The sequence below is a fragment of the Sulfitobacter sediminilitoris genome (assembly GCF_010667575.1).
Taxonomy (GTDB): domain Bacteria; phylum Pseudomonadota; class Alphaproteobacteria; order Rhodobacterales; family Rhodobacteraceae; genus Sulfitobacter; species Sulfitobacter sediminilitoris.
This window is the reverse complement of record NZ_JAABNT010000013.1, coordinates 57672-115342: the sequence shown is the minus strand read 5'-3', so window position 1 is coordinate 115342 and position 57671 is coordinate 57672. Positions and strand designations below refer to the sequence as shown.

Sequence of the window (57671 nt, the reverse complement as noted above, 5' to 3'; positions counted from 1 at the left end):
AGATCACCAAGATGATCTTGGAACAGCTGCAGGTGCGGCTTCTCGAAACCGAGACCACGAATGCCGCGCCCACCGAAAACGCAGACGCGTATAATCTCTACCTGAAAGGCCGCCAATACTATCACATGCGGGCAGAGAACTATCTTGAAGAAGCGCGCCTTAATTTCCTGTCCGCGCTGCAACTTGACCCAGACTATGCGCGCGCCTATGTGGGCCTTGCAGAGTGCGAAGCGCGGATGATCGATTGGCACGGCGCCAAATACGTGACGGAAGACGTCATTAGTATGGCCCAGCGTGCTGTCGAGCTCGATCAAAGCCTCGCTGAAGCCCACGCTGCCCTAGGGCTTGCTCTCCATATCGCTGGCAAGAACGATGCCGCCGTTGGGGCTTTCAAAGAGGCGCTTTCGCTCGATCCACTTTGCTATGAAGCACATCACAATTTCGCCCGCTACTACCGCGGGGAATTGGATCACGCCCGCAGCGCCTATCACTTCATCCGCGCGCTTGAGATTCGACCCGACGACTACCGCTCACCGCTCATAGTGCTTACGGACCTTGATGTGCTCGGTCGTCTCGACGAGCGAGACCGCTATCTAGATATGGGATTGAAGCGCGCGGAAGAGGCGGTACTGCGCCACCCAGACAACCCCGATCCGCTTGAGCTTTCAGCATCCGTTTTGGCTAGCCTTGGGAGATTTGGAGAAGCCCGTGCGTGGCTTGCCCGCGCTAATGCTGCGGACCCTGATGGTCGCTCCACCAACGGCTACAATGTCGCGTGTGTTCATGCTCTCCTTGGAGAAACCGAACGCGCATTAGACTGGCTTGAGAAAATCTACCCGGGTCTCGGTCACGTTCAACGAAACTGGATGCACAACGATCCCGATTTCGACACGATCCGTGACCATCCGAGGTTTAAAAGAATGCTTGGTGAAACGTCAGAGTAGGCTTTTTTAGAAAGATAAGATCAACGGCCGCAAAGTCCCGCGCAGCGGACATTCGCTGGGCTCGGTAAGGCGATCAGAACATAGTCGAGGAATCGGATCTCGCGAGCACTGCGGACGCGTGTGTTTGTATGATGGCTCCGGCGTCATGAAGCTGGCGCTTGCGCTGAACGGCACCGCCAAGACGAATGGCGCGGGTCCAGCCGAGGTTGCAGGTGACACCAGCAGCAATCGGCACCAGAGGAACGCCAACGGCCTTGTTGGTCTAAAGCTCCGACAGGATCAAAGCCAGGGCATACACAAAACGAGCGCGACCAAAATTCAGCATCAGCACCCCGGACTCCTCCAGCGCGGGGCCCAAAGTCAGAACCACAATAATGACTGCAATCCCAATCCGAGTCCGGGTGACAGGCCAATGCCCGATCGCTTCTTTGCTACTGGTCTGTCGCAGTCAACCGACGTTCAATCCATTACTTTCGAAATAAGCGCACGCGCTAGGAATGTGGCGGCTGCGAGGTCTACGGCAAGAATACTCCAAAGAATCCAGTCCGGTACGCTCGACACCCTGACCAGTTCCAGAACGGTACCGGCCATTCCGCCCAGCATGCAGATAAGCGCAATCCACGCGACCCAAATCAGACCCCGACGCAGACCGAAATAAAACGCCGTGTAAAGCGCCGCGGGGAAAAGGAGAAACACTCCAACAGTGCTGAAACCTGAGAGAATGCTGCCGAATACATGCAGAACAGCGCTAGCAAGCAGAAAATTACCTGCGGTCTTCATCGTGAATGTCCGGTACGGAATTTGCATGGTCTGGCCAAAGTAGGCTCAACCTCTGGTCTGTTTCGCGCCAAAGAGACACCTCCTTGATACGTTTGGGCGGTTCAATATCTGTGATATCAAACGCATTTTTCCACAATAACACCGGTCCGATGCGCCATACCGCCTTGTAGGATTGAACTAGCATTCTCAATTCGGAAAAAAAGAGGTCGTCTCGGCTCGGTTTTGGTTCATTTTGATTGGTATGTCAGCCATTCGCGTTTCCTATCTGATCACAACGATTGCCCTCGCGATCGCCGTTTGGTCGGTCTACCAGCTTGAGCGCGCACAGAGCTTGGTGGAGATCGAACAGGTCCTGCTGGGCGAAACGCCCGCTACTTTCTATGAAGTTGACCGAACCAAAGACAGTCTCGTCGTCGTGTCCCATGGTTTCGGGGGATCGTGGCAAATGATGCAAGCGATCTCGCTGACACTGGCGCGCGCTGGCCATACCGTCGTCGCATTCGACTATATCGGTCACGGCCGTCATACCAAACCGCTTTCACCGGCAGTCGAGACGCTGACGGGCACGATGGAAGACCTTGTTCTGCAAACTCTGGATGTGGTGGAGAAAACGCGTGCGCGCACAGGGTTGACCCGCGTTTCGTTCGTTGGTCATTCCATGGCGACGGACGTCATCGTGCGTACTGCGCAGCGGGTACGGTCATCTGGCGCCGTCGTTGCGATCTCAATGTATTCGGACGCGGTGACGCCGACACATCCAAAGCGACTGCTTGTCGTCTCTGGCGCCTTCGAAAGCAGACTTCGAGATGTTGCGCTGGAGGCGGTGGCACAGATTGGTCGCGCGCAGGAAGGTGAAACCGTCGTGTCCGGGGATATGGCACGCCGCGCCGTCAGCGCCCCCTGGGTCGGGCACGTGGGTGTTCTGTGGTCTTCACTCACATTGACAGAGATTGCGGTCTGGTTGGGCGGGCGGCCAGCGCCGGTGGCGACTGGGACTTGGATTGCGGCGCTCTTGTTTGCAATCCTGATCCTCTTTAGGCCCCTCGCCAGTCTATTGCCCATCGCCGATGCGCGATACCGACCCGGCACAGGCCGCGCCGCACTGGCCGCATCTATCGCGGCTATCGCGGCGGGAGCCGCTGCATCGACGGGCTGGCCGCTGGTCGGACTGGCAGGATTTGGAGCCCTCGGACTGGCGTTCAGCCTGTGGGGCGTCTTGGTTCTCCTGATCCTGCGCTTTACTCCGAGACTTGCCGGTTCAGATCTGGTTGCGGGCCTGCTTCTTGTTGTCTGGGGGCTTGGTGTCTTCGCCCTTGCACTCGACCGTTATGGAGCAGCATTTTTGCCAACAGGGCCAAGGGCGTCCCTAGCGCTCCTCTTGATCCCGCCGACAGTCATTTTCGCGCTTGCCGACCGGGTCCTCGTGGATGGTCGTGGCATGTTTGCCCGGATCGGCCTGCGCTTACCCTTTCTTGCGGCGTTGTTTCTCGCGATGATCGTCTCTCCGACAGAAGTTGGCCTCGTATTTACCGTGCTCCCGGTCATGGTGTTGTACTGGCTGGTATACGGTACGATGGCGACATGGGCGGCCCGAAGAAGCGGCCCTGTGGGCGCGGGCATCGGGGCGGGGATCATACTTGCATGGGCAATAGCCGCGTCTACGCCGCTGTTTCAGGGATGACGACAGGCGATTTGCATCACAGGCCGCTTGCGATCTTCTCTGCGATCGCCTGTCCACTGGTCCAGGCGTGTTCGGCTTTTGCGCCAAGGCACCAGTCGCCACCGGCAAAAAGTGTTTCTGCCTTGTCCGCAAGAAAGGGTTGTCCAAGCGGTTGGGACACGAACGCATAGCGCCAGCGGTGGCCCGATAGATATGCCGGATCAGCCATCAGGTCGGCACCGACGGCTGCGGCCACCAGCGGAAGCATCAATTGAGCAAACGCGTCCCTGTCGCGCTCAAGATGCCGCAAACTCCAGTCGCTGCTGGCCTGCGCCACGATACATGTCGTCGCATCCGGCCGCCCCGGCTTCGCGCTGTCGCACACGATCCAGGAGATGTCCTCATCCGGCGTGCGGTGGCAAATGGCAGGCCTTTCGGCACCCGAACGCAGACCGACCATGAGCGTCAGACACGGGGTCATCCTGACCGTACGCTGTGGGTCGTTAAAGGGATGCGCGTCGGGCAGGGGCGCACCGATCTGAGGTGCAGGCGCGGTGACGACCACAAGATCGAACGTGTCATTGCCGCCCTCCCACGCCAGTTTCCAGCAACCATGCGCCTTCACGATACTCTCTATGCCAACCTGTTTTCGGGTATTCAGGCCAAGGCTGAGATGCTTCGCCAAACCTGTCATGCCGGGGACACCGACATAGGCAGGTTCTTTTCGATCTCGCGGCCAGCGTGCCACGGCACCAGCGGCCTCGGCGCCGTCCAGCATCGATGCGAACCCCTCGCTCCGTGCCGTGACGTATTGAGCGCCGTGGTCGAATTGAAATCCACCGTCCGCGCGGCGCGTTGCCATCCTGCCGCCCAGGCCCCTGCCCTTGTCAAAGATGACAACGTCGAGGCCACGCCGCGTCAATTCCCGCGCGCAGGTCAGGCCAGCCATCCCGGCACCGATGACTGCGGTTTTCGGTCTTGCCTTTACCACTGTTCTGTTCCCGGCGCGCCTTTGATGCGGCCTTGCAAGTTCGCCGTGACCCAGCCGCCATAGAAGTTACCCGGCTGAGGCAAAACGCGCTCTTCACCAACAAAGCACGCGTCCATCGCGCTGGCATAAAAGGACACATGCGACGCCAAAGCATGAAACCGCGCGTCCGGAGATGAATAGCTCCATGCCGAGCGGCGCGCAGTTTTGCTGCCTGCCTGCACGTCGAAATATGCCGCGCGTCCCTTCCACTCACAAAGTGTCGTGCCCTGCACGGGGATCAACACTGCCCTCACGTCTTCGGGCGGGAAGTAGTACGTTGGCGCGTGGTGTGTCTCCAAGATCCGCAATGCACGCGTTGTTTCAGCGACGATTTCCCCATTGAGCATGACGCGAAGCTGGTGCGGCACCGGCTCCAACGCGGGCGGGCGCGGATAGTCCTGAACATTTTCCGTGGCAAGTGGCGGCATCGTTTCAGACATGTCCATCAAGTGAAATGATTAAAGCGCAATACCGCCCGACAGCGGCGAAAATCATTGCCGGTCGTCAACGGCTGATGACAACATCCGCCCGGATGTCGAGGCCATCCTCCACAGCGTCGAGAAGGTAGCCTGCGACATCGCGCCGGGAGACCAATCCGTTCCGCCAGGTAGATGGATCTCGCAATATCTTGGGACCGGACGACTTCGGCCCATTCGTAAGGATGACCGGCCGCACGATTGTCCAGTCAAGGTCACTTTCCACAATCATCGCCTCCTGCCTGTCCTTATCCGCATAAGGCCTGCCAAGGATCGCTCTGTGACCAAGGCATTCAATCGAACTCATGGCACTTCGTGAGCGTCCTGCGCCAAAACCGGTGACTGCGACAAGACGCTTGGTGTCACTTGCCTTCATCGCGTCGATCAGCACGCGTGTACTCTCAGAAAACAGCGTCTCTTCTTCCCAAAGCATCGCTAGCCGTTCCTTGATACCCAAAGCGTAAATCACTGCGCGGGTATCGGCGAGTGCGGCCGCGATATCCTCAGCCGATCGCGCGTCCCCGGCGAATGGCTCGATCAGGTCTGTTTTTTCAAGGTTGCCAGCACTTCGTGCGAACGCCCGAACCGAAAGTCCGCGACCAATGGCTTCATCAACGGCGAGCGCACCAATGCCAGACGTCGCGCCCAGGATGAGTATCGGCGCGCTCAATTCAGCATGTCTTCATAAAGACTGTGGTACGCGCGATGGGTTGCCCTATCCCCTTGCCTCACACATGCGCGACGAAAGACCTCTTTGAAAGAGTCCCAAGGGCGGTCCACGCTTGGCAACGCAGGGCTTCGTCGATCCAGTTTTTTCGCATTCGTTGCGTTCTCAGGCTGGTCCATTTTGGTCATTCTCGTGATCCTTTAGGATTGGTTTCGGACTTTGATCAACGGTCTATGCAACCGGTGCAGTCGTTTAGCTGCTTTTCAATCTAGCCCGCGGCGACAGAAAGGCATCCGTGATCTTCAGCCTTTGGCCATATCCCAGCAACAGCAGGGCTATGCCGATGATCGGCATATGTCCGATGAATTCGACCAGCGCGGCCTCGTTGTTGCACTGAAGGATGAAAACCACGTTCGATATCGCCATCATCACGGACAGAGCCAGCACCGCGAGGCGTACCGTTGTGCCAAGGATCAAAACGATACCGATCACGGCTTCGACCATGCCCGCGGACAAGACAAACAAACGATCGTCGAAGAAGGTAAAGCCAAGCGCCTGCAAGAAGTTCCATTGATACTGGGCGACGAATACCTGGCCCAATGACGAGGGTGCCAGCTTTTCACCGAAAGCCAGCGCAACGAGCGAGATCCCGGTCCAGATGCGAAGCACATCCACTGAGTAGGGCTTGAACAGCTCACGGCGTTTCTCATCCTCGATCGAGTTGAGCAGCAGAAAACATGCAATCCCTATGATAATCGCGTATTCAAGCGCTGCAAGAATTCCGAATTTCACGGCGACGCCCGCGTGGAGGGCCAGCATCGATATTGCCGCAACCTTGATCCACCGATTGGCGATCAGCATAATACCGATCACGGCCTGCGTGATGACAAGAAGAAAACCGAATGTTCCATCGGCCACCTTGTGCGGGGCGACCAGAGACCCCTCGTAGGCGGTCAACAGAAAGCTCATCCCCGTGAACACTCTGAGAATTTCCATGAAATCGTGGCGAAGTTTTGTGTCTGCAATGCGCAGTGTCGGCAATTTCCCATCAAGCCAGACGGAAAAGAGGACCATCATGAACGCCAGACAAAGCCAGATCATAAAGATCGGGTCGGACACGTTGAAACTGGCGAGCGGTTCTGCGTCGCGCTCGACGAACCAATTGACATGGGCAGCAGCGCCCGTTCCGATCATGCACATCGTCAGGGTTGACCCGACCAAAATCAGCTTTCCCATACCTCTTGTTGGCTATCCTCACCGTGTTCCGACGACATTCAATGCAGTAGATAGGCGTGATCTTAGGTTTTGACACAGACAGTGGCCTTACGTCGCAGAAGCCGCGTGAAATCCGCTGTCAGAGTGTGGGCACAATATCTTTTGCGCTTTATCCGAGACCGGACGAAATGCCTGAGAAATGAAATAGCGCCAGCAAAGCGCCACACTGATCGTCCAAGCCAATCCATCGATTACGCAGCAAGGATAAGGAGATGCTCCTATCCCTGTTTGCTCAAGATGATAGTTCTGAACGCAACGCCAGAACATGTAATCGGACAGTTGAGCCGGAGGAATACCGGTTCTGGTTCGAAAGGCCACGCATTCAGCCAATCTATGATGCAAATGGTGGCCTGATGCTTCATGCGGGCGCGCAGAATCCCGTCTGCCCGTCCTGCGGTCTAATATCCAGCCAGCCTGACGAGTACGACAGCCGCCGCGCCTATGTGCGCAAGAGTAATCAAAACCGACAGGCTGTGCAGGACCTTGAACCGCTTTTTTGCGCCTTGATCGGTGGCGTTGTTGATCGCAGGCATCAAGACCTGTCGTGCAAGAATTGTCGTGACGGCGATGGCCGTAAGGATAGCGCTTGATACCGGATCGAACGCAAGCGCCACAGCTGCCGCGACTGCGGAACTTGCCAGCACGAAAAGATAAAACCGCGGAAACGCGCGCCGGATCAGCGGGCCTGCGACGTCAGCCGGGAGCGCTGTAAAGACAAAGGCTGCGAAACCAAAGGAATAAAGGACCGTGCCGCCGAACAGGAGAGCCGTGACAAGAAGGGAGATTTCAAACATCAGTGTTGCCTCGCTTTGCGTGCTACACCCATGTAGATCACGCTTTTGATCGGCAGGGGGCCAAAGATAAAGTCCCCGCGGCGGTTCACACCGCGCGGTCCAAGCCCGGTCATGGGACCGCAAACCAGCCCCGCTTTCTCAATTGCGGATGACAATTCCGCGGGTCGGATGAAAAGCGCTGGGTCATGTGTGCCTTTCGGCAGCAGGCGCAGAATATCCTCTGCAACTGTAATCGTCACAAAGCGCGACAGAGGGTTGCGGTTGATTGTGTCGAAAAGAAAGATGCCCCCGGGTTTAAGAACACGCGCCACTTCGGCCAGGACTTGACTAAGGTCGTCTACGTGTTCGAGGACATCGACGCAGACAACACTATCAAAGGCTGCGTCGTCATAGGGAAGGTCCTCCCCCACTCCGACGTCGTATCGGATTTCAACGCCGGTCTGATCAGCATGTGCGCGCGCGGCGTCGATCGCCTGAGCAGCCGGATCAATCCCGGTAACAGTGGCGCCTCTTCTTGCAAGTGCTTCGGCCATAAAGCCGCCAGCGCACCCAAGATCAAGAACATCCATACCGTCCCAATCAACCTGACGGTCAAACCAAGAAAGCCGACCGGGCACGAGATTCTTGAGGGTGCGGACCCAGCGAATGTCGTCCGACCACCAATTGGCCGCGACCTCGTCATAGATGGTCAGATCATTGCGCGATTTTTCAGTCATCTTTGTCATTTCTTCCAATTGTGGGAAATGCGTAAGGCACTTGCCGTTTGTAGCTTCGGAACCGATCGCCATAGCGGGCCTCGAACCGACGCTCTTTCAGCTTCGGTGCCACCAGGCAATAGAGTGTCAAAGCGAGCGCCAGAGCGAGTTGATCAGGTGTCCATGTCGGAACTGTCCAGAGTGTCAAAGCAAAGGCAACATAGATGGGTTGGCGGATGATCCGAAACAGACCACCCGTGGGCATGTCGGGAAACTCTGGCTTCGCATTCCGCATCAGCGACATCCACCCCAAAGCGCCTGACTGCACCTCGGCGCCTGCGTCCCAACTTGCCTTGATCAACAGACCCCAAGCCGCTGTATAGGCCCCCGCCACGATGTAGAGGGCCGACCCTTCTGCACGCCACCAGACGATACCTGTCGGCGTCCAGAGCGCAAATAGAGCCAGCAACTGCAATGAGGCGACAACCGCATAGGTTGTCGTGCTCAAGGTTCCTGCATACGGACCCGGAACCAACCGCACCAGTAAACGCATTCCCGGACCTGTCAGGAGAAACGAATGCACCAGCGGAAATTGAAGAACGAGAAATGCGTTTGCGATAATCGCATAGGGATAGGGAACACTTCCGAAGCTACTACTCATGCCGAAGTACATGGCCACAATCATCGCCACGACGGCTGCCGCAAAGATGAGATGCACTGCCACACCAAAGGTGAGCGCCAAAGCAATACGGCGCCTGCCGGGCGGTGGTGCCAATGCGCCGCGCACAAGGGTTTCGAGCCGCTTGAAATGGGTTTGTGATGCCATGGCTAGCGGGTCGATCTGTTTGAAAGCAGGGACTGGCCGCCAAAAAATGGCGGTATGTTAAGCAGGACAGACCGCAACAGCGGAAAGAAGAAGTGAGCCACTTTCCAAAAGGATGTCACGACGTTCACGCGGACCGAGAGGATTCCGTCGAAGGAGACGCTTGTTTGCGCAGATATGTGAGTGCTGACTTGCATGACTGTTGTACCCGTCCTTACCTGTCGCAGTTCAAACGATCTTGTAGCGCTTAAGGAGCCGCTGCAGCGTCCGTCGATGCATGGCCAAGGACCGGGCCGTTTGCGAGACATTTTCATCCATTTCATGGAAGACATGTTCGATATGCTCTTTGCGGGCGTCATTCGGCGAGATCGGATTGGACGGTGCTGGCGCCTGTTCGTTTCTGGGCCTCGTCAGCGCGTCAACGATCTCGCCGGCTGTCGCAGGCTTTGCAATGTAATCGATAGCACCGGCACGCACGGCGGCAACGGCAGTCGGAATGTTTCCGTACCCCGTCAGTATGATTGCACGGATGCTGGGATCGCGCTTTTCAAGCGTCTCTACAAAGGACAACCCGCTCCCATCAAGCAGCCGCAGATCAACGACCGCGTATTTCGGTAAATCGGCGTCTGCCTGAACCATCGCTTCGGAAAGGTTACTGGCCACACGCACGTCAAAGCCGCGCTTTTGCATGGCAGTTGCAAGGCGATCCCGTAGCGCATCGTCGTCTTCAACGATCATCATCGACGTGTCGTTCGTTTGGTCTAACATCTGTCTGCTCCAAGTGTCGCTAGGGCGTTACAAGGCCCCCGTCCCTCGTCCGCCGAGGGCCAAAGAAGTTCGTTAACTGTACTCGTAGATCTGGTCAGCGCAGCTGAGCGCGCAGCATCCAGGCAAATTTCTCGTGGACCTGACCGCGAGAAAAACACAGGTCTTCCGTGATTTTGTCGCAATGAGAGGCTGCAGTTTCGCCGGTCGCTTTCAACGTTGCCGCCAATGTTTCTTCGGCATTCAACAAGGTGGCGATCATGTAATTGGGCGTCACGTTTGTTTGCGGCTCACTTAAGCTGGAGCGCGCGATCATACGTGCAAGGTTCCCGTCTGCGTGGCCCTGAAGCGCCTTGATCCGTTCCGCAAGATCGTCCTGCGCTGCAAAGTGGTCCTCATAGATTTCCTGAAAGAGCTGGTGCAGCGGCAAAAAGTTCACGCCCGTGACATTCCAGTGGAAATTCTGCGCCATCATTGTCGCAACGGCTGTCTCGGCGAGCGCTGTATTCAGGGCGGTGCAAATCTCCGGCCGTGCGTCCGTATCCAGTTTTTCAGCAGCGAAAGTCATGTCAGGCACCTTATTGTCTATATAGCGTTTGTGGGGTGAACGCCCCAAGTCCCATGCCGGTTTCCGCTCGCGACGTTCCGCCGCAACGGCTTTCACCTGACCCTGCTCCTGATATGGCGTCTTCGCGCCGCGCTTTGACGCTGAGATGCCCGCATTTGTGTAGAATGCCTGCACCGTCAACGGTGATCCATCGGTGGGCCGGTCAGGGTATGTGTTGGCAGGCCGATACAATCAGCCCGCCAATACTTTCGACATCTTAGCTGTTCTGGTCAGCCGTTGTGTCGGCAACCGGAGCAGCCGCGCGCGCTTCTTCGACCAGCGCTTCGATCTTTGCTTTGCCTTTGCCGGGGATGCGCGCATCCAGGATCTGCTCGGCATTGCTGAAATCGTCGCCAACAACAACGAGCGCGACCATGCCCATCACCTGGTGCGGCAAACATATGACCGCAGTCAAACCTGTTTCGGTGACAGTGTATTCAACTTCGCCGTTCATTTTCCCTTTGAACGCTTCCTGGTTCTCGGGCAGCGCATTTTTCACGGACTGGGCATTATGAGATTTGTCTGTCGGCACGAAACGGATCACGTCGCCAACCTCGGCGCGGATCAGTTCCTGGCTGAAGACCATCCGGTCACCGGCCTCATTCTTGTTCAGCATCTCTACTTCGATCGTTTCTGCGAAAGCCCCAAAGGACGATCCGATCAGAACGGCGGTTGAGAGCAAGATATTGCGCATTGTGTTCTCCAAAAGTCTGTTACGATTGTGACTGCACTTAGCGAACCTTTGCGAAACTTCAGCCGGAGAGTGTGAAATGGCGACAGTCTGTCACCCCTTGCAAACATCCGGCTCTGACCCGTCAGGGCGCGATCACAAGCAAAGTTGAATAACGACAGACGCCAGAACCGGCGGTGCGATAAAGCCTGCCGCCGCGATGAGAATTACACGCCGCCTGAAAGGCCGCACTGCGGAATCCAAGGATGGCAGAGTTGAGCTTTCCTAACGCTCGTTGATCAAATGGTCCTAAACAAAGATCCTAGCAAAGCAGTTGGTGAATCTTCGTGAACGATGTGGGAAGCATCCGAAATGGAACCACTCCCGGGACTGGTGTCAGCGGCGGCGTAAGAGCCTGCCAGCGGGGCCAAGTAAAAGTCGCACAGTTGGTGCCGCGCGTTGGGGCGCGATGCCGTCAAGCACCAAGCACGTTCCGAGGCGCGTTGACCGTCAGGCCAACATGAAGATGAGCCAGGTTTTTGACGCGCATGCACATCTCAGCATGAACGGTAGTATCGATGATATCTCGAAACTATCACCTTACGCAGAAAGCCTGCGTTCCACGACCCTCGCCATGATTGAGGCACCTACAGGCAGGATGTCAGGATCCAGAAAGAAGCTGGGGTTGTGCAGCCCTGTTGTGCCGGTATGCCCGACACGACAATAAGCGCCGGGGACAACCTGAAGCATATCCGAGAAGTCTTCGGAGCCGGTCGCAGGCTCTACTTGGTCGGATATGTTTTCCTTGCCAACGATATCGGCAGCGGCCTCCATGTAGGCATCGGAGAGGTCAGCATCGTTGACCAGCACATCAAACACATTGCGCAGATCAAGCCGGATTTCGACGCCGTAAGCCTTGGCAAACCCATCGCAAAGTTCTTGCATGCGGGTTGTCGCCAGTTCGATGGTTTCATCCTTGAAATAACGGATCGTGCCCGCAAGCTCGGCCGTATCAGGAACCACGTTATAGGCAGAGCCCGCATGCAGCTGCGTGACCGACAGCACGCAGGTATCCAACGGGGCCACATTGCGTGACAGAATTGTTTGCAGGCTGCCGACCAGCGCGGAGGCAATCACCAGCGGATCGCGGGACTGTTGGGGCATGGCCGCATGGCTGCCCTTGCCCTGAACGACAATGTCAAAGAATGAAGCCCCGGCCATCGCCGCCCCTTTGCAGATACCCACCTTGCCGGGCTGACCGTTGGGTGAATTGTGCATGCCGTAGATCTCATCACAGGGGAAGCGGTCAAAGAGTCCGGCCTTGAGCATACCGCGTGCACCGCCCAAGCCCTCTTCGGCTGGCTGAAATATCAGCACGGCGGTCCCTGCGAAATCGCGGGTCTTGGCCAGATGCTTTGCGGCACCCAACAGCATTGTGGTGTGGCTGTCATGTCCACAAGCATGCATCACGCCGGGGTGGGTCGAGGCATAGGACAGGTTTGTTTCCTCATGAATCGGCAGGGCGTCCATGTCCGCACGCAATCCGACCCGCCGGGTGCCCTCGCGGTTGCCCTTGATCAAACCAACAACACCAGTTTCCGCGATCTCGGTATGCACTTCGTCCACGCCGAACGCGCGCAGCTTCTCGGCAACAATGCCCGCCGTCCGGCGTTCCTGGAATCCGATCTCGGGATGGGCGTGGAGATCCTTGAAGATCTCGGTCAGCTCTTCCGTGCTTTCTGCGATGACGGGCAATATGGCCATATTGGTGTCTCCTTGCTCTGGTCCGGTCCGAGCCGCCGCTGGGTTTTGAACTGCGGTCATGTGACGGCATTCTACGACTGTGCGTCAGAATGTTTTCGCAGTCATTTGTGCCATGCGCGGCCTCTCGGTTCTGCGCCATAGTCCATGACCCGGTCCCGGACTGCAACTCCTTGATGACCGCATAGCCCGCGTCGTGCAAATGCAGGAATGACACCGGTTGAACATCTTGAATGAACCAATTGGGCATTTCGGCAGTTAGAGCTTTGACGCACTGCAAAAACGTGGGGATAGCTTGGACGATACTCAATCTATACAAAGATCCCTGCGCGTGCTGGTGGTAATCTCCCTGCTTGCGACGGCTTATTTTGCGCGCGATGTTATCCTGCCGATCGTGCTTGGCTTTTTGCTGGCACTAACTCTAAGTCCCTTGTCACGCGCCATGCTTCGGATCCGCATACCCCATGTCGTCTCAGCCATAGCACTTGTGAGCGCGACGGGTCTTTTGATCCTGGCGATCATTGGCGGCACCGCTGGTACGATTGCCGTATGGAGCGATGAATTACCGCTTATGGGCGCTGAGATCCGCGAGAAATTGAGTGCGATGTCTGATGCGGTGGAGGAGGTGCGCGCAGCGTCAAAAGAAGTTGAAGAGTTCAGCGGCGCGGAGGGGACGACCCCTGAAGTTATTATCAAACAGCCAGGATTGCTTGATTCAGCTTTTGACACGTTCACACAAATCGGTGCGACGCTGGTTGTTACGCTGGTTCTAGCCACGCTGCTATTGTCCTCTGGTGAGCTTTTCTATCGCAAGCTCGTGCAGGCTTTTCCGACGATGAGCGGGAAGAAGCGCGCACTTGCGACAGTGTACAATATCGAGCGGCAGGTATCGCGGTATCTGCTGACCATAACGGTCATCAATTCCACATTGGGCGCTTGCCTGTGGCTATACCTGACAGCCCTTGGCATGCCTAACGCATACGTATGGGGTATTGCAGCGGCACTTCTGAATTTCCTGCCCTACATCGGCGGGTTTATTGGCACAATGCTGGTTGGGGCATTCGCGATTGTGCACTTCGACACTCTCGGATACGCGCTATTGGCACCTTTGGGATATCAAATCCTGACAGGCTTTGAAGGGCAGTTCATCACACCCTGGTTGGTGGGGCGGCGACTTTCCATGAATACTGTCGCGGTCTTTTTGACAGTGGTGATCTGGGGATGGCTTTGGGGCATCCCCGGGGCATTGGTCGCAGTACCATTTCTGGTCGTCTTTAAAGTGTTCTGCGAAAACTTCGAACCGCTGCACACCGTTGGCATCTTTCTGTCGGGGGATGAAACGGCTGAGGCACCCGAAGACGCCTCACGCCCGCTACCCCGCCAGTGAGGGAAGCCAAAGCACGATTCCGGGGAAAGCGACCAATAGTGCAATCGTCACCGCATCCGCGACAAAGAACGGAGCGACACCGCGAAACACGTCCTGCACGTTCAGATCATCACGGACACCCGCCACCACGAAACAGTTCAGCCCGATGGGCGGCGTGATCAGACAGAACTCTGCCATCTTGACTACCAGAATACCAAACCAGATCGCGCACATCGGCCCCGACATTCCAAAGGCCGAGTCGGCAGCCGATACCATCTCACCTCCGTTAAGCGCCATGACGGCAGGGTAGACAACCGGCAACGTCAGAAGCAGCATGCCGATAGCATCCATGAACATGCCAAGGACGGCATAGGCCAACAGAATGCAGACAAGGATCAGCAGCGGCGCCATCTCAAGCGACGTGATCCACGAAGCAAATGCATCGGGAAGTTCAGCAAATCCGAGGAACCGCACATAGATCAGCACGCCCCAGATGATCGTAAAGATCATCACGGTCAGCTTCGCAGTCTCCAACAATGCTTCTTTCAACTGTCCCCAACGCATACCCTTCCAAAGGGCCATCAAGAAGACGATGAAAGCACCGACAGCGCCACCCTCTGTCGGGGTGCCCCACGCATCACCGAAGGGATTGTAGACAAAGAAGATGATGATCACGACCACGGCGACGATTGGCAATGCAGGTGGCAGAGAAGCAAAGCGCTGGCCCCAGGTAAATCCTCTGACGGGAGGTCCAACGTTCTTGAAAATCAGGGCGATACCGATGATCAATGTGGCATAAACGATGGCCGAGAACGCGCCGGGAATGAAACCTGCCAAGAGCAGCTTTCCCACGTCCTGTTCAACGATGATCGCATAAATCACAAGGATCGCCGATGGTGGGATGAGAGAGGCGAGCGTACCGCCCGCAGCGACGACGCCCGCGGCAAATTGCTTGTTATAGCCAATCTTCAGCATCTCCGGGATAGCGATACGTGCAAAGACCGCAGCCGTCGCAACGGACGCGCCCGAAACGGCAGCAAAACCTGCCGTCGCAAAGACAGTCGAAACCGCAAGGCCACCTGGCACCCATGCAAACCAACGCTTGCACGCCTCGAACAATGCGGTCGTCAGCTTGGCGTAATAGGCCAGATAGCCAATCATGATGAACACGGGGATCAGGCTCAGCACCTGTGCACTGACCTTGGAATGCGGAGTCAGACCAGCGATCTTGACGCTGATTTCAAAAGCTTTCCAGAAACGGTCAGGATCATAGTCGAACCCGTTCCAGCGCAACCAGACAAGGCCAACAAAGCCTGCAAGGCCAGCAGCAAAAGCAACCCGCATGCCCAAGACGACCATGACCAGCATGCCGCCGGATACCCAAAGGCCAATTTCAATAGGTTCCATCAGTCTGCCCCTTCAAGCGCATCAGCCTCAAGCCGGGCCTGTTCCGCGACACTCAATGAAAGCGGCACTGCCACTGGATTTTCAAGGCCAAGGATCAGCGCACGACCATAGCCCCACGCCTGCAGCAACAGGCGCAGCACCAGAACACCAAAAGCAATCGGGACGACCAGCTTGCTGGGCCAGATCGGTATTCCCACATCAATTGAACTGTCGCGGCTCCACATTGGTCGCGAGAAATCGAAAGAGCGCTGAAAATGTTCCCACGCGCCCCATGTCAGGGAGACGATCAAAACCAGGATGAGAAGAATGGAAATCAGCTCGAAAAACCACAGGACCCGGCCCTTGAGCGCAGAGACAAGCATGTCCATTCGGATGTGGGTGCCGTCCCGTTGAACGTAGGAGACGCCCATGATCGCGATGATCGGCATCGCGGCTTCGATATAGTCCACGTAGCCCATCATCGGTGAGCCAAAGAATTTTCGCCCACTTACCGAATAAGCGGCAAGAAACATCAGGGCAAAGATAGCGAGGCCCGATAACAACGCACAAAACCGCTCTATCGGCAGCAGCATACGATCCAGTTTACTTAGAGTACTGGAATCCTCCAGAACAGCGGCAGATCCTGCCATCTCGTCCCTCCCCCTCTTATGACATAAGGCGGGCATCCAGTGCCCACCCTATGCCTGTTGTTATGTCTGGCGGACGCAGTGCCCGCCCGACATTTTCTTCTTAGCTGCCGCCAGCTTTGACTTCTTCAAGAGTCTTGATCACCAGATCATAAAGCTCCTGGCCCGGCAGGCCTTGGGACTCCATGTCAGCGATCCATGCGTCGCGTGCGGGGGCTGCTGCGGCCGCGCGGAATTCCTCCAGGACTTCAGGCGCGATCTCGACCTTTTGCACACCTTTTTCCTCAAGCACGGCATCCCAGCGCTTCAGCAACTCAGCGTAGTTCGCAAGGTAGTGATCCAGCGCTTCCTCTACCGAGGAATCAAGCGCTTCGCGCTCGTTATCGGACAGCGACTCGTAGGCGTCGATGTTCACGACCACAGGGCAGTTCACCGTGCCGGGGTTCAGGTTGGCTGTCCACCAGTCCGCCTGATTGATCGTGCCAAAGCTCAGGTGCGCGTGCTGGGCAAACGCCACCGTATCAACAACGCCGGATTCCATCGCCTGATAGGCTTCTGTCGCGGTCACGGATGTGGGGACGGCGCCAACGGCTTCAAATGCCTTGCCCAGACCACCGGTCGCGCGGACGCGCATGCCCTTGAAATCCTCAAGAGTTGTCCGAGGTTCGCCGGTGCCAACAAGGTTGTACTGAGGCATGGGCGAGGTCATGAGCAGCTTGGCATTCCACTGTGCCATTTCCTCGGCTGCAGCAGGGTGTGCATAGACGGCACGCGATACGGCGCGTTCCTGCTCAAGGTTCTCAACGCCCAGGAACGGCAGTTCCAGAACAGTAACAACGCGGTTCTTGTCTGCATGATAGCCCGCGCAGAACTGCGCCATTTCAAACGCGCCGATTGAAATACCGTCAAGGTTTTCGCGGTTCTTCGACAGACCGCCATAGCTGATGTTCATGGTAAACTCGCCACCGGTCTTTTCGGATACAAGCTCGGCGATCTTTTCGACATGTTCAGTGAACGCACGGCGCTTGCCCCAGACAGAGACGTTCCATTCAGTTGCCGCAGCTTCGCTGACAAATGCAAAGCTAATGGCGCAAACAGCTGCGCCGCTCAAAAACTTGGTCATTGATGTTTCTCCCGTTACTGCGCGCCCTCCGCGGCGCGCTTGGCGTGCAAGCTAGCGTGATGGCAGGGGACTGCCAACCCCGTGCGTTCATCAGGCGGACCGCCCTGAGACAGATTGGCGCAGAGCAGATGGTCGTCGCCTGATTTTTGACCTGTCCAAGCGGTTTTGGGTGTGGTTGCCGAGTGAAACCAGCGCCCGGTCCCTAACAGACTGTGCGAAGCCGCTGTTTCTTTTCCGGCAAATCACAATGCAAAAGTTTACAAACCGATGGCGCGCACGGAAAATCCTTTACAGCGAAACCCTCTCTTTCCTGTTGCTTGTTCCTTTCCTTTCACAGCGCGTTATGATCACGGGCGAGGAGAAGCGTAGACGTCGTAACAAACTACCGTCTGACGCAAAAAGACTGCCAAGGGAGGAACGACCGATGTCCGATAAGGATGCAAAAACATATCCACCATCCGACGAGATGGCCGCAGACGCACATGTGAACGCTGCCCGCTATACTGAGATGTACGAAGCCTCGATCAACGATCCGGAAGGCTTCTGGCGCGAGCAAGGGGCGCGTGTGGATTGGATGAAGCCCTTCAGTCAGGTCAAGGACGTCGATTTCACACTCGGTAACGTCAAGATCAACTGGTACGCCGACGGCCAGCTGAACGTGGCCGCCAACTGCATTGACCGCCATCTTGAAACACGCGGCGATCAGACCGCGATCATCTGGGAACCGGACAGCCCTGATGATGAAGCGCAGCACATCACCTATAACGAACTGCACGGCCACGTCTCGCGCATGGCAAATGTTCTGAAGAACCTCGGGATCGGCAAAGGTGACCGCGTGGTAATCTATATGCCGATGATCCCAGAGGCCGCCTACGCGATGCTGGCCTGTGCACGGATTGGGGCCATTCATTCCATCGTTTTCGCGGGCTTCTCGCCGGATGCTCTTGGCGCGAGGGTGAACGGCTGTGACGCAAAGCTGGTGATCACCTCCGACGGTGCGCCGCGCGGCGGTCGGGTGACGAACCTTAAGGATAACGTCAATCAGGCGCTGCTGAACGACTTTGACGACGTCAAATGTCTGGTCGTGAAACGTACGGGCCAACAGGTCGCCTGGCGCGGTGATCTGGATTTCTGGCTGCATGAAGAGCTTGAGAAAGTTTCAGACGACTGCCCACCCGAGGCAGTAGGTGCCGAAGACCCCCTGTTTATTCTCTATACGTCCGGTTCAACCGGTCAACCGAAGGGCGTTGTACACACAACAGGCGGCTATCTTGTCTATGCCGCGATGACCCACGAGATCACCTTCGATTACCACGATGGCGATATCTATTGGTGCACGGCTGATGTCGGCTGGGTTACGGGCCACAGCTATATTGTCTACGGTCCGCTGGCCAATGGCGCCACAACGCTGATGTTCGAAGGGGTGCCAACCTATCCTGACGCCAGCCGTTTCTGGCAGGTCTGCGAAAAGCACAAGGTCAACCAGTTCTACACCGCCCCCACAGCCATCCGTGCGCTGATGGGTCAAGGCAATGATTTCGTGACCAAATGCGATCTCAGCAGCCTCAAGGTGCTGGGAACAGTGGGTGAGCCGATCAACCCTGAAGCCTGGAACTGGTATAACAACGTTGTCGGACAGGGCCGTTGCCCGATTGTCGACACGTGGTGGCAGACTGAAACAGGCGGACATTTGATGACCCCCCTGCCCGGCGCACATGCCATGAAACCGGGGGCTGCGATGAAACCGTTCTTCGGCATCCAACCCAAGGTGCTGGAACCTACTACCGCAGAGGAACTTATCGACAATCCCGCCGAAGGCGTGCTTGTCATCGCGGACAGCTGGCCGGGTCAGATGCGCACCGTTTGGGGCGATCACGAGCGGTTCGAGAAAACTTACTTCGCGGATTATCCCGGCTATTACTTTACAGGCGACGGGTGCAAGCGGGACGCGGATGGCGATTACTGGATCACGGGGCGCGTTGACGACGTGATCAACGTGTCCGGCCACCGGATGGGCACCGCGGAAGTCGAAAGCGCGCTGGTTGCGCATTCAAAGGTCGCCGAAGCAGCGGTTGTCGGCTATCCCCATGATATCAAGGGACAGGGCATCTATTGCTATGTGACGCTGATGGGGGGCGAAGAACCCACCGATGAATTGCGGACAGAGTTGCGCAACTGGGTGCGCAACGAAATTGGCCCCATCGCTTCGCCAGACCTGATCCAATGGGCGCCCGGCTTGCCCAAGACCCGGTCGGGCAAGATCATGCGGCGCATCCTGCGCAAGATCGCCGAAGATGATTTTGGGGCGTTGGGCGACACGTCAACACTTGCAGAACCGGCTGTTGTCGATGACCTGATCGAAAACCGGATGAACCGAAAAAGCTGACGCAAAAGCGGTTTGCGCCACAACTGCACAGAAATGCCGCGATCCGGACCTGATATGGTCCGGGTCGCGTTTTAGTTTCTGGCCCGACAGCCGACGCGCGCTATCTGACGCGCGAGGCAGACAGGAAAGGCCAAAGCATGGGCATCTATGGACAAATCGGTCAGGGCGTGGCACCGCACAGCGCGATGGACAACGACATGATTTCATTTGCGCCAACCGACGGGCGTGCCCTGCGCAGCGCCTTTGGGCGCTTTGGCACAGGTGTGACCGTCATCACGACGTTTACCGAAAGCGGTCCTCTGGGCATGACGGCAAATTCGTTTTCATCAGTATCTCTGGATCCGCCGCTGGTGCTGTGGTCTGCGGCGCTACGGTCCAAACGGCATGATGCATTTGCCAATGCCAAGCACTATTGCATCCACATTCTGGGCGAGGACCAGCAGGATGTAGCGCATCATTTTGCGACGCAAGGACATGATTTCAGCGACTTTGGCTGGACCAAGGGGGCGGATGGCGCACCGCAACTGTCTGGATGTCTGGCGGCGTTTCACTGCGAGCGTTTCGCGGTGCACCCGGCTGGGGATCATTCCTTGATCGTGGGACAGATCAGGCACGCAGCCGAACGTCCCGGCGAAGGGGCTGGATTGCTGTTTGACCAAGGCCGGTTTGGGACGTTCAAGCCGAAAACCTAATAGTCTTTCTCGAAAAATACCCCGATACCGCTGTTGCCGTCAGAGCCTAGCGTTGCCTTGCCTTTGAGGTTCGACGTGATGTCGAGGTTGAGCGACACCTCACCCGTGCCATCCGATGCGGCCGTAACGTCCGTATAGACATTTTCCGAGATGTACTTGCCCGCGCGCACTGCCGTCGCGCCGCTGTCGGTTGTCGTGATATCCAGATCGTCCAGACCGAAGCCCTGGCGTAGATTGCTGATCACACCCACGCCACCGCGCCCCGCCAAGGTGGCAACAGCATTGGCCAGTTGCAGCGCCTGAAATGGCGAAATTTCAGATATTTTCCGCCCAAATAGGAGCTGGGCCAAGACCTCGTCCTGCGGTGCCTCGGGCGTGGATTCAAAGCTGACCTTGGGCGCGTCCGCTGGTCCGTCAACAACGACGCGTACTTCGCCCGTCTGGGTGTTCGTTGCAGAGACAAAGCGAATGTAGGGGATCAAATCACCCTGAAACTGGATTGAGCCCTCGATCAGATCAAACCGTTTTCCAAGGATGTCCAAGCGTCCCCGCAACAGGTCGAAACGACCGGCAGAGATGATCCTGTTGGTGTTGCCGGTTAGCCTGAGTGCGCCGCCAAGTTCCGCATCCAAGCCACGCCCACGCACAAAGATGCGGTTCGGTGCATTGACCCGGATGTTCAATCCAAATCCCTCCCCGCTGCGCGCCGCAGGATCGTCGCCCGCAGCGGCAGTATCCAACCCCGCCTTGCGGCGGGTGGACATGACGGGTCGCGTCGCACCGATGTGCGTGATCGGGGGAATATCGCCGATGCTGGTCAGACCGGTCGAGGGCACGTTTACCGTTGTCTCTCCAACATCGACCTGCCCATCGATCCGCGCGCCGCCTGTCAGCGGCCCCGCCAGGCGCAACGCGCCACTGACAGAGGTGCGGTAAAGACGAGGGTCGATCAGTACGACATTTTCAAGCCCGATCTGGATATCGGCAGGCATTGAGGGTGTGAGGGTTATCGCCCCATCTGCACGCACTCTGCCGCCATTGCTTGCGTTTGCGCTGACCTCAAGCTGTGCACGGTTGTTGGCGATGCGGACGTCGGCGGCGATCCCTTGCAGCGCAAAGCGCAGGTTGGGGGCACTAAACGTCGCCGCTTGGGTACGGATTGTACCCGACACTGACGACAGCGCCGCAGGGCCATTCACGCTTAGGTCAAACTGGGCCTGGCCCTGCAAATCGCGCGGCGCCAGAAACGGACGGCTGAGCCCCAAGGGCGCAGATCCGTTGATGTTCAGGTTCAGGGTTCCATCACCGTTGACCAGCCCGGCGACAGTAGCTTGCGTGCCGGACGGTCCGCTCGCGTCCGTGTCAAGCCGCCAACCGGCACCTTCCCTGCGCGCAGTTCCGTTGACATTAAGTGGCCCGTTAACCTTGTCGACCAGCGCCCCGATGTTGGGCATGCTCAGGCTGAAATCGACATTCGCCCGTGGCCCAGTCACCACCCCGTCGACGACTGCCTGCGCCGAATAAGGACCTGATGCGGTCGCTTCCACCGCGATACCGTCAGTCGTTTGCCTGACAACACCGTTCGCTGACAAGGGGCCGGAAACGCCGGGGGCAAGCGGGTTCACGTTTGGCATCGAAAGATCAAAGGACAGGCGCATGTCCGGCCCTGTGGCCAACCCCTCAACAAGCGCGGTGGCACCGTACGGACCACTTGCGCGGGTATCGATCATGAAACCCTGATCGGTCTGACGTAGTGTGCCTGTCGCGTTCAACGGGCCAGAGACTTGCGGCACCAGCGGGCGCAAGTCCGGCAATGACAGATCAAAGCTGACATTCACCTGTGGTGCGATCACCCCCTGAACGTCTGCCGTGACCTGATAGGGACCGGTGGCACTGGTGTCGATCTGCCAACCGTTTGGCGTCTGGCGCAGCGTGCCGGTAGCCCTAACCGGCCCTTCGACCTGTTCCGCGAATGGTTTGGCATCAGGGACATCTGCCGTGAATTGCAGGGATGCATTAGGGCCTGTGGCCAGTCCTTGAGCTGTCAGCGCCGCGCCGTAGGGGCCATTGGTTGCGGCATCAATTGTCCAGCCCGCCGTATTCTGCAAAGCCGTCGCAGTCACGCTCACGGGGCCCGAGTACTGAGGAAGGACAAGCCCGATATCTTTCAGTTGGAAACGCGCCTCCGCCCGGCTGTTATCGGTCCGCAACTCGGCCTGTCCGGCCAGGCTTAGTGCGTCGTTCTCAAGCACAAGGTCTCGTAAGAACGTCCCTGTTTCATCTCGTCTCGCTGCGAGGCTTACATCCGTGCGACCGGCCAGTACCGCGTCAGCCTGCGGAATACCAACAACAAGGTCCCGCGTATTTCCCGTTGCGGTAACGTCGAATTGGCCACCTAGCGGCACGACCCTACCGTTCAGCGCCAATGTCGTCTGTCCGTCCAATTCTTGCCCAGCAAGAGCCGAAAACCGGCTAAGATCACGGGCCTCCAGCGTTGCGTCAAGCTGCGTGCTCAGACCGGTCTCGCCCCCCTCAATCCGCGCGTTGCCGGACAGCTGATAGTCCGTCCCAGAAAGGTTCAGACCGCTGATCTCCAAGGGCTGACCTTCGGTATAGGCAATGCTTGCCTGCCCGCGCAGCTGCTGACCCAGAGCCTCGGACAACGCCTGATCCAACAGGGCAAGCCCGTCGGTTGCAAAACTCAAATCGCCGTTGAACTGGCCAACCCGGCCAACATTCGCCTGCAACACACCATCCAGCGACAGTGACGTCTGATCGATGGACACACCGTTCAGCGACAGCCCGACAATGTCAAAAGCGGCGTCGATAGCATCGCCGTTGGCGGCATCATAATCAACGCGCAGTGTCACGTCCTCTACGGATGTACCATCGCCCCCCACCGGTAGCAGGATCGGTGTGCCATCAGGGTTGGCAACACGTCCACTGATATCGATCAGGCTGGGCCAACGCTCTTGATTCAGGGTGACCTTTCCTTCCAATTGCGCGGCCTGCGCGTTCAAGGCGAAGGTGCTGATCTCAATTGCCCCGCTGCTTTCCAGCAGGGCATCAATGGTCAGGTTGACGTCTTCGCCAAAAAACTCCCGATAGCGGGGGGCAAGCAAGGCCGTGATATCCCCACCGATATCAGCCTGAACGCGGCGGTCCGGCGTGTCCGAGGCACGGCGCGGCGTCTGGGTGCCGAGCGTAACCTGACCGGCAAGCCGTTCCGCACCGTCGGTTGCGACGGCGACATCGGCAGTAAAGTCATCCAACGGACCGCTGCCCTCTACGGACATTTTCACGGTCGGCTGGCCCGGCAGGTTCAGCACCTTCGCGGCGATACCTTCTGCGCCCTCATCCAGCTTAAGCAACAGATCAAGCATACTGTCACTGCGTTCAAAGTTGGCTTTCACGATGAACTCGCCACGTTTGGCATCGGTGCGTAGTGCCTGCAGGTCTATATTCGCCAATTCGTCATTCAGCCGCGCCGAGGCGGTGACAGACAATTGCGCGGCCTCGCCCAACAGCGGCGCGCCGAGATTGATCTGCGCGATAGAAAATGCCTCGATCCGGATGGCAACCGGGAGTTCGGGCAAGCTAAACGGCGCTGCCTCGGCGTCGGGCAACGCGTCTTTCTCCGGGACAGGCAGACGGTCTACGTCCAACCGCTCAGCCGACAGGCTCTGAACTTCCAGACGTCCCCGCAACAAGGCAGAGCGGTTCCACTCCAGCACCACGTCGTCCAGCGTCAGCCAGATGCCGTCGCTATCCGCTATCGTCATCCGGTCAAAGGAAGCCGAAGAACTGAGCGCGCCGGCGAAGCCGTCAATGCTGACCGTGCGCCCCGCACCGCTGAGCAAATCCTGAAGGGTGCGTGTCAGAAAGCCCTTGTCATCCTCTTGGGCAATGGCGGCGGTCAGAGACAGGATATAAAAGACGGTGACCGTCAGGAAATGAGCCAGGAACCGCATCAGAACGACTGCCCTATACCGATGTAGACCTGAAAGTTCTCGTCAGTTTCAGGTCCGGACGTCGGCACAGCAAGGTCCAACCGTATCGGACCGATCCCGGTGTTGTACCGCAGCCCGACCCCTGCACCCGAATGCCATTCACCAGAGCCATCGTAGAATTCCTCCGATCCGACATAGCCGCCGTCCACAAATCCCACCAAACCGATCGTATCGGTGATCTTGACCCGCGCTTCGGCGGAAACGGCCAAAAAGCTGCGTCCACCCACGACATCACCTCCGCCCAGATCAACTCCGAGCGCCTGATAAGGCTGGCCACGTACGGTCCCGCCGCCGCCCGAGTAGAACAGGTAATCCGCCGGGGCCTCGCTTAGGTCTGGTCCATAGACTGATCCCAATTGTCCGCGCAGCGCAAAGGTTACAGGTCGGGCGGTGCCGAATGTCCGGTAGATCCGGGCATCGACGAAACTGCGCACGCCATTATCAGAACCACTGACCGCCAGAAACGGGGTAACCCCTGCCTTGATGTAGTAGCCTTTCTGCGCGTCCAGCATGTTGTCGCGGTAGTCGAACTCGGCCCCCAACGGCAGGGTCAGAAGCGTATATCTATTTTCGCCGAACACATCGCGCGTTTCAGCCCTGCGCAATCCAAGGCCCAGCGTATAGGTGCGGTTTTCATTCGCGATGCGCTTGATACCGGCCCCAATATCCGCCCGGCGGGAAAAGAAATTCACTTCATCCAACTGCTCGATCTGAGCCAACGCATAGAAATCCGTGTCTTCATTGAAGGTTGCTGGTCGTTCAAATCGCACCCCAAGGCGGTAATCTTCCCCGCCTGAGTTGCCACCTATACCTTTTACCTCACCTTCAACACGAAGCCGCTCTGCCCCACCGAAAAAGTTGCGGTGCAGCCAGAAGGCGCTCAATGTCAGTCCTTCAAGCGATCCAAGCTCGGCTCCGAAACCGAAGCGGCGCGGCGGCGCCTCTGTCACCTGCGCGGTAATCGGCAGCGTCTCGTTCGGGCCGATACGGTCTGCTTCTATCAGGGCAACGGCGTTGAAGGTGCCTGTGCGGCGCAAGCGTGCTGTGGCAAGGCGCGATTCATCGGGGGAATAGGTCTGGCCTACGGGCAGGCCTGCGATCTCAAGAATACGCTCGGTCCTGACCGCCTGATTGCCTTTCACCCTCAGCGGGCCAAATCGCAGCTTTGGCCCCGGTGCCAGACGCAGATCAGCGTTGATCGTCCTGTCGGGGTGCCGTGCGGTCAATTCCTGGCTGGCAAGTTCGGCCTTCGCGTGGCCCTGCGCACGCCAACCATCCACACCCTCTGCCACCGCGTCTTTCAGCACGCTCAAGCGAGCGGTCTGACCTGTGGCAAATCCCTCAGGCAGGGTCGTACCGGGGGCCACCGGCGCGATTGTGGCGCGGCCAAACCGAAAGGACGGGCCGGGATCAACCTTGATTACGGCGGTGTCGATCTTGCGCGGCGGCTGGACTGGCGGAATGTTTGCAGCATCAATGCCGTCGAGCGTGATTGTGATGACGGGGCCGAAATGCCCGTTGTCGTAAAGAACGGCCAGCAGACGACCGTAATCGGCCTGAGCCGCTGCGACAACTTCTTGGGTTGAGGGGGTGATTTCTTCTGCGGATTGCTCAAACAGCAATGACCCACCTTGCAAGCTCTGAAAGAGATCGCTGTCTTGCGGGATGCCTGTCAGACGGACGTCAGCAGCATGCCCCGCCACTGCAAACATCGCGAAGCCTATGGCACAGATACCCTGCGCCAGCCTTATTGAAATCCAATGCTCTGCCGTCAATTGCACACCAATCGCCCTTATTTTGCGCCCGGACCGTCGCGGTTGGCCGCGATCATCTCCCGACATCTCGGTCTGACTTTGAGTTAGGACGATCTAATGCCAAGTCACCATAGAGCGCAAACAATCTGTTCCATCAAAACTGGGATCACTTTACCGCTCGGGGGGACGCGCCAACTCAGAAAAAAGTTCAAATAGCCGATGCTTTTGCCAGCTGCTGCTCAGAATTATGGCATGCGACCGCACGAAGGTCCGATACGGGCTGCGTCACGGGTTGGTTGGCCCGGCACTCCGCCGTCGCGAGCGGACACCGCGGATGATAGTAACATCCGGACGGCGGCGACAGGGGTGAAGGCACTTCTCCTTCTATCGTGTCAAAGCGCACAAGCTCATCAGCATCCAGCACCAGCTTGGGCACGCTGCCGAAAAGCGCTGCGGTATAGGGGTGGGCCGGATTGCCAAAAACCTCCGCCACCGGTCCCAGTTCAACGATCCTGCCAAGGTACATGACTGCCACCCGGTCACTGACGTGCTGCACGACAGAAAGGTCATGGCTGATAAACACTGTGGTCAGCCCCAGGTCACGCGTCAGTTCCAGAAACAGGTTGATAATCTGCGCCTGTATCGACACGTCCAATGACGCGACAGGTTCGTCACAGATCAGCACGTCGGGCTGCATGGCAAGTGCACGCGCAATCGCGATCCGCTGGCGCTGCCCCCCCGAGAACTGATGCGGATATCGATCAACCCAGACAGGGTCTAGGCCCACCCGTTCAAACCATTCCGCGACATAGGTGCGTGCATTTGATTTCGTCGTGAGACCGTGGGCGATGGGCCCCTCGGATACGGTATCGCCCACCTTCATGCGCGGATCGAGGCTGGCAAACGGATCCTGAAACACGGTCTGAACGCGCGTCGTCACCTTCGTGCCATTCTGCATTACTGAAGCGCCACCAATGGAAACGGTGCCAGATGTTGGCGACAGGATGCCCGCGATCAGACGGCCCAGTGTGGATTTGCCACAGCCGGATTCGCCTACCAAACCCAGCGTCTCGCCCCTGCGCACGCTTAGCGTCACGTCTGATACCGCCCGGACCGACCGGGTCTCAACTTTTCCGCCCAGCTTGGCTGCAATTTTCTCACCCGTGCTGAGGTTTGGCCCGAAAAGACGGTTCACATCATTGATTTGCACAAAGTCGTTCATGTGAGGGCCTCTGCCGTGTGACCAACCGGGTGGAAACAGCGCCAGCCGCGACCACCCGCTGTCTGCATCTCTGGTTCCGCCATGCAGGCTTTTGTCGCAAACTCGCAGCGCGGGGCAAAGGGACAGCCCGGCGGCAGGGACAGCAGCGACGGCGTGGTGCCAGGAATTTGCGTGAGTGGCGTGCCCGGCGCAGTCATAGCTGGAAGCGAGGCAATCAGGCCAGCCGTGTAGGGATGTCGCGGATCGCGCAGCAGCGTTGCCGTTGGCCCCTGCTCCACGATCCGGCCTGCATACATGACCGCCAACTTGCTCGCGAGGCTTGAAACCACGGCGAGGTCATGGCTGATCCAGATCAGGGCGGTGCCGGTCTCGGCCGCAAGGTCGCGCATCTGGAAAAGGATTTGCGCCTGAATGGAGACATCCAGCGCCGTTGTCGGTTCATCTGCCACGATCACCGCAGGACGGTGTAACAGGGCAATAGCGATGGCGACACGTTGGCGCATACCGCCCGAAAACTCATGCGGATAGGCGCGCAGCCGTGCCGATGCCGAAGGTATGCCGACCTGTTCCAGCAGTTGCGCTGAACGCGCCTCTGCCGCACGCTTGCTGAGCCGCTCATGCGCGTCGATGGCCAGCCGCATCTGCTGGCCAATGGTCAGCATCGGGTTCAGCGTTGCGATAGGATCCTGAAAGATCATCGAAATTTCCCGGCCACGCCGCTTGCGCAGTTCCGCATCGGAAAGCGTGGTAAGCTCGGTACCCTGCAATCTGATCGACCCTTCGACGATACGGCCCGGTTCATCCACCAGACCCAGTAGCGAAAAGCCGGTGACGGTCTTGCCCGAACCGCTTTCGCCGACCAGCCCCATGATCTCTCCGGGGGCCAGATCGAATGACACGTCATCGACCGCCTTGACCACTCCTGCACGGGTAAAGAAATGGGTGCGCAAATTCTGAACGCTGAGAACAGGATCGGTCATCGGCGCAGCCTCGGATTGAACTGGTCGCGCACCTGGTCCCCGACGATGTTGATCGCCACGATCAGGATGATCAGCGCCACGCCCGGATAGACGGAAATCCAGTAGCGCCCGCTCATCATGTAAGGGAACCCGTTCGAGATCAGCATGCCCAGCGACGGCTCTGTCACCGGCAAGCCGAGGCCAAGGAAGCTGAGAGTCGCCTCAAGCGAGATGGAGTTGGCGATCTGCACTGTGGCCACAACGATCAGCGGCGGCGTGCAGTTTGGGAGCAGATGCCGCAGGACCACCAAGAGACTGCTGAGCGGGGTTGCGACGGCGGCCTCAATATAGTCTTTGCCGCGCTCCGCTTTGGCCGCGCCGTAAGCTGTGCGCGCGAAATACGCGTATTGCGCCGCCACCAGCGCGCCGATCAATTGCGCCTGGCCCTGCCCCAGCAGTGCGACGATGACCAGCGCCAGTAGGATCGCAGGAAAGGACAACTGCAAATCCACCAATCGCATGATCAACACTTCAACGCGTCCGCCGATATAGGCCGCAAGGATGCCCAGCGCCGACCCGATTGTCAGCGACACGAAACCGGCGGCAAGGCCGATCTGGATCGAAATCCGCAGACCATAGAAAATCGCTGACAGCAAATCGCGCCCCTGCGGATCAGTGCCCAGCAGGTGCGTGTAGCCGCCTGACCCCACGAAACCAGGCGGGCGGCGGCTGTCCATCAAAGACAGGTTCGCCAGATCATAGGGGTTCTGCGGTGATACCAGCGGCGCAAAGATGGCCAACAGGATCATCACTACCACGATAATCAGCGCCACGACGGCGACCCTGTTCTCGCGGAACTCCGCCCAGAAACGGCGCAGCGGTGTGCTGGGCTGGCTCATGCGGTGGCTCCCTTGCGCACGCGCGGGTCAATCAGCGCAAAGACCAGATCAATTACAAAGTTGATCGTCACAAAGAGGAAGGCCACGAGGATCAGGTAGGCCACCATCACCGGTCGGTCGAGCACGCCGATGCTGTCAATGATCAGCTTGCCAACGCCAGGCCAGCTAAAGATCGTCTCAGTCACGACAGCAAAGGCCAAGGTCGAGCCCAGCTCAAGCCCGAAGACGGTGATGATCGGAATGGAAATCAATTTGAGCAGATGCCGGCGCAGGATCGTGCCCTCTGACAGGCCTGCTGCGCGGGCAAACTTGATGGTATCGGTCAGCATGATCTCGCGCGTACCGGCGCGCGCCAGGCGGATCATCATCGCCAGCTTGAACAGCGCCAGATTGATCGCGGGCAGCACGATGTGGCTGAGCCCATTCAACGTCGGGAATGACCATGCGACACCCCAGATATCCAAGGTTTCGCCCCGTCCCCCGGCAGGCAACCAGCCAAGGTTCACGGCAAAAGTCAGGATCAGGATCAGACCCACCCAGAAGGACGGCACTGAAAACCCCAGCACCGACACCGCCATGATTGTCTTGGAGAGCCAACTGTCGGGCCGGTATCCCGCGTAGACGCCCAGTGTCACGCCCAGAATCGTGGCGGTGATGACCGAAATCAGCACCAGTTCCAACGTTGCAGGCAATCGCCCGCCGATCAGTTCCAATACCGGAATGTTGTAGACAAAAGACCGCCCCAGATCCCCCTGAAGCAGGTTGCCCATGAAAATGAAGTATTGCTCGTAAAGAGGCCGGTCGAGGCCCAGCCTGCGGATCGCCTCGGCACGAATTTCCTGCGTCGCTTCGGGTGGGATCACGATATCGATGGGATTGCCGATGGCATAGACACCACAAAAGACAATCACTGACATCACGGCCATGACGCCCACGGCCTGCAGAAAACGCTGAATGATAAAGCCGAGCATCAGCTCTCCTTACGGGCAAAACAAGGGCCGGACGACATCTCAGCCGCCCGGCCCAAATCCTATTGCGTCACTCAGGACGCTGGCTTGATAAAGAACGCAAGCGTGTCTTCGTCAAAGCGCGGCATGAAATCGACCGTTCCCGCCTTGGCGCCCCAAACCGTTTGAAGCTGGACGAGCGAGATATAGGCCTTGTCAGCCATCACCTTTTCCATCGCTTCCTCATAGGTCGCGCGGCGCTGCGCCTCGTCCATCATCGTCGCACCGGTCTGCAGCAGCATATCCACGTCATCGTTCTTGTATTCGATGCGGTTATAGGCGCCCAGCTTGACGTCAGGATTGTTCGAATGCGCCAGACCGCCCAAGGTATAAGACGCCTCACCGGTCAGTGTGCCCCAGCCGTTCATGAACATCGAGTATTCAAGTCGCGCCTGCGCGGGGAAGTAGACGGTTTTGGAGATGGCGTTGACGTTGGTCTTGATACCCACCTGCGTCAGCATCTGGCCCAGACCCTGACAGATGGCCCCGTCACCGGGCAGACGATCAGCAGTGCAGTACAAGTCCACCTCAAATCCGTCGGCATAGCCTGCCTCTGCCAGCAGTTCCTTGGCCTTGGCGGGGTTATATTCCGGCATAGGGATCTTTTCGGACGAACCGAAGAAGCCCGGCGGCATCATCTGATTTGCTGGTTTGCCCAGCCCCTCAAGGACGATTTCAACCATGGTTTCCCGGTCGATGGCGTGATCGATGGCCTGCCGCACTTTCAGATCGCGGAACGGGTTTTCATCCAGATCGGACCCGTCAATGGCACGTACCAGCGGCGTGTCTTCGCGCTGATCAAGCTGCAGGTTCATAATGTATACGGAATCGCCCTTGATCGCATCTATGTTCGGGTCGTTTTCAAGCGCAAGATAATCGACCGAAGAGACGTAGTTGATGACGTCCACCTGACCCGCTTTCAGCGCAGCAAGACGGGAACTGTCGTTGGGAATTTCCTTGCGGATCACGGTTTCCCACGCGCCATCGCCGCGCCAGTAGTCCGGATTCTTTTCCAGCACCAGATCGCCTTTCGGCTCCCAACTGACGTACTTGTAAGGACCTGTCCCGATCGTGGCCTTGCCGGAGTTGAAACCTTCGGCCGCCGTTTCCGGCGTAGAATAATCCGCCGCAGCCTCGGATGAGACAATGAAGAGGCGGATGAAGTCATTTGGCAGGGTCGCCGCCTGACCGTCGGTATGAATGTGAATGGTATGGGGGTCGATGATATCAACGCCTGCGACCCGGCGGACATAGATCGCCGTTGTGGTCGGCCCCGTGACCACGGGAATACGTTCGATCGAGAATTTCACGTCCTCGGCGTCAAAGTCGGATCCGTCATGAAATTTCACCCCCTCGCGCAGCTTGAATTCCCAGGTGTCTTCATCAACCGGCGACCAGCTTGTCGCCAGACCCGGTTCGATCTGCAGGTCCGTGCCCGACCAGACCAGCGTGTCAAAGATATGCTTGGCCGCTTCGGCATGCGGTCCCAAGGCAGAGAAATGCGGATCCATCGATTCTGGTCCGCCGCGCACACCCATCGTCAGCGTCTGGGCCGATGCGGCCCCCGCCGCAGTCAGGCCAACTGCAAACGCCAGAGGTGCAAGGAATTTCTGGTATTTCATGATTTTCCCTTCCCGTTGTTGGAGGAGGCAGCAAACCCCGTCCGGTTGATACTCTTATCATAGCGTTCCATTTGGAACTTGCTTTTCCAGAATGTGCGGAGATACAGTATCCGTCAAGTTCATTTTGGAACTCACCACTGGTTCAACTTGGGATTACTCGTATATGTCAGGTCCGCAGACCGCCTGTGATCAAGATTTCGGCAAAGATGAAACAGGGGCCAGCCCTGACATGCTGAACGCAAAACTGTGGGAGAACCCCTGCCCGTTCACCTTCCGCATCAACTATCTCGCCCTGCTCTACAACACGCCACTTTATAGCTGGATACAGGACACGTATGGGCTGAAGCGGCCCGAATACGTGGTGCTCTATTCCCTGGCGCTGGCCGATGGTGGCAGTGCGCGCGATGTCTCGCGCACCTCGGGTTTTCCAAAGAACACGCTCAGCCGTGCAATCAAGCGATTGGAATTGATGGGCCTGATTGAAGCGCGGTCCAAGGCCCCCGGCGGGGGACGCAGGCAGGCGCTGCATTTGTCAGACAAGGGATGGGCGCTTTTTAACGAAACCCGCCCCGCGTTCGAGGCGCAGGAGAAAAAGATGCTCAAGGTGCTGTCCGATGGTGAGCGGCAGATGCTATTCGAGTTGATGTCAAAGGTCGTGCTGGCCGCAGGCGATTGGGCGGGTGATCTGCCCACCGATGCGACAGCGGGCGCGATCCAAGCAACGAAAGGACTGCCGCAATGAACGTGGCGAACATGAACTGGCGCGACGTCGAAGCCGCTGCCGCACGCGACCCGCGCTGCATCCTGCCTATCGGCTCTACCGAGCAGCACGCGCAACTGTCGCTCTGCGTCGATATGATTCTGGCTGAAAAGGTCAGCAGAGATGCGGCAGAGCCTTTGAACATCCCGGTCTTCCCCGTCATGCCTTACGGGCTTGCCCCTTATTTCAACGCCTACCCCGGCACCATCTGTCTTCGGGTCGAGACCCTGATGGCCGTCGTGCGCGACGTGGTGGCGTCCTTACGGCGCTCGGGGTTTCGCCAGATCCTCATCGTGAACGGCCACGGCGGCAATAATCCTGTGGGCGCACTGGCGCAGGAATTGATGGCCGAATACGGTGACATCTCGGTCAAGTTTCACAATTGGTGGAACGCGCCCGGGACATGGGCCAAGGCGCAAAGCATCGACAAAACCGGCTCGCACGCCAACTGGATGGAGAACTTTCCCTGGACGCGTCTGGCCCATGCGCCGGCACCAGAGGGTGAGAAACCGATGGTGGACATGGCCCTGATGAAAGCCTCCCCCCCTGACATTGCGCGATCTGTGCTGGGAGACGGGTCTTTTGGTGGCCTGTGGCAGCGCCCCGATGACGAAATGCAGGCGATATGGGACATCGGCGTAGCGGAAACCCGCGAAGCCCTTGAAGGCCCCTGGCCGGATCTGAGCGATGGCTGAACCTGTTCTGATCTGGGGCGCGGGAGCCATTGGTGGCATCCTCGGGGCCTACTGGGCACGCGCGGGCGTGCCTGTGCAAATGGTCGACATCGTGCCCGAGCACGCAAAGGCCTGTGCCACGACCGGCCTCACCATCGAAGGTCCGGTGGAACAATTCACCCAAGTGGTGCCCTGCGTGACCCCCGATCAGCTCACTGGCACCTACGGTCGCGTGGTGCTGGCCGTCAAAGCACAGGCAACTGAACCCGCGCTTGCACAACTCAAGCCGCATCTGGCCGAGAACGGATTCGTGCTGTCCGCGCAGAACGGGCTGAACGAACGTACCATCGCACGCCACGTGGGTGCCGGTCGCACAATGGGTGCATTCGTGAACTATGGCGCAGACTGGACCGGGCCAGGACGCATCCTTTTCGGCAACCGTGGCGCGGTCGTCGTCGGCGAAATTGATGGCACGATCCGCCCGCGCACCGAGAAGATGCACGCGCTCCTGCAGATATTTGAACCTGAGGCTGTGCTGACGGACGACATTTGGGCCTATCTCTGGGGCAAGCTTGGCTACGGTGCGATGTTATTCGCCACCGCGCTTACCGCCGACAGCATGACGGCAAACTTCGCCGACCCCGCACGCGGCCCCGCGCTGATGGGGCTGGCGCGTGAGGTCATGCAAACGGCAGTCGCCGAGGGCGTTGATCCAAAACCCTTCAACGGGTTCGAACCCTCCGCTTTCATGCCCGGCGCGGGCGACGCGGCAGCCCTGCAAAGCCTTGCCGATTTGGCTGATTTCAATTCCAAGACAGCCAAGACCCACACAGGCATTTACCGCGACCTTGCTGTGCGCAAGCGCAAGACAGAGGTCGATCCACAGGTTGGCACCGTGGCTGAAATCGCGGCAAGCCACGGTATCGATACCCCGCTCCTGCGCCGATTGGTCGAGTTGATCCACGACATTGAAGAGGGTCGCCGCGATATGTCTTTGGACACGTTCCATGAACTGACGAAGGTCCTGACATGAGCAGGCGCATGGCACTTGTGACAGGCGTCGTTGGCGGCATCGGCGCGGCAATCGCTTCGCGACTGGCCAAGGATGGTCTTCGGGTCGTGGTCAGTGATCTGCCCGGCGCACCTTTGGAAGAGGCCTCCAAGCACCTTGGCCTTCCTGCCGTGGGCGCCGATCTGGGTGATCCCAGATCAGTCAAACAGATGATGTCACAGATGACTTCCAATCACGGCACCCCGGATATCCTTGTGAACGCCGCTGGCGGTGTCCGCAATCAGGTTAGCACTCCGCTGGAAGAAGTTGATCCGGACGCCTGGCACAGCATTTTCGCTGTGAACGTCGATGCCTCCCTTTACCTCTCCCAAGCACTCGTCCCTGCGATGAAGAAGGCGGGCTGGGGTCGGATCGTCACCATTAGCTCTGGGGCGGGGCTACGGCCCAGTCTGACAGGCATTCACGCCTACACGGCCGCCAAACATGCGCTGGTGGGATTGACGAAGCAGCTCAGTCTTGAACTTGGCCAACACGGCATCACTGTGAACTCCATCGCGCCTGGATTTGTCCTGTCCAACCCCGCAACCCAGCGCCAGTGGGAGGCCTACGGCCCAGAGGGGCAGGCACATCTGATCAACCGCATTCACACCCGCAGGCTCGGTACGCCCGAAGATATCGCCGCCGCGGCCGCATTTCTGACATCTGATGAGGCAGGCTGGATCACTGGCCAGATCCTGAGCGTCGATGGCGGCGTCACCTGAAGGAAACACCATGACAGATCCCGTTCTGAAGCATGCGCTTGACCATCAACCTCAGCTGATCGAGGCGCTCAAGACACTTGTCGCCTGCCCATCTGTCGGAGCAGACCCGGCCATGTCACAAGGCATGGAAGACGCCCGTCAGATCGTTGAGGGGCGGCTTGATGCAATGGAATTTCAGCGGCTTCAACGCCTGACCCCGGCGGACGGGACTGGGCAACCTGCCATTTACGGCGAACGCATGGATGCGCCGGGCAAGCCGACGATGCTTGTCTACGCCCACTATGATGTGCAGCCGCCAGACCCGTTGGAGAAATGGGATACACCACCTTTTGAGCCGGTCGAGCGCGACGGTCGTCTCTTTGGGCGCGGCATCTCGGATGACAAGGGGCCCATGATGATCGCGCTTGAGACGCTTGCGGCCTTTGTCGCGGTCGAAGGCAAGCTGCCAATCAACGTGAAACTGCTCATCGAAGGAGAGGAAGAGACCGGGTCGCCGTCTTTGCCCGGAATTCTCGAAACACATCGTGAACTGCTGGACGCTGATGCGGTTCTGTCTGCGGATGGCGCACGGTGGCGGCCTGATCTGGTCGCGCTGAACGTGGGATCGCGCGGCAACGCAGGATTTGAGATCCGAGTTCAGACCGCCAGCCAGGACCTTCATTCAGGCCGATATGGCGGCATCGTCGCAAACCCGCTCCACGTTCTCTCTGGCCTGATCTCAAGTCTGCACGACGACACCGGCCACATTGCGGCACCGGTTTTTTATGAGGGCGTAGCAGAGCCGACAAACGCCGAACGGGCCGAAATTGCTGAAATACCTTATGACGAGGAAAGCTCTTTTGAGGTGATCGACGCCAAGCCGCACGGCGAGACTGGCTATTCTACGCTTGAACGCCTTTGGATGCGCCCAACGGTTGACGTCAACGGGATGTGGGGCGGCTATACCGGCGCGGGGTCCAAGACGGTGATCCCAAACGAAGCCTTTGCCAAGCTAACCATGCGGCTGGTGCCGGGACAGGACCCAGAAACCGCGAAGCAGGCTGTCATTCAGCACCTAAAATCCCAGTTGCCCGACTACGCATCCATGGACGTCTATGGTGACCGGGGGCAAGGTGGCGCGTATGCCGTGCCGGAAGACCATCCGTTGTTGCAAGCGGCGGTGTCCGCATTGGAGCAGACCACAGGGCAGACCCCGCTTAAAGTGCGCATCGGCGCGTCACTGCCGCTGACCGAGATCGTCTCGCGAATTCTCGGCCTTGATACGGTGATGTTTTCTTTTGCCCTGTCGGACGAAAACTTTCACGCTCCCAATGAATTCTTTCGCCTGTCTTCTATCACTGATGGCTTGGCCGCCTGGGTCCAGATCATGCGACAGATCGAGGCGATTGACCGCCAAGCCTTTTCAGCATTCCGGCGCACGTGACAGGCCAAAGCGCCGTCAACAATCGCTACGGGGCTGCTCTGCTGTTGGCCGCCGCCGGGGTTTTCACGGCAGACGTGAGTGTGCTGCGGTTCCTCTCATCCGAGGTGCCATTCGTTCAGATCATCTTTTTCCGGTCGCTTTGCCAATTGGCGATTGTCGCGCTCTGGATCGGTATGACCCGCCCAGCTCTATTCGGATCGCACCGTTGGCCGATGCTGGTGGTGCGCGGCCTGACAAGCCTTGTCTGCTGGTGGCTCTACTACGCCAGTTTCCAGACGCTTGATCTGGCGCTTGCGACAACACTGACCTTCACCACGTCACTTTTCGTGGTCTCGATGGCGCCATTTGTGCTTGGCGAGAAGATCGGCCCGTTGCGCGGTCTGACAACAGTTCTGGGGTTTGTGGGGGTGGTTCTGGCAAGCGGTGCAACCGGGTTCCGCGTAGAAACCGGTGTATGGTTCGGCCTTGGCTCCGCTTTTGCCGCCGCCGTCTTGATCTTTCAGAACCGGGTGCTCGCCCGAACGGAGCATACCGCAACCATCATGCTTTGGATCGGGCTGGTCGCGACGCTAGGCACCCTGCCCGGAGCCTTGGCAGGCTGGACAGCGCTGAGCCTGACGGACACCCTGTTGCTGGTGACGGCAGGATCGCTTGCCACATTGGGCATGCTCTTGACCGTCGAAGCCTACCGTTTTGGCGAGGTATCCGCGCTGGCGACCTTTCCTTATGCGCGCCTGCTGTTTGCCCTTGCGGCTGGCTATCTTATCTTCGGAGAGGTGGCATCGACCCGCGAGCTTATGGGATCCGCCGTGATCATTGTTTGCGGGGTGCTGGCCAATGAACGCAAGCGCCAACCGATGCCCTAGATTTCGCGAGCCCCGGCTCTACAGAATGACATCCTCAAGCGCTTTGGGATGATCCGTGATCGGCTCATAGCCCTCTTCGGTGATGATAAAGCTGTCACCCACTTGCGCACGAAAGTCCGAGACAGACACTGAACCATCTACCGCGAAAACCATGCCCGGCTGCAACACGGTGGTATCTCCGGTTACCAGCTGCGGATGTTCCAGAAAGCTGAAGCCCGTCGCCCGACCACAGCGGAAAGGATATTCGTAGCCAGCGGTTTGGATGACCTCGGAATAGGCCGCATGCACGCTTTCCGCCGTAACGCCGGGGCCCAGCGCCTCTAGTGCTGCGCCTTGGCTCGCCACCGCTACCTCGTAGACTGCGGCCTGCGAACTGTCGGCGATCTCTTCGATCCAGAAGGTCCGGTCAAAGCCCAGCTTGAACCGATGAAAGTTGGTCATGCCGCAGAAACACAAAAAGACAGGTTCGCCCCGGCGCATGATCCGGGTGGACGCCCGATGGTGGGTCTTGGTGATTTCGGGCCCAGACGCCATGATTTGAAGAAACTGAGTGTTGGGCGACATATCCGCGTCATCATAGTGCGCGGCCAGCAGTTCAGCCGCCTTGCGTGTACCCGCCTGCGACGTCGCAATCGCCACCTCGTATTCTGGCACCCCATCGCCAATTGCAGCACGCCCTGCGGCCATCATCGCCCCGCCCACTTGGCCCGCGTGGCGGGCAAGCTGCAATTCCTCTGCAGATTTGATCATCCGCATGTCGGCCAATATCGGAGTGACATTTTTCAGACCGCTTGCACCCACATGTTCATCCACGAAAGCGCGCACCACAGGCGGCATGTGGTCCGGCTCAAGCCCCACACTGGCGGTGCCTTTCAGGATCGCAGGCAGTTCCGCGCGCCATTCCGCACCCATCCCGTCATTCCATGCCGCAATCCTGTCCACGCGGGCCAACGATTCAGCAGCCACAAGATCAATCATGGGCGTGATCAGAAGGCTATCCCCGTCACGCGACACGACAAGGATCGTTGGGCGGCCAAATTCCATGTGCAGATAGTCGTAATACCCGGTCAGATAATAGACGTTGTCGTCATCCGTAATCAGAGCAGCATCAATGCCCGCATCGGTCAGTCGATTGCGGAATGTTTCCATGCGTCGCGCAAAGTTGCTCATGGTCTCGGTCCTTTGTTCGTTTGAAGTCGGTCGCGAACGAGGGCAGTCCAGAACGCGGTCCCAATTGGCAAAAGCGGATCATTAAAATCATAATCGCTGGCGTGAAGCGGCTTGGCATGCGCGCCCTCCACACCATTGCCCAGCAAAAGGAAACAGCCCGGCACTGCCGCGCTGAAATGGGCGAAATCCTCAGAAAAGCTCATCGGCTCCCGGTTGGGAATCGTCTCAAGACCGCTTTGGCGCGCGGCGCGGATCACGGCTTCGGTTGGCGCAGGGGCATTGATGGTTTCGATGAACTCGGTTCTGAACTGTACTTTGACTGACACGCCATGAGCGGCTGCGATGCCTTCGGCCAATTGTTTCATCAAGGCGGCAATGGCCTCGCGATCTTCGGGTGTGCGGGCGCGCACGTCACCTTTCAGGGTGGCATGGCCGGGCAGGACATTGCGTTGCCCATCCGTCAAGAACTCGGTGATGGACACCACCGCGCCGGCACCGGGCGCGAGCTTGCGCGCGACAATGGTTTGCAGCGCCTGCACGATCTCGGCACCGATGGTGATCGCATCCCGGCCTGCCTGCGGCATTGAGGCATGCCCCCCCTGCCCCTGAATCGTAATTTCAAACAGGCTCTCAGACGAGCAGATCAAACCGGGCCGGGTCGAAACCTGCCCCAAAGGCGCGCCGGGCAGGTTGTGGATCGCGTAAATCTCTTCGATGGGAAACCGCTCAAGCACGCCTTCGTCGATCATGGCGCGCGCGCCCAATCCATGTTCCTCATTGGGCTGAAAGATAAACAAAACCGTGCCATCAAACCCCGGATCAGCTGCCAACGCCTGCGCTGCCCCCAGCAGCATGGTCATATGTCCGTCATGCCCGCAGGCATGCATCACACCGGAGGCCTGGGATACATAGTCATGGATGCTGGTTTCCTGGATCGGCAAGGCGTCCATGTCGGCCCTGAGGCCAATCGCGCGGTTGCCGTTCCCCGCGCGCAAAACGCCGATGACCCCACAACCAACCGAAACCTCCAGCCCTTGGTCGCGCAGAAAGTCAGCGACCTTCGCCTTGGTCCGTTGTTCCTGAAATCCCAGTTCGGGAAAGCGATGAAAGTCGCGCCTGAGCAAGGTGAGATGGTGTTGGTCGATGTCCAAGGCTCTCTCCGTGAAGGCGCGGGTCGCATTATCCTGCACTTAGAAAGGGCTTTGATCAATTGTTATACGCCGCCTTTCGAAACACCACGACCTGAAGTCGCAACGAGCTGCGCCAGGAACGAACCGGGACGCCGTGGAAGTCTGTCCACTTACTCTGCACTGAAAGAGTTTATAAAATGGTGCGGGCGGTGGGACTCGAACCCACACGGGGCTACGCCCCAACAGATTTTAAGTCTGGTATGTCTACCATTCCATCACGCCCGCATGTCTGCGCACCTAAACGCAAGCAGACCGCAGTGTAAATGCTCAGAGTTCTTTGCCCTTGGGTCCCAATGGCGCACCTTCGGCCAACAACGCCCGTTCGGAAAGCCAAGGATTGTTTTCTACCGCAACCAACATCTGTGCGCGGGCCTCGTCAATCAGGCCGAGGTTCATCAGGGTCATTGCCCTGCCGGACTGGGCTGCGATGTGATAGGGCTGCAATTTGAGCGCGATGTCGAGGTCGACCAGCGCCCTGTCAAAATCGCCCTGAAGAAAGTTCACAAAGGCACGCTGATTGAAACCTTCGGCATAGGTCGGACAGTAGTCTACCAGACGGTCGAATTCCTTCAGAGCACCGGCGAAGTCCGACACATCCCGCCGACGCATTCCGGCGTCCAAAACCTCTTGCGCCGCCTCATCCGGGGCTCGCAGCCAAACCTCCCACATCTCGTTCGAAACGCGTCGGCCATCTGAAAAACTCTCGGCGGCCTGCGCCTTGGCGATCAGGTTAAGTAATTCCCCACGAACGTCCACCGGGTCCGGGCATTTAGCATTTGCCATTCCTGAAAGGGGAAAGGCCATAAGGGCGACAAAGAGAAGCAGTCTTCGCATTCGCTAAATACTGGTGCAGCCTGAGTTCAGGTCAAGCCCCGTCTGCCAGAACCGTTTCCTTGACCGCTTCCATCGCCACGTAGGTGGACGTGTTGGACACATGCGGGAGTGATGAGATTGTCTCACCCAGAAACCGGCGGTAGGCGGTCATGTCACGGGTCCGTACTTTGAGCAGATAGTCAAAGTGGCTGGCGATCATATGGGCTTGTTCGATCTCTGGTATCTTGACCACGGCAGCGTTGAAGGCGCGCAAGGCGCTCTCACGGGTGTCATTCAGCCGGACCTCGACAAACGCCACATGATCCAGCCCCAGCCGGATCGGATCAAGCATTGCCCGATACCCTAGGATGACACCGCTTTCCTCAAGCCTGCGTAGCCGCGCCTGAGTGGGCGATTTCGACAGTCCGATCCTCTTGGCCAGATCGGTAATGCTGATGCGGCCGTCTTCGGCCAGAACAGACAGAATCGCGAGGTCAAACCGATCCAGCGTAGATTCTTCTTTTTTCATCGCGATATCCCCAAATTTCCGGTGAAAAGACTGTGATTCAATCCACCATAAGGCTGAATGACTTCTCAACATAGAGTATTCTCTACAAAACGCCTTATGGAGGATCCCATGGCCTACGATACGCCCCCTTCCCTGCGCCATCAGATTGATTCTGGCACCTATGCTGGTGCTGACGCCGTTCTCGATAAGCTCGTGAAAGAAGCGAACCTGTCAGCGGATCAACGCGCCCAAATCTCGACCGAGGCCGCCGATCTTGTCCGCGCGATCCGCAGCACGACTGCCCCCGGTCTGATGGAGGTTTTTCTGGCCGAGTATGGCTTGTCCACAGATGAGGGCGTCGCGCTGATGTGTCTGGCTGAGGCGCTGCTCAGGGTGCCGGATGCCGACACCATCGACGCGTTGATCGAGGACAAGATCGCGCCGTCGGACTGGAACCGCCACTTGGGCCACTCGACATCAAGCCTTGTGAATGCGTCGACATGGGCGCTGATGCTGACAGGCCGGGTTCTGGACGATGATCAACCCGGTCCAGTCCGCCACCTGCGCGCCGCGATCAAGCGACTGGGAGAGCCCGTGATCCGGACCGCCGTCAGCCGTGCCATGAAAGAGATGGGCCGCCAGTTCGTACTGGGCGAGGATATCAACGCTGCGATGGAACGCGCCAAGGGGATGGAGAAAAAGGGGTTCACCTACAGCTATGACATGCTGGGCGAGGCTGCCCGCACCGAGGCTGACGCCAAGCGCTATCACCTCAGTTATTCCCGCGCGATCAGTGCGATTGCAAACGCCTGCACGCACGCGGACATTCGCAAGAATCCCGGTATCTCGGTCAAGCTCTCGGCGCTGCACCCGCGCTACGAAGTGGCACAGGAAGACGCTGTGATGACCGACCTGGTGCCGCGACTGCGCGCGTTGGCGCTGCTGGCGAAGTCGGCAGGAATGGGTTTGAACGTAGACGCGGAAGAAGCGGACCGGTTGTCGCTGTCCCTGGAAGTTATCGACCGCGTCATGTCCGAACCATCGCTCGCGGGCTGGGACGGTTTTGGCATCGTGGTGCAGGCGTTCGGCCCACGTGCCGCGACAGTTATTGACGCGTTATACGACATGGCCACGCGCCACGATCGCCGCATCATGGTGCGACTGGTCAAAGGCGCCTATTGGGATACCGAGATCAAGCGTGCGCAGGTCGAGGGGGTCGATGGCTTCCCGGTCTTTACGCAAAAGGCCGCCACCGACGTCAGCTACATTTCCAACGCGCGCAAACTGTTGGGCATGACGGATCGGATTTATCCACAGTTTGCGACGCACAACGCGCATACCGTCGCTGCGGTGCTGCACATGGCCGAAGACAAGGAAGCCTTTGAATTCCAGCGCTTGCACGGCATGGGTGAAACCCTGCACACGCTGGTGATGAAGGATCACGGCACACGCTGCCGCATCTACGCCCCCGTCGGTGCGCATCGCGATCTGCTGGCCTATCTGGTCCGCCGCCTGCTTGAGAACGGCGCGAACTCCAGCTTCGTTAACCAGATCGTCGATGAGGACGTCCCGCCAGAAGTTGTGGCCGCCGACCCTTTCGAGCAACTGGGCCAGACCAACATGACGATCGCCAAGGGGCCAGAGGTCTATGCCCCGTTGCGTGCCAACGCGCGCGGATTTGACCTGACCCATACGCCAACACTGGTTGAGATCGACAAGGCCCGCAATCCATTCAAAGACCGTCAGTGGGAAACAGCCCCACTGCTGGCCGGTGACGTCAAGCCGCAGGATCCGGTCGCCGTGATCAATCCGACTGATCCAGACAGCTCTCCCGGCACAGTGCGTAACGCGTCGCTGGAAGATGTGGCAACCGCACTGGCCAACGCCGAGCCTTGGACAGCGCCATTATCAGAGCGCCGGAAGGTGTTGCTGAAGGCGGCCGACATGCTGGAAGACAACTTTGGTGAAATCTTCGGCCTGCTTGCACGGGAAGCGGGCAAAAACCTGCCTGATTGCGTCGCAGAACTGCGCGAAGGCGTTGATTTTCTGCGCTATTACGCGGCACAAGCGACGGATGAGCCGCCCGCCGGTATCTTCACCTGTATATCGCCCTGGAACTTTCCAATGGCTATCTTTTCTGGTCAGGTTTCAGCGGCACTCGCAGCGGGCAACGCGGTGCTGGCAAAGCCAGCAGAGCAGACACCGCTGATTGCCTATGTCACCGTTTTGATCCTGCATAAGGCGGGCGTGCCGCGCTCTGCCCTGCAACTCTTGCCCGGCGGCGGTGACATTGGCGCTGCACTGACAGGCGATCCGCGTATCAACGGCGTGGCCTTCACCGGCTCGACCGCGACCGCACAGCGCATTCGCCAGAATATGGCCGATCACTGTGCGCCAGGCACGCCGCTGATCGCGGAAACCGGTGGCTTGAATGCGATGATCGTCGACAGCACAGCCCTGCCGGAGCAGGCCGTGCAGGCGATTGTAGAAAGTGCTTTTCAATCAGCAGGTCAGCGCTGTTCGGCCCTGCGGTGTCTTTATGTGCAAGAGGACATTGCAGGGGACCTGACAAAAATGCTGATCGGCGCCATGGAAGCCCTGCGCATGGGCAACCCTTGGGAATTGAGCACCGATGTCGGCCCCATCATTGATGAAGCGGCCCGCAAAAGCATCGCGGATCATATCGAAGCGGCACGCGCCGAAGGTCGTGTCATCGCTGAATTGATGGCCCCTGCGACCGGCACCTACATCGCGCCAACCATCCTGCGGGTCAAAGGCATCGGTGATCTGGAGCGTGAAATATTTGGTCCTGTGCTACATTTGGCAACCTTCAAATCGCGCCAACTGGACGATGTGATCGACGCCATCAACGCCACGGGCTACGGACTGACCTTCGGGCTTCACACGCGGATCGATGACCGTGTGCAATATGTGTCCGAGCGGATTGAGGCGGGGAACATCTACATCAACCGGAACCAGATCGGTGCGATCGTGGGCAGCCAGCCTTTCGGCGGCGAGGGACTATCAGGCACCGGGCCCAAAGCAGGTGGACCGAACTACCTGCCGCGGTTTGGCCAGCCCGATATACAAGAAACGGATGCCACTTGGGCTGACGCCCAAACAAGCTTGCCCGCATTGCCAAAACATGGGCCGTACAGACCCATCGAAACCCTTTCGATGCCCGGCCCAACGGGCGAGTCGAACCGGCTGTCTACCCTGCCCCGCGCCGCGATCCTGTGTATGGGACCGGGACCGGAGGCCGCCGCCACGCAGGCACGCGCAGTGGAAGCGCTGGGAGGCGTGGGATTGCAAGTGACCGGACAGATTGACCCTGAGCTACTTAGCACCGGCCCCGACTACGGCGGCGTGATGTGGTGGGGGGATGCCAAGTTTGGCCGCAAGATTGAACAGGCACTGGCCAAGCGCAAAGGGCCAATCCTGCCGCTGATCGCAGGCCAGCCGGATCCGGCGCGCGTCAGGGCAGAGCGTCACGTCTGCGTGGACACCACCGCGTCGGGCGGGAACGCTGCACTTTTGGGTGCCGCAAGCTAAACGCCAAAGACTCGGGGCCTTTTGATCCAAGAAGGCCCCGCGAGCCGCCTGCGGCGCTCTGCCTCTTGACCCTATTGGCGCAATCGCAGAGCGTGGCGGCATGTTCCCCATCCGCGATCATAACCCTTCGGGCCGGGTGCCCTATGTGACCTACATCCTGATGGCGGCCAATATCGGCATCTTTCTCAGCTACGTACCGATCCTGGGCGATGAGCGGGCACTCTATGCCTTCTACAATGCCTATGCGCTGGTCCCTGCCCGGATCGGTGCAGGCTACGGTTTCGAAGGATTGCTAACATCGATGTTCCTGCACGGTGGCTGGGCTCATCTGGCAGGCAACATGCTGTTTTTATGGATTTATGGCGATAACGTCGAAGATGAGCTAGGACATGTCCCGTTCCTGATCTTCTATCTGATCGTGGGTGTGGCCGCCGGGCTGACACAGGTGGTGTTCGAACCATCCTCAATAGTACCGATGGTCGGTGCGTCCGGGGCCATTGCCGGTGTCATGGGCGCGTACCTGCTGCTGTTCCCCAAGGCGCAGGTCGATATCCTGGTCATCTTTATCATGTTCTTTCGCATCTTCCCGATACCTGCCTGGCTGTTGCTTATGCTTTGGTTCGGGATGCAGTTCATTGGCGGGATCGGGGCCGATCCAAATCAGGGCGGCGTTGCGTACTGGGCGCACGCGGGCGGCTTTGTTGCTGGCCTTTTGGGCGCTGTTCCTGTCTGGCTCAGGCGCGGGGCGGTTGCATTCTGGAAACGCACCGACGGGCATCCCCCCCATCCCGAGACCAGCTACCCGGCGATCAACAAAAGCCGCATTCCTAGGATCAGACGGAGATGAGCGACGCCCCCTTGAAAATCAAGGCATCCTGCCACTGCGGAGCTGTCGTGTTGACCGCAACCTTGCCGCGCGGCCTGTCTGATGTTGGGCGCTGCACGTGTTCATTCTGCGCGCGCAGGCAAGCGGCGGCAGTGACCGCGGCACCGGCATCGCTTGAGGTTACGCAGGGCGCCGACAATCTGACGCTGTACACGTGGGGCACCGGCACGGCGCAGCATTACTTTTGCAAGACCTGTGGCATCTACACACATCACAAACGGCGATCCGACCCCGCCGAATGCGGCATCAATCTGGGCTGCATAGAGGGTGTAAACCCATGGGAGCATGAACCTGTCCGTTGGACGGACGGCATCAACCATGTCTCTGACCGCAAGCAGCCCTAGCCGCGAATGACCTTGGCAAAGCCGGAAAAGATCGGCTCATTGGCGCAGATGATTTCACCATGCCCAAGAATTTCACGCGAAGGGTTTAAAGGTTCAACCAACCCGCCAGCTTCGCGCACAATGATCACGCCAGCCGCCAAGTCCCACGCGTTCAGGCGACGTTCCCAGAATCCGTCGTAGCGCCCTGCGCCTACATAGGCCAGGTCAAGCGCGGCAGAACCCCAGCGGCGTACGCCCGCGCAGGTCGGCAGAAGGCGGGCCAGATCCTTTAGGGTTTCGGGCAGATCTGCGCGACCGCCAAAAGGGAGCCCTGTCGCAAAGATGCTTTCGATCATCTTGCTGCGACCAGAAACGCGCAAACGGCTTTCGTTCATCCAGGCACCGGCACCTTTTTCGGCAAAGAACATCTCGTCCTTGCTGGGATCAAAGATCACACCCGCAAGAACCTGCCCTTTGTGCTCGAGTGCGATGGAAATCGCCCAATGCGGCAGACCGTGCAAAAAGTTCGTCGTGCCATCCAGTGGATCGACAATCCAGCGGCGTGTCGGGTCCTGGCCCTCTTCCTCACCACCTTCTTCGGCAAGCCAGCCGTAGGTGGGGCGCGCGCCCATAAGTTCGTCCTTCAGAATCTTCTCAGCGGCAAGGTCTGCCTTCGAGACAAAATCCCCGGCCCCCTTCATCGAAACCTGAAGGTTCTCGACCTCTCGGAAGTCCTTGACCAGCGACCGGCCCGCCTTGCGCGCGGCCTTGATCATGATGTTAAGATTCGCGCTGCCAACCATGGGGGACCTCTTTGCCTCGATCAAATGCCTCCTTTAGGCTCCTTGTGCCCGGATGCCAAGAGCACGCATCTGCGCAGACTTTCGAAATAGATCCCGCTGGTCCCTCAGGATAAGCATAAAGCGACACACCGCTTGTCCCTCTACGCGTGTGCCGTCAGATCGCATGCCCCTTGCCATTCCGCACCAAGTCGTCAGTTTAGCCAGATCACAGAGTCAGGGGAGATTAACCATGAGCGACAAAATGCAACAGATCGTGCTGGCCAGCCGTCCGGACGGCGCACCGACACAGGACAACTTTCGCCTTGAAACAGCCGATATCCCCACACCGGGTGAGGGCGAGATTCTGGTTGAGGTCAGCCATATGTCGCTAGACCCCTACATGCGCGGTCGGATGGATGATGCGAAATCCTATGCGGCCCCCGTGCCGGTTGGCGGCAAGATGGAAGGCGGCAGCGTGGGGCGCGTGCTGGCGTCCAACTCGCCGCTCTTTAAGGAAGGGGATCACGTCTTTGGCATGTTTGGCTGGGCGACCCACAGCACGGCCGATGCGCGTATGTGCAGAAAGCTCGACCCCGATCAGGCACCGGTCACAACTGCACTGGGTGTTCTGGGCATGCCGGGTTTCACCGGCTGGTGGGGGTTTAACGAATATGGTCGTCCGAAAGAGGGCGAAACGCTTGCCGTCGCGGCGGCCACCGGGCCTGTTGGGTCCATGGTGGGACAACTGGCCAAGGCCAAGGGCCTGCGCGCCGTCGGCATCGCGGGGGGCGCCGACAAATGCAAGCTGGCAACCGAAGAGTTCGGTTTCGACGCCTGCGTAGATCACCGCGCCCATAGTGATTTCAAATCCCTGCGCGCCGCGATGAAAGAGGCCGCACCCGATGGCATCGACGTCTATTTCGAAAACGTCGGCGGTCCCGTTCTCGAAGCGGCCATCTCCTTGATGAATCCCTTTGGCCGCATCCCCCTTTGCGGCATGATCGCCTGGTACAACGCCGGTGGCCTTGGGGCTGATGCCGCACAGGAAGGCCTGACCGCGCCCAAGCTTTGGCGTACCATTCTGGTGAACTTCCTCAGCGTGAACGGCTTTATCATTTCCAACCACTGGGACCGCTACCCCGATTTCGTGAACGAGGTGGCGCCGATGCTGAAAGACGGTCGGGTGAAGTACAAGGAAGACATCACAGACGGGCTGGAAAACGCGCCGCAGGCCTTTATGGACCTGCTGACCGGTGGGAACCACGGCAAGGCAATCGTCAAAGTGAAATAAAAGCTATCCCATCAGGGCGCCATCACGGTGCCCTGATGGAACACAATGCGCCAACCTTCCGGATGCCGACGCCAAAGCGTCGTGCGGCGGGTCAGACGATCAGGCTCTTCAAGCACGTAGTTTAACTGGAATAGCCCAGCCCCAAGTTCGCGAAGCGCAAAGTCGTGGCAGGGCCAATCGTGCGGTTCGAGCTCCTTATAGCGCTCTTCTAATAAATCAATGACGGTCGCCCGGTCGTAGATACGACCACTTGCACCGATCTCCAAGAAATCTGGCTCAGTCATGGCAAGCAGCGCTTCGCGGCTGGTTCCGAATGCGCGTCGATGGAAAATCGGCTCGCGCGCCGATAACTCGGCGGGTATATCCTGCTTTGACATCTTTTGCCTTCTCTAGACCGACTGCAATTTCCGCGCCTCTTCGCCGGCAAGCTTCAACAGTTGCTCCATAAAGGGCTTGTCCCGATCATCCGTGCGCACAGCCGCATAAAGCCGCCGGGTGATCCCGGTTTCCGTAAGGGGCCGGGTGACATAATCAGAGCTGTATTTCACCTCGCGGACCACCCAATCCGGCAGGACAGAGACACCACGATTGGACGCGACCAGCAGCAGAATGACTGCCGTCAACTCGACCTGACGTATCGCGGCGGGCTCGACCTTGGCGGGGATCAGCAGCTGGCTGAAGACATCCAGACGCGAACGTTCCACCGGATAGGTGATCAGCGTCTCACCACGGAAATCCGCGGCTTCGATAAAGGGTTTCTGGGCAAGTGGATGGTTGCTCGCCGCGACGAATACCGCATGATAATCAAAGAGTTCAACAAACTCTACACCGGGCAGATCCTCCGGATCCGACGACACGACTAAATCGACTTCCTCGCGCAGCAGCGCAGGCAAAGCGTCGAACGCCAGTCCCGGGCGGATGTCCACATCGACGTCAGGCCAGGATCGCCGGAATTTCTCCAACACCGGAAACAGCCATTCAAAGCAGGCGTGACATTCAATCGCGATGTGCATCCGGCCCGTGCTGCCGGCACGCAGGCCCGAAAACTCATCCTGCAGCGCCTGCACCTGCGGCAGGACCTGCTGCGCCAGTTTCAACAAGCGCTGCCCGGCAGGCGACAATTTGAGCGGCTTTGAGCGGCGCACAAACAATTCTACACCCGCTTGATCCTCAAGCCCTTTCACCTGATGGCTCAGCGCCGATTGCGTGATGTTCATTTGCTCGGCAGCGCGGGCAAGCCCCCCGGCCTCGTGGATCGCCTGTATGGTGCGCAGATGACGGAATTCGATATGCATATGAGGGCGGACTCATGTTTAAAATGAAAGTTATGAGTTTGTCTCACATATCGTTTTGTGAGACAAGGGGCGACCGCAGCCAAAAAGGACTGACCCATGCCAACGCCGAATGTTTCTTTCGAAGTCTTTCCTCCACGCAGCGTAGATGCTGCTTTTAACCTTTGGGACACCGCGCAGGCATTGGCCCCGCTCTCACCACGTTTTTTCTCGGTCACTTACGGCGCTGGCGGCACAACACGTGATCTGACCCATGACGCCGCCCATGTGCTGCGTCGCACATCGGGTCTTCCGGTTGCAGCGCATCTGACCTGCGTGGGGGCCAGCAAGGCCGAAACGCTGGAGGTTGCCGACAATTTCTCAAAGATTGGTGTGAAAGACATCGTGGCCCTGCGCGGCGATCCGCAAGATGGGGCCGAAACCTTTACGCCGCACCCCGACGGCTTTGCCGACAGCTGCGAATTGATCGAGGCCTTGGCGCAAAAAGGAACCTTCAACATCCGTGTCGGCGCCTACCCCGACAGCCACCCCGAGGCAGACAGCCAACAGGCCAATGTCGACTGGCTCAAGCGCAAGTTCGACGCCGGTGCAAACGAAGCAATCACGCAGTTTTTTTTCGAAGCCGAGAGTTTCCTTCGTTTCCGTGACGCCTGTGCGGCGGCCGGCATCGACAAGCCCATCACACCTGGCATCCTGCCCGTGATCAACTGGAAATCAGCGCGCAAGTTCGCGACCCGCTGTGGCACCCCCATCCCTCAATGGCTTGATGACGCTTTCGAAGCTGCGATCCGCGATGACCGCCACGACTTGCTGGCCACCGCGCTTTGCACCGAGATGTGCAGCACGCTGATCGACGAAGGCGTCGAAGATCTGCATTTCTACACGCTGAACCGGGCGGAACTGACGCGCAACGTCTGCCGTGCATTGGGTGTCACGCCGCAGGTCACGCTTGAGGACGTGGCGTAACAGCTTGCACGCGTTGAAATTTCGCCGCAGCATTCCGGCAGAACCATCTGCCGGAGACAGCCCATGCCCCGCCTTGCCACCAAACCCGAAGAACTGCTGAGCCAGTCCGAGGCGCTCAAACTGAGCGGTTTGGAATTCATGCAGGCGATCCTTGACGGCACCAATCCCGGCCCGCCGATTGGTGGCACGATGGGCTACAAGCTACATGCGATTGAAGAAGGTAAGGCTGTGTTTCGTGGCACACCTGAATTCAACGTCACCAACCCGATGGGCACGGTCCATGGTGGTTGGTACGGTACGTTGCTTGATTCAGCGATGGCCTGTGCGGTGATGACCAAAGTACCGCGCGGTTCGGTATATACCACGCTTGAATACAAGGTGAATATCCTGCGGGCCATTCCCCTTGGCATGCAGGTCGATTGCATTGGCGAAATTGATCACGTCGGCCGCTCAACCGGTGTGGCGCATGCTGAAATCAGGGGGGTCGAAGATGGCAAGCTCTACGCGACAGGCTCCACCACCTGCATCGTGATGAAAATCGTCTGAAAAGCTCTGCGTTCAGCTGTTTTCACTGGCATTAACGTCAAACAATGCGTTTTCACTCTTGGTCAGCTTGTCCTTCAAAGCCTGACGTGCCGCAATACTATGATGCAGCCGCTCTGAGCGATCTGCCCCGACAATCCTTTTCTTGCGTGTCATCAACACCTTGCCATGTCCGCGCCAGGTGCCCCGTGCCGGGACAAGGGCATCTCTGGGATGGCGCTCTTCCCATGCTTCAGGCAGCGGCAGTCCGATTTCAGCAGCCCGTCGCAACATCCAGACCAGCGGAATGTTGGCCAGCGGCCGTGCGACTTCGTAGCCACCCAGTTGCCCACCCACGTCGCCATGCGCACCGGGAAACCATACCTGTTCCAGCCTGCCCGGATAATCATCGTGGCATGACCACAAGACCGGAGAGAAGGCGACCCGTTTCTCGTCATGCGCCAACGCTTGAAACCCGTGCTTCACGATGCTGCTCAGCTCATGATTGTGGAATGCCTGCAGATGTTCGGAGAGCCTCCAGAGGATCGGCGCGTTGATGCCGAGCGATTTCACCGTGTCCCAGACGCCGATCATATCGATCTCAATCTGTGCATGGCAGTGCTGTCTGGAAAAGGCCTGCGCGGTTTCACTCTGAGGCGAGTTGGCATAATGCCGATAGGCCGCACGGATATTGCGGACGGTTGCGTGCTCACTGCGGAATAGGCCAACAAGGTCGATCACGCCCGCCAAAGACCGAACAGCATAAGCCCCACGGGAATAACCAAACAGGAAAATTCTGTCGCCGGGCCGGTAACGCGTTGCAAGCCAACCGTAGGCACGTCTGATCAGGCGGTTTATCCCTTTGCCAGTGACGACATCACGGATCGAGCGCCAGTTGTCCCACTGCAAGCCGGGCTCATAATAAAGCGAGACTGCCGCGCCGATCTCAAGCAGCATGGTATAGGCGCGGGCCGCGTTGGTCTGGCACAAAGGTTCTAAAGAGTACAGCGTACCATCCAGAATAATGACATGGGTGGCGGGCGCGCGGCCCGCCCTCCTGCCTTTACTCGGCGGCGATGCGATCCTCATTCATCATCTCCCAGACGCGGTGCGGTGTGAAAGGCATATCCGCCTGCCGCACGCCATGCTCCCAAAGCGCATCCTGCACCGCATTCGAGATTGCCGCCAGGGCACCCACGGTTCCCGCTTCACCACAGCCCTTCATGCCCATGATATTGGCTGTGGAGGGTACAGGTTCAGAGGTAAAGGAAATGTAAGGAAGATCAGTTGCGCGCGGAAGAGCGTAGTCCATGAACGAAGCGGTGAGCAGCTGGCCGTCTTCATCATAGACAACCCGCTCTTGTACCGCTTGTCCCACGCCCTGAGCGACGCCGCCGTGGACCTGACCTTCGGCAAGCATCGGATTGATAAGATTACCGAAGTCGTCAACAACAGTGTACCGGTCAGTGGTCACGATACCGGTCTCAGGATCAATCACGACCTCTGCAATATGCGCACCATTTGGGAAGCTGCGCGCAGGCAAAGTCGCGCGTTCTTGATGCGCCAGCAGATCATCGCGCCCCTTTTCGCGGGCCATGTCGGCCACGTCGAGCATGGTGGGCGTCAGGTTTGAGCCCTCAGCGCGGAAACGTTCGTCGTCAAAGCTGATCTCGGACGCTGGCACTCCCATTTCATCCGAGAGGAACTCGGTAAACGCTTCGGTCATCTTGGCCACTGTCGCAAGTGTCGCGTTATTTTGCACGGTGACCGAGCGGGAGCCGCCGGTACCGCCACCCTGTTTGATCAGGTCGGAATCCCCTTGGACCACGGTGATTTTGTCTGCCGGAATGCCGGTCTGATCGCTCAGGAACTGGGCGTAAACAGTTTCGTGCCCCTGCCCGTTCGACTGCGTTCCGACGTAAATCGACACGGTGCCGTCGTCCTCGAAAACCACCTTCGCACCTTCCGAAGGGTCTCCGAGGATGCTTTCGATGTAATAGCAAAGCCCCTGCCCACGCAGCAGACCGCGCTTTGCATCTTCGGCTTTGCGCACCTCGAAACCGGCGCGGTCCGCCTCCTGGGCGGCACGGTTCAGCACCTTGTTGAAATCACCCACATCATAGGTCTCGCCAGTTGCGGCCTTGTAGGGGAACTGATCCGCCTTAATGAAATTGATCCGGCGCAACTCCCAAGGGTCGACCCCCAGTTCGCGTGCAGCGCGGTCCATCAGGCGCTCCAGCACATAAATCGCCTCGGGCCGCCCCGCCCCCCGGTAGGCATCCACCGGTGTCGTGCTGGTGTAAAAGCCATCCACCTGAAGCCACGTCGTCTGCACATCATAGACGCCCATCAAGACACGGCTGAAAAGCTGTGTCTGAATGAACTGGGCAAATTGAGAGTTGTAGGCGCCAAGGTTGCTCTTGCTGCGCACCCGATAGGCCGTGATCTTATTGTTCTCGTCAAAGGCAAATTCGGCAAGCGACGTCAGATCGCGACCGGCATTATCACTCAGCATCGCTTCGGTGCGCTCTGACATCCAACGTACCGGGCGGTCCAGCACACGCGCCGCCTGCGCGAGGCAAAAATATTCGTTGTAGGTCATCCCTTTCATGCCGAAGCCGCCACCGGTGTCCGGATTAGTGACCCTCACGTGATCTTCATCCAACCCAAACGCCGTCTGCAAGTACCCCTTGTGCACCCAGACACCCTGACCGTTTTGCGCCACGTGCAGCTTGCCGTCCTGCCACTCGGCATAACAGCCGCGCGGTTCCATCGAATTCACGATGATCCGGTTGTCATCCACATCCAGTGCGACTGTCTTGGCCGCAGCGTCAAAGGCCGCTTGCGTTGCCGCCTCGTCTCCCATGCCCCAATCGAATGCCTTGTTGTCAGGCGCTTCTTCGTGCAGCGTCTCGCCACCGGCTGCCATATCAATCTTTGCGGGCAACTCGTCTATATCCAGCATGACCAGCTCTGCGGCATCGCGGGCCTGCGACAGGCTGTCGGCCACGATCACTGCTACCGGCTCTCCCACGTAACGGACCTTGTCCTTGGCCAGCATGGGGCGCAGCGGTTTCGCCCCTTTTGATCCATCCCGGTTATCGACGATGCCGCCTGCCATGGCGATATCCATGTCTGCCGCCTCTAGATCGGCGCATGTCAGCACCAGATGGACGCCTTCAACTTCTTGTGCATCCGAGACGTCCAGTTCCGTGATCGTGCCGTGCGCGACGGGCGAACGCAGAAAATATGCTTGCAAGGCGTTCTCTGGTGCGATGTCGTCCACATAGCGACCGTCCCCGGTCAGGAACCGCACATCTTCTTTCCGTTTTACAGGTTGGCTCTTGCCGAATTTTTCCATTGCGATGCTGCCCTCTAGCGGATGGATGTTACCCCTCAGACATAACCGCTGACGCCCACATGTCCAGCACCGGGAACAGCAGATGTCGCGGCTACGGCGCAAACCGCTAAAAGCCAGGTGCCAAACTCTCCTCCTGACAAAGGTTCTGCCGCCAAATGCGGCGCTTGACCAAAAGCAAATCGCACGTCTGCGCCAGCGCGACGCACCGCCACCCTTTCCCTTCGCCCAATCCTTCGTTAGATCACCCCCAACCCGCGTTTAAGGATCGAGAAACATGGCTCTGGACAAGACATTCAACGCCGCCGAGGCCGAAGCCCGCCTCTATGCCGCATGGGAAAAAGCAGGTGCTTTCAAGGCCGGTGCGAACGCCAGCCGGGAAGAGACGTTTTCCATCATGATCCCGCCCCCCAACGTCACGGGCGTGCTGCACATGGGCCATGCATTCAACAACACGCTGCAGGACATCCTGACGCGCTGGCACCGGATGCGCGGCTTCGATACGCTCTGGCAGCCCGGTCAGGACCACGCAGGCATCGCTACGCAAATGGTCGTGGAGCGCAAACTGGCCGAAACCCAGCAACCGGGACGCCGCGAGATGGGCCGCGAGGCTTTCCTTGAGAAAGTCTGGGAATGGAAGAAAGAATCCGGCGGCACCATCATCGAACAACTCAAGCGTCTGGGAGCGAGCTGCGACTGGTCGCGTAACGCCTTCACCATGTCCGGCGCTCCGGGTGCGCCCGAGGGCGAGGAAGGCAACTTCCACGACGCGGTGATCAAGGTCTTTGTCGACATGTACAACAAAGGTCTCATTTACCGTGGCAAGCGCCTCGTGAATTGGGATCCGCATTTCGAGACCGCGATTTCCGACCTTGAGGTCGAGAACATCGAAGTCGACGGCCACATGTGGCACTTCAAATACCCGCTCGCGGGCGGGGCGACGTACACCTACGTTGAGAAAGACGAAGACGGCAACGTGCTCTTCGAGGAAGAGCGCGACTATATTTCTATCGCCACCACGCGGCCTGAAACGATGCTGGGTGACGGCGCGGTTGCGGTGCATCCAACCGATACACGTTACGCGCCTATCGTTGGCAAACTGTGCGAAATCCCGGTGGGACCGAAAGAGCACCGCCGCCTGATCCCGATCATCACCGATGAATACCCCGATCCGACCTTCGGCTCAGGCGCGGTCAAGATCACCGGCGCACATGACTTTAACGACTACGAAGTCGCCAAGCGTAACCGTATCCCGCTTTATGCCCTGATGGACACGAAGGGCCATATGCGCGCCGACGGACTTCCCTATGAAGAATCCGCTGCCAAGGCGACACAAATCGCCGAAACCACGGCGGAAATGCTGACGGAAACGGAGGGACGGTTCCAGTCACCCTCTGATCAGCCGATGGCCGATGTGAGCAACATCAACCTTGTCCCTGAAGAATTCCGCGGCCTTGACCGGTTTGAGGCACGCGAAAAGGTCATCGCGGCGATCACCGCCGAGGGTTTGGCGGTGATGACGCAGGCCCACGATCCGCGTCTTGGCAAGGCCGCCGAAAAGCCCGTTGCCCCGGAAGAAGGCGGAGAGGCGCGCGAGGACACGGTAGTGCCTCTGGTCGAAGCCAAGAAGATCATGCAGCCCTTCGGCGACCGCTCCAAGGTGGTGATCGAACCGATGCTGACCGACCAGTGGTTCGTCGACACCGCCAAGATCGTCGGCCCCGCCATCGACGCGGTGCGCAAAGGCGACACCGAGATCCTGCCCGAGCAGGACAAGAAGGTCTATTTCCACTGGCTGGAGAATATCGAGCCGTGGTGCATCTCCCGCCAACTTTGGTGGGGGCATCAGATCCCGGTTTGGTATGATAACGATGGAAACTCTTTCTGCGCCGCTACGGAAGCTGAGGCAATTCGACAAGCCAGGCATTTCTACAAAGGTCTGTTTCCGGAGTTAGAAGAAAGTGCTTTCGACATTTCAATTGGTCAGGCTGGCTTTAACGGATTTGTAAATAAGATCGGTCGCAGCAGTCCGTATAGTAGTAGTCCGGAGTTTGACGACATATCCTATTGGATGGAATTCGGAGGCAAGGAGAATGTGGCAAATTATAAAGCTACGCTTTACCGCGACCCCGACGTCCTCGACACCTGGTTCTCCTCCGGTCTCTGGCCCATCGGCACCCTCGGCTGGCCCGAGGACACTCAAGAGCTGCAAAAATACTTCCCCACCTCCGTCCTGATCACCGGTTTCGACATCATCTTTTTCTGGGTCGCCCGGATGATGATGATGCAATACGCCGTCGTCGGCGAACGCCCCTTCGACACCGTCTATGTTCACGCCCTGGTGCGCGACGAGAAGGGCAAGAAGATGTCGAAATCGCTGGGCAACGTGCTCGACCCGCTGGAACTGATCGACGAATACGGCGCGGATGCCGTGCGCTTCACCCTCACTGCGATGGCGGCGATGGGCCGTGACCTGCGGCTTTCCACGCAGCGCATCACGGGCTACCGGAACTTCGGCACGAAGCTGTGGAATGCGCACCGCTTTGCAGAAATGAACGGCGTCTTCACGGGTGAGGCACATGCATTGCCGACCCCGACTGCCACGCTGAACAAATGGATCATCGGTGAAACCGCCCGTGTGCGCGAGGATGTCGACGCGGCACTGACAAACTTCCGCTTCAACGATGCGGCGAACGCGCTTTATGCCTTTGTTTGGGGCAAGGTTTGCGACTGGTATGTAGAACTGTCCAAACCCCTGTTGCAGGAAGATGCGCCCGAGGCGGAAGAAACCCGCCAGACGCTGGGCTGGGCGCTAGATCAATGCCTGATCCTGCTGCACCCGATCATGCCGTTCATCACAGAAGAGCTGTGGGAGACGACAGCCACGCGCGACAAGATGCTGGTCCACGCCGACTGGCCTGCCTACACGACCGCTGATCTGCTGGATGCTAACGCGGATCGTGAGTTGAACTGGGTCATCGGGCTGATCGAATCCATCCGGTCTGCACGCACGCAGATGCATGTGCCTGCGGGCCTCAAGGTGCCGATGATCGTGACCGAGATGGATGCCGCCGCGCAAACCGCGTGGGACAACAACGAAGCGATGATCAAGCGGCTTGCACGGGTTGAAAGCCTTGAAAAGGCAAATGATTTCCCGAAAGGAACAGTGTCAATCGGCGCTCCGGGCGCAACCTTCGGGCTGCCGCTGGCGGGACTGATCGACATTGGCGAAGAAAAGGCGCGCCTGCAAAAGTCCCTGGACAAGCTGAACAAGGAAATCGGCGGACTGAAGGGGCGGCTGAACAATCCCAAGTTCCGCGACTCCGCTCCCGAGGACGTGGTGGCAGAGGCCGAGGCCAATCTTGCCGCCCGTCAGGAAGAGGCCGATCAGCTTCAGGCTGCCCTCGCGCGCCTGGCCGAGATGGAGTGACGCCGCCCTGCTTCCAAATGGGTCAAATCCCCGCCGGAGGCATTAAACTTTTCTGGTGCTCCAGAAGAACTT

49 protein-coding genes and 1 tRNA gene (1 of these 50 only partly in view) are annotated in these 57671 nt (G+C 58.5%); 18 read left to right on the top strand and 32 right to left on the bottom strand.

The features are described from left to right. Nucleotides 1-944: the 3' portion of an adenylate/guanylate cyclase domain-containing protein gene (locus tag GV827_RS17965; RefSeq protein WP_164355190.1), read on the top strand. It extends 892 nt beyond the left edge of the window; the window shows 944 of its 1836 coding nt (coding positions 893-1836); its start codon lies beyond the left edge, outside the window; it ends in the stop codon at nt 942-944. Between the two features lie 459 nt (nt 945-1403). Here the strand turns inward: GV827_RS17965 and GV827_RS17960 are convergent, their stop codons facing one another. Beyond that, nucleotides 1404-1724, bottom strand: coding sequence for a hypothetical protein (locus tag GV827_RS17960; protein WP_164355189.1), 321 nt, complete (start codon nt 1722-1724; stop codon nt 1404-1406). A 241-nt stretch (nt 1725-1965) separates the two neighbouring features. On the opposite strand from GV827_RS17960, the gene GV827_RS17955 reads away from it, so the two are divergent. Next, nucleotides 1966-3405: an esterase/lipase family protein gene (locus GV827_RS17955; RefSeq protein WP_164355188.1), complete on the top strand. Its 1440-nt coding sequence runs from the start codon at nt 1966-1968 to the stop codon at nt 3403-3405. A 16-nt stretch (nt 3406-3421) separates the two neighbouring features. On the opposite strand, the gene GV827_RS17950 is transcribed toward GV827_RS17955, so the two are convergent. From GV827_RS17950 to GV827_RS17900, 11 genes are all read right to left on the bottom strand, one after another. After that, a complete protein-coding gene (locus GV827_RS17950; RefSeq protein ID WP_328823181.1) occupies nt 3422-4375 on the bottom strand; it encodes an NAD(P)/FAD-dependent oxidoreductase in 954 nt (317 codons plus the stop codon). Further along, nucleotides 4369-4854 carry a DUF427 domain-containing protein gene (locus tag GV827_RS17945; RefSeq protein WP_235930425.1) on the bottom strand — a complete coding sequence of 162 codons (486 nt, stop codon included), beginning with the start codon at nt 4852-4854 and terminating at the stop codon, nt 4369-4371. Before GV827_RS17945 ends, GV827_RS17950 begins: the two co-directional genes overlap by 7 nt. A gap of 64 nt (nt 4855-4918) precedes the next feature. Beyond that, nucleotides 4919-5560 (bottom strand): NAD(P)-dependent oxidoreductase, encoded by a 642-nt coding sequence (locus GV827_RS17940; RefSeq protein WP_204325958.1) that lies wholly within the window; start codon nt 5558-5560, stop codon nt 4919-4921. A gap of 249 nt (nt 5561-5809) precedes the next feature. Then, nucleotides 5810-6793, bottom strand: a complete 984-nt coding sequence (locus GV827_RS17935) for a hypothetical protein (RefSeq protein ID WP_164355187.1) — start codon at nt 6791-6793, stop codon at nt 5810-5812. Nucleotides 6794-7230: 437 nt separating this feature from the next. Further along, a complete protein-coding gene (locus GV827_RS17930) occupies nt 7231-7626 on the bottom strand; it encodes a DUF4149 domain-containing protein (protein ID WP_204325957.1) in 396 nt (131 codons plus the stop codon). Further along, nucleotides 7626-8342 carry a bifunctional 2-polyprenyl-6-hydroxyphenol methylase/3-demethylubiquinol 3-O-methyltransferase UbiG gene (ubiG, locus tag GV827_RS17925; protein WP_164355198.1) on the bottom strand — a complete coding sequence of 239 codons (717 nt, stop codon included), beginning with the start codon at nt 8340-8342 and terminating at the stop codon, nt 7626-7628. Before ubiG ends, GV827_RS17930 begins: the two co-directional genes overlap by 1 nt. After that, complete coding sequence (locus GV827_RS17920) at nt 8335-9147, bottom strand: isoprenylcysteine carboxylmethyltransferase family protein (RefSeq protein ID WP_164355186.1); 813 nt, start codon at nt 9145-9147, stop codon at nt 8335-8337. Before GV827_RS17920 ends, ubiG begins: the two co-directional genes overlap by 8 nt. A 225-nt stretch (nt 9148-9372) precedes the next feature. Continuing rightward, complete coding sequence (locus GV827_RS17915; protein WP_164355185.1) at nt 9373-9912, bottom strand: response regulator transcription factor; 540 nt, start codon at nt 9910-9912, stop codon at nt 9373-9375. A gap of 94 nt (nt 9913-10006) precedes the next feature. After that, a complete protein-coding gene (locus GV827_RS17910) occupies nt 10007-10477 on the bottom strand; it encodes a Dps family protein (RefSeq protein WP_164355184.1) in 471 nt (156 codons plus the stop codon). 256 nt (nt 10478-10733) lie between these two features. Further along, nucleotides 10734-11210 carry a pseudoazurin gene (locus tag GV827_RS17905; RefSeq protein ID WP_164355183.1) on the bottom strand — a complete coding sequence of 159 codons (477 nt, stop codon included), beginning with the start codon at nt 11208-11210 and terminating at the stop codon, nt 10734-10736. Nucleotides 11211-11786: 576 nt separating this feature from the next. Further along, on the bottom strand, nt 11787-12950 hold the full coding sequence (locus GV827_RS17900; protein ID WP_164355182.1) for a M20 aminoacylase family protein: 1164 nt from the start codon (nt 12948-12950) through the stop codon (nt 11787-11789). Between the two features lie 328 nt (nt 12951-13278). Here GV827_RS17900 and GV827_RS17895 point away from each other — a divergent pair, with 328 nt between their 5' ends. Beyond that, a complete protein-coding gene (locus tag GV827_RS17895) occupies nt 13279-14334 on the top strand; it encodes an AI-2E family transporter (RefSeq protein WP_164355181.1) in 1056 nt (351 codons plus the stop codon). Here GV827_RS17895 and GV827_RS17890 read toward each other — a convergent pair. From GV827_RS17890 to GV827_RS17880, 3 genes are all read right to left on the bottom strand, one after another. Further along, nucleotides 14320-15720, bottom strand: a complete 1401-nt coding sequence (locus GV827_RS17890; protein WP_164355180.1) for a TRAP transporter large permease — start codon at nt 15718-15720, stop codon at nt 14320-14322. The two genes, GV827_RS17895 and GV827_RS17890, sit on opposite strands and share 15 nt — an antisense overlap. After that, nucleotides 15720-16349, bottom strand: a complete 630-nt coding sequence (locus tag GV827_RS17885; protein WP_164355179.1) for a TRAP transporter small permease subunit — start codon at nt 16347-16349, stop codon at nt 15720-15722. Before GV827_RS17885 ends, GV827_RS17890 begins: the two co-directional genes overlap by 1 nt. Nucleotides 16350-16449: 100 nt before the next feature. Beyond that, nucleotides 16450-17469: a C4-dicarboxylate TRAP transporter substrate-binding protein gene (locus GV827_RS17880; protein ID WP_164355178.1), complete on the bottom strand. Its 1020-nt coding sequence runs from the start codon at nt 17467-17469 to the stop codon at nt 16450-16452. A 424-nt stretch (nt 17470-17893) separates the two neighbouring features. On the opposite strand from GV827_RS17880, the gene acs reads away from it, so the two are divergent. Continuing rightward, nucleotides 17894-19855, top strand: coding sequence for an acetate--CoA ligase (acs, locus tag GV827_RS17875; protein WP_164355177.1), 1962 nt, complete (start codon nt 17894-17896; stop codon nt 19853-19855). Between the two features lie 185 nt (nt 19856-20040). Then, nucleotides 20041-20547: a flavin reductase family protein gene (locus tag GV827_RS17870; RefSeq protein WP_164355197.1), complete on the top strand. Its 507-nt coding sequence runs from the start codon at nt 20041-20043 to the stop codon at nt 20545-20547. Here the strand turns inward: GV827_RS17870 and GV827_RS17865 are convergent. From GV827_RS17865 to GV827_RS17835, 7 genes are all read right to left on the bottom strand, one after another. Then, entirely contained in the window at nt 20544-24518 is a 3975-nt protein-coding gene (locus GV827_RS17865) for a translocation/assembly module TamB domain-containing protein (RefSeq protein WP_164355176.1), read from the bottom strand. The two genes, GV827_RS17870 and GV827_RS17865, sit on opposite strands and share 4 nt — an antisense overlap. Further along, a complete protein-coding gene (locus GV827_RS17860; RefSeq protein WP_164355196.1) occupies nt 24518-26269 on the bottom strand; it encodes an autotransporter assembly complex protein TamA in 1752 nt (583 codons plus the stop codon). Before GV827_RS17860 ends, GV827_RS17865 begins: the two co-directional genes overlap by 1 nt. Before the next feature lie 250 nt (nt 26270-26519). Then, nucleotides 26520-27533, bottom strand: coding sequence for an ABC transporter ATP-binding protein (locus GV827_RS17855; RefSeq protein WP_164355175.1), 1014 nt, complete (start codon nt 27531-27533; stop codon nt 26520-26522). Then, complete coding sequence (locus tag GV827_RS17850; RefSeq protein ID WP_164355174.1) at nt 27530-28513, bottom strand: ABC transporter ATP-binding protein; 984 nt, start codon at nt 28511-28513, stop codon at nt 27530-27532. The genes GV827_RS17855 and GV827_RS17850 overlap by 4 nt, the downstream gene beginning before the upstream one ends. Then, on the bottom strand, nt 28510-29391 hold the full coding sequence (locus GV827_RS17845; protein ID WP_164355173.1) for an ABC transporter permease: 882 nt from the start codon (nt 29389-29391) through the stop codon (nt 28510-28512). Before GV827_RS17845 ends, GV827_RS17850 begins: the two co-directional genes overlap by 4 nt. Then, the gene (locus GV827_RS17840) at nt 29388-30362 is read right to left on the bottom strand and encodes an ABC transporter permease (RefSeq protein ID WP_164355172.1); all 975 of its coding nucleotides are present in this window, start codon (nt 30360-30362) and stop codon (nt 29388-29390) included. The genes GV827_RS17845 and GV827_RS17840 overlap by 4 nt, the downstream gene beginning before the upstream one ends. A gap of 71 nt (nt 30363-30433) precedes the next feature. After that, on the bottom strand, nt 30434-32020 hold the full coding sequence (locus tag GV827_RS17835; RefSeq protein WP_164355171.1) for an ABC transporter substrate-binding protein: 1587 nt from the start codon (nt 32018-32020) through the stop codon (nt 30434-30436). Between the two features lie 163 nt (nt 32021-32183). Between GV827_RS17835 and GV827_RS17830 the strand changes: the two genes are divergently transcribed. The 6 genes from GV827_RS17830 to GV827_RS17805 are packed head-to-tail and all read left to right on the top strand — an operon-like array spanning nt 32184 to nt 37516. After that, nucleotides 32184-32762, top strand: coding sequence for a MarR family winged helix-turn-helix transcriptional regulator (locus tag GV827_RS17830; RefSeq protein ID WP_164355170.1), 579 nt, complete (start codon nt 32184-32186; stop codon nt 32760-32762). Beyond that, nucleotides 32759-33475: a creatininase family protein gene (locus GV827_RS17825; protein WP_164355169.1), complete on the top strand. Its 717-nt coding sequence runs from the start codon at nt 32759-32761 to the stop codon at nt 33473-33475. The genes GV827_RS17830 and GV827_RS17825 overlap by 4 nt, the downstream gene beginning before the upstream one ends. Continuing rightward, complete coding sequence (locus GV827_RS17820) at nt 33468-34487, top strand: ketopantoate reductase family protein (protein ID WP_164355168.1); 1020 nt, start codon at nt 33468-33470, stop codon at nt 34485-34487. Before GV827_RS17825 ends, GV827_RS17820 begins: the two co-directional genes overlap by 8 nt. 8 nt (nt 34488-34495) lie before the next feature. Then, nucleotides 34496-35227: an SDR family NAD(P)-dependent oxidoreductase gene (locus GV827_RS17815; protein WP_235930424.1), complete on the top strand. Its 732-nt coding sequence runs from the start codon at nt 34496-34498 to the stop codon at nt 35225-35227. Nucleotides 35228-35237: 10 nt separating this feature from the next. Continuing rightward, on the top strand, nt 35238-36650 hold the full coding sequence (locus GV827_RS17810) for a M20/M25/M40 family metallo-hydrolase (RefSeq protein ID WP_164355166.1): 1413 nt from the start codon (nt 35238-35240) through the stop codon (nt 36648-36650). Continuing rightward, entirely contained in the window at nt 36647-37516 is an 870-nt protein-coding gene (locus tag GV827_RS17805) for a DMT family transporter (protein ID WP_164355165.1), read from the top strand. Before GV827_RS17810 ends, GV827_RS17805 begins: the two co-directional genes overlap by 4 nt. 18 nt (nt 37517-37534) lie before the next feature. Here GV827_RS17805 and GV827_RS17800 read toward each other — a convergent pair whose 3' ends face one another. The 5 genes from GV827_RS17800 to GV827_RS17780 form a co-directional block, all read right to left on the bottom strand. Beyond that, complete coding sequence (locus tag GV827_RS17800; protein WP_204325955.1) at nt 37535-38686, bottom strand: M24 family metallopeptidase; 1152 nt, start codon at nt 38684-38686, stop codon at nt 37535-37537. Further along, nucleotides 38683-39837: an amidohydrolase gene (locus GV827_RS17795; RefSeq protein ID WP_204325954.1), complete on the bottom strand. Its 1155-nt coding sequence runs from the start codon at nt 39835-39837 to the stop codon at nt 38683-38685. The genes GV827_RS17800 and GV827_RS17795 overlap by 4 nt, the downstream gene beginning before the upstream one ends. Nucleotides 39838-40014: 177 nt before the next feature. Further along, a tRNA-Leu gene (locus GV827_RS17790) sits at nt 40015-40101 on the bottom strand. 42 nt (nt 40102-40143) lie between these two features. Beyond that, nucleotides 40144-40710, bottom strand: coding sequence for a tetratricopeptide repeat protein (locus GV827_RS17785; protein ID WP_164355164.1), 567 nt, complete (start codon nt 40708-40710; stop codon nt 40144-40146). A gap of 31 nt (nt 40711-40741) precedes the next feature. Further along, complete coding sequence (locus GV827_RS17780) at nt 40742-41218, bottom strand: Lrp/AsnC family transcriptional regulator (RefSeq protein ID WP_164355163.1); 477 nt, start codon at nt 41216-41218, stop codon at nt 40742-40744. A gap of 108 nt (nt 41219-41326) precedes the next feature. On the opposite strand from GV827_RS17780, the gene putA reads away from it, so the two are divergent. The 3 genes from putA to GV827_RS17765 all read left to right on the top strand — a co-directional run bounded on the left by putA (nt 41327) and on the right by GV827_RS17765 (nt 45979). Continuing rightward, complete coding sequence (putA, locus tag GV827_RS17775; RefSeq protein ID WP_164355162.1) at nt 41327-44749, top strand: bifunctional proline dehydrogenase/L-glutamate gamma-semialdehyde dehydrogenase PutA; 3423 nt, start codon at nt 41327-41329, stop codon at nt 44747-44749. Nucleotides 44750-44849: 100 nt separating this feature from the next. Beyond that, the gene (locus GV827_RS17770) at nt 44850-45596 is read left to right on the top strand and encodes a rhomboid family intramembrane serine protease (protein WP_164355161.1); all 747 of its coding nucleotides are present in this window, start codon (nt 44850-44852) and stop codon (nt 45594-45596) included. Then, on the top strand, nt 45593-45979 hold the full coding sequence (locus GV827_RS17765; RefSeq protein WP_164355160.1) for a GFA family protein: 387 nt from the start codon (nt 45593-45595) through the stop codon (nt 45977-45979). Before GV827_RS17770 ends, GV827_RS17765 begins: the two co-directional genes overlap by 4 nt. Here GV827_RS17765 and GV827_RS17760 read toward each other — a convergent pair. Further along, on the bottom strand, nt 45976-46761 hold the full coding sequence (locus tag GV827_RS17760) for an inositol monophosphatase family protein (RefSeq protein WP_164355159.1): 786 nt from the start codon (nt 46759-46761) through the stop codon (nt 45976-45978). The two genes, GV827_RS17765 and GV827_RS17760, sit on opposite strands and share 4 nt — an antisense overlap. Before the next feature lie 229 nt (nt 46762-46990). Here GV827_RS17760 and GV827_RS17755 point away from each other — a divergent pair, with 229 nt between their 5' ends. Next, entirely contained in the window at nt 46991-48031 is a 1041-nt protein-coding gene (locus tag GV827_RS17755) for an NADP-dependent oxidoreductase (RefSeq protein WP_164355158.1), read from the top strand. An 11-nt stretch (nt 48032-48042) separates the two neighbouring features. Here the strand turns inward: GV827_RS17755 and GV827_RS17750 are convergent, their stop codons facing one another. Both GV827_RS17750 and GV827_RS17745 read right to left on the bottom strand, forming a co-directional pair. Beyond that, nucleotides 48043-48408 carry a nuclear transport factor 2 family protein gene (locus tag GV827_RS17750; RefSeq protein WP_164355157.1) on the bottom strand — a complete coding sequence of 122 codons (366 nt, stop codon included), beginning with the start codon at nt 48406-48408 and terminating at the stop codon, nt 48043-48045. 12 nt (nt 48409-48420) lie between these two features. Continuing rightward, nucleotides 48421-49326, bottom strand: coding sequence for a LysR family transcriptional regulator (locus GV827_RS17745; RefSeq protein WP_164355156.1), 906 nt, complete (start codon nt 49324-49326; stop codon nt 48421-48423). A 96-nt stretch (nt 49327-49422) separates the two neighbouring features. Between GV827_RS17745 and metF the strand changes: the two genes are divergently transcribed. Continuing rightward, entirely contained in the window at nt 49423-50289 is an 867-nt protein-coding gene (gene metF / locus GV827_RS17740; RefSeq protein WP_164355155.1) for a methylenetetrahydrofolate reductase [NAD(P)H], read from the top strand. Between the two features lie 63 nt (nt 50290-50352). Next, nucleotides 50353-50835, top strand: coding sequence for a PaaI family thioesterase (locus tag GV827_RS17735; protein WP_164355154.1), 483 nt, complete (start codon nt 50353-50355; stop codon nt 50833-50835). 12 nt (nt 50836-50847) lie between these two features. Here GV827_RS17735 and GV827_RS17730 read toward each other — a convergent pair whose 3' ends face one another. Further along, nucleotides 50848-51900, bottom strand: coding sequence for a DUF2235 domain-containing protein (locus GV827_RS17730; RefSeq protein WP_164355153.1), 1053 nt, complete (start codon nt 51898-51900; stop codon nt 50848-50850). Beyond that, on the bottom strand, nt 51875-54172 hold the full coding sequence (locus GV827_RS17725) for a xanthine dehydrogenase family protein molybdopterin-binding subunit (protein WP_164355152.1): 2298 nt from the start codon (nt 54170-54172) through the stop codon (nt 51875-51877). Before GV827_RS17725 ends, GV827_RS17730 begins: the two co-directional genes overlap by 26 nt. 274 nt (nt 54173-54446) lie before the next feature. On the opposite strand from GV827_RS17725, the gene GV827_RS17720 reads away from it, so the two are divergent. Next, entirely contained in the window at nt 54447-57599 is a 3153-nt protein-coding gene (locus tag GV827_RS17720) for a valine--tRNA ligase (RefSeq protein WP_164355151.1), read from the top strand. The last annotated feature ends 72 nt before the right edge of the window (nt 57600-57671 follow it).

Excerpts from the sequence above, each read along its gene's own strand:
- GV827_RS17865 (WP_164355176.1), bottom strand. The coding sequence starts at position 24,518 with ATGCGGTTCCTGGCTCATTTCCTGACGGTCACCGTCTTTTATATCCTG.
- GV827_RS17870 (WP_164355197.1), top strand. The coding sequence starts at position 20,041 with ATGGACAACGACATGATTTCATTTGCGCCAACCGACGGGCGTGCCCTG.
- GV827_RS17855 (WP_164355175.1), bottom strand. The coding sequence starts at position 27,533 with ATGAACGACTTTGTGCAAATCAATGATGTGAACCGTCTTTTCGGGCCA.
- acs (WP_164355177.1), top strand. The coding sequence starts at position 17,894 with ATGTCCGATAAGGATGCAAAAACATATCCACCATCCGACGAGATGGCC.
- GV827_RS17735 (WP_164355154.1), top strand. The coding sequence starts at position 50,353 with ATGCCCCGCCTTGCCACCAAACCCGAAGAACTGCTGAGCCAGTCCGAG.
- GV827_RS17720 (WP_164355151.1), top strand. The coding sequence starts at position 54,447 with ATGGCTCTGGACAAGACATTCAACGCCGCCGAGGCCGAAGCCCGCCTC.
- GV827_RS17830 (WP_164355170.1), top strand. The coding sequence starts at position 32,184 with ATGTCAGGTCCGCAGACCGCCTGTGATCAAGATTTCGGCAAAGATGAA.
- GV827_RS17900 (WP_164355182.1), bottom strand. The coding sequence starts at position 12,950 with ATGGCCATATTGCCCGTCATCGCAGAAAGCACGGAAGAGCTGACCGAG.
- GV827_RS17820 (WP_164355168.1), top strand. The coding sequence starts at position 33,468 with ATGGCTGAACCTGTTCTGATCTGGGGCGCGGGAGCCATTGGTGGCATC.
- GV827_RS17860 (WP_164355196.1), bottom strand. The coding sequence starts at position 26,269 with ATGTTTGCAGTGGCGGGGCATGCTGCTGACGTCCGTCTGACAGGCATC.
- GV827_RS17825 (WP_164355169.1), top strand. The coding sequence starts at position 32,759 with ATGAACGTGGCGAACATGAACTGGCGCGACGTCGAAGCCGCTGCCGCA.
- GV827_RS17770 (WP_164355161.1), top strand. The coding sequence starts at position 44,850 with ATGTTCCCCATCCGCGATCATAACCCTTCGGGCCGGGTGCCCTATGTG.
- GV827_RS17915 (WP_164355185.1), bottom strand. The coding sequence starts at position 9,912 with ATGTTAGACCAAACGAACGACACGTCGATGATGATCGTTGAAGACGAC.
- GV827_RS17835 (WP_164355171.1), bottom strand. The coding sequence starts at position 32,020 with ATGAAATACCAGAAATTCCTTGCACCTCTGGCGTTTGCAGTTGGCCTG.
- GV827_RS17840 (WP_164355172.1), bottom strand. The coding sequence starts at position 30,362 with ATGCTCGGCTTTATCATTCAGCGTTTTCTGCAGGCCGTGGGCGTCATG.
- GV827_RS17910 (WP_164355184.1), bottom strand. The coding sequence starts at position 10,477 with ATGACTTTCGCTGCTGAAAAACTGGATACGGACGCACGGCCGGAGATT.
- GV827_RS17935 (WP_164355187.1), bottom strand. The coding sequence starts at position 6,793 with ATGGGAAAGCTGATTTTGGTCGGGTCAACCCTGACGATGTGCATGATC.
- GV827_RS17960 (WP_164355189.1), bottom strand. The coding sequence starts at position 1,724 with ATGAAGACCGCAGGTAATTTTCTGCTTGCTAGCGCTGTTCTGCATGTA.
- GV827_RS17800 (WP_204325955.1), bottom strand. The coding sequence starts at position 38,686 with ATGAGCAACTTTGCGCGACGCATGGAAACATTCCGCAATCGACTGACC.
- putA (WP_164355162.1), top strand. The coding sequence starts at position 41,327 with ATGGCCTACGATACGCCCCCTTCCCTGCGCCATCAGATTGATTCTGGC.
- GV827_RS17780 (WP_164355163.1), bottom strand. The coding sequence starts at position 41,218 with ATGAAAAAAGAAGAATCTACGCTGGATCGGTTTGACCTCGCGATTCTG.
- GV827_RS17755 (WP_164355158.1), top strand. The coding sequence starts at position 46,991 with ATGAGCGACAAAATGCAACAGATCGTGCTGGCCAGCCGTCCGGACGGC.
- GV827_RS17750 (WP_164355157.1), bottom strand. The coding sequence starts at position 48,408 with ATGTCAAAGCAGGATATACCCGCCGAGTTATCGGCGCGCGAGCCGATT.
- GV827_RS17885 (WP_164355179.1), bottom strand. The coding sequence starts at position 16,349 with ATGGCAGGATCTGCCGCTGTTCTGGAGGATTCCAGTACTCTAAGTAAA.
- GV827_RS17880 (WP_164355178.1), bottom strand. The coding sequence starts at position 17,469 with ATGACCAAGTTTTTGAGCGGCGCAGCTGTTTGCGCCATTAGCTTTGCA.
- GV827_RS17850 (WP_164355174.1), bottom strand. The coding sequence starts at position 28,513 with ATGACCGATCCTGTTCTCAGCGTTCAGAATTTGCGCACCCATTTCTTT.
- GV827_RS17760 (WP_164355159.1), bottom strand. The coding sequence starts at position 46,761 with ATGGTTGGCAGCGCGAATCTTAACATCATGATCAAGGCCGCGCGCAAG.
- GV827_RS17945 (WP_235930425.1), bottom strand. The coding sequence starts at position 4,854 with ATGTCTGAAACGATGCCGCCACTTGCCACGGAAAATGTTCAGGACTAT.
- GV827_RS17785 (WP_164355164.1), bottom strand. The coding sequence starts at position 40,710 with ATGCGAAGACTGCTTCTCTTTGTCGCCCTTATGGCCTTTCCCCTTTCA.
- GV827_RS17725 (WP_164355152.1), bottom strand. The coding sequence starts at position 54,172 with ATGGAAAAATTCGGCAAGAGCCAACCTGTAAAACGGAAAGAAGATGTG.
- GV827_RS17905 (WP_164355183.1), bottom strand. The coding sequence starts at position 11,210 with ATGCGCAATATCTTGCTCTCAACCGCCGTTCTGATCGGATCGTCCTTT.
- GV827_RS17815 (WP_235930424.1), top strand. The coding sequence starts at position 34,496 with ATGGCACTTGTGACAGGCGTCGTTGGCGGCATCGGCGCGGCAATCGCT.
- GV827_RS17845 (WP_164355173.1), bottom strand. The coding sequence starts at position 29,391 with ATGAGCCAGCCCAGCACACCGCTGCGCCGTTTCTGGGCGGAGTTCCGC.
- GV827_RS17745 (WP_164355156.1), bottom strand. The coding sequence starts at position 49,326 with ATGCATATCGAATTCCGTCATCTGCGCACCATACAGGCGATCCACGAG.
- GV827_RS17730 (WP_164355153.1), bottom strand. The coding sequence starts at position 51,900 with ATGAGGATCGCATCGCCGCCGAGTAAAGGCAGGAGGGCGGGCCGCGCG.
- GV827_RS17890 (WP_164355180.1), bottom strand. The coding sequence starts at position 15,720 with ATGGAACCTATTGAAATTGGCCTTTGGGTATCCGGCGGCATGCTGGTC.
- GV827_RS17765 (WP_164355160.1), top strand. The coding sequence starts at position 45,593 with ATGAGCGACGCCCCCTTGAAAATCAAGGCATCCTGCCACTGCGGAGCT.
- GV827_RS17810 (WP_164355166.1), top strand. The coding sequence starts at position 35,238 with ATGACAGATCCCGTTCTGAAGCATGCGCTTGACCATCAACCTCAGCTG.
- ubiG (WP_164355198.1), bottom strand. The coding sequence starts at position 8,342 with ATGACTGAAAAATCGCGCAATGATCTGACCATCTATGACGAGGTCGCG.
- metF (WP_164355155.1), top strand. The coding sequence starts at position 49,423 with ATGCCAACGCCGAATGTTTCTTTCGAAGTCTTTCCTCCACGCAGCGTA.
- GV827_RS17955 (WP_164355188.1), top strand. The coding sequence starts at position 1,966 with ATGTCAGCCATTCGCGTTTCCTATCTGATCACAACGATTGCCCTCGCG.
- GV827_RS17920 (WP_164355186.1), bottom strand. The coding sequence starts at position 9,147 with ATGGCATCACAAACCCATTTCAAGCGGCTCGAAACCCTTGTGCGCGGC.
- GV827_RS17930 (WP_204325957.1), bottom strand. The coding sequence starts at position 7,626 with ATGTTTGAAATCTCCCTTCTTGTCACGGCTCTCCTGTTCGGCGGCACG.